General features: G+C 68.7%; 45 protein-coding genes, 1 tRNA gene and 1 pseudogene. 29 read left to right on the plus strand and 18 right to left on the minus strand.

All coding sequences use genetic code 11. The annotated features are described in order from the left end of the window. A pseudogene (locus V7D63_RS08380) lies at positions 1-1022 on the plus strand (reverse transcriptase family protein); the annotation flags it as partial. Positions 1023-1115: 93 nt separating this feature from the next. On the opposite strand, the gene V7D63_RS08385 reads toward V7D63_RS08380, so the two are convergent. The 6 genes from V7D63_RS08385 to sdhC all read right to left on the minus strand — a co-directional run bounded on the left by V7D63_RS08385 (position 1116) and on the right by sdhC (position 5703). Further along, complete coding sequence (locus V7D63_RS08385; protein WP_333591816.1) at positions 1116-1697, minus strand: DUF4168 domain-containing protein; 582 nt, start codon at positions 1695-1697, stop codon at positions 1116-1118. 162 nt (positions 1698-1859) lie between these two features. Then, positions 1860-2180, minus strand: coding sequence for a 2Fe-2S iron-sulfur cluster-binding protein (locus tag V7D63_RS08390; RefSeq protein WP_333591817.1), 321 nt, complete (start codon positions 2178-2180; stop codon positions 1860-1862). Positions 2181-2218: 38 nt separating this feature from the next. Continuing rightward, positions 2219-3022 (minus strand): succinate dehydrogenase iron-sulfur subunit, encoded by an 804-nt coding sequence (locus V7D63_RS08395; RefSeq protein WP_333591818.1) that lies wholly within the window; start codon positions 3020-3022, stop codon positions 2219-2221. A gap of 7 nt (positions 3023-3029) precedes the next feature. Next, entirely contained in the window at positions 3030-4817 is a 1788-nt protein-coding gene (gene sdhA, locus V7D63_RS08400; protein ID WP_333591819.1) for a succinate dehydrogenase flavoprotein subunit, read from the minus strand. A gap of 5 nt (positions 4818-4822) precedes the next feature. Beyond that, entirely contained in the window at positions 4823-5230 is a 408-nt protein-coding gene (sdhD, locus tag V7D63_RS08405; RefSeq protein ID WP_333591820.1) for a succinate dehydrogenase, hydrophobic membrane anchor protein, read from the minus strand. Next, positions 5227-5703, minus strand: coding sequence for a succinate dehydrogenase, cytochrome b556 subunit (gene sdhC / locus V7D63_RS08410; RefSeq protein ID WP_333591821.1), 477 nt, complete (start codon positions 5701-5703; stop codon positions 5227-5229). Before sdhC ends, sdhD begins: the two co-directional genes overlap by 4 nt. 134 nt (positions 5704-5837) lie before the next feature. Here sdhC and V7D63_RS08415 point away from each other — a divergent pair, with 134 nt between their 5' ends. The 4 genes from V7D63_RS08415 to V7D63_RS08430 all read left to right on the plus strand — a co-directional run bounded on the left by V7D63_RS08415 (position 5838) and on the right by V7D63_RS08430 (position 8759). Continuing rightward, on the plus strand, positions 5838-6380 hold the full coding sequence (locus tag V7D63_RS08415) for a hypothetical protein (RefSeq protein ID WP_333591822.1): 543 nt from the start codon (positions 5838-5840) through the stop codon (positions 6378-6380). A gap of 55 nt (positions 6381-6435) precedes the next feature. Then, complete coding sequence (gene ftsY, locus V7D63_RS08420; RefSeq protein WP_333591823.1) at positions 6436-7374, plus strand: signal recognition particle-docking protein FtsY; 939 nt, start codon at positions 6436-6438, stop codon at positions 7372-7374. Between the two features lie 3 nt (positions 7375-7377). Further along, positions 7378-8043 carry an inner membrane-spanning protein YciB gene (locus V7D63_RS08425; protein ID WP_333591824.1) on the plus strand — a complete coding sequence of 222 codons (666 nt, stop codon included), beginning with the start codon at positions 7378-7380 and terminating at the stop codon, positions 8041-8043. Between the two features lie 122 nt (positions 8044-8165). Then, a complete protein-coding gene (locus V7D63_RS08430) occupies positions 8166-8759 on the plus strand; it encodes a MarR family winged helix-turn-helix transcriptional regulator (protein ID WP_333591825.1) in 594 nt (197 codons plus the stop codon). Between the two features lie 34 nt (positions 8760-8793). On the opposite strand, the gene grpE is transcribed toward V7D63_RS08430, so the two are convergent. Then, a complete protein-coding gene (grpE, locus tag V7D63_RS08435) occupies positions 8794-9405 on the minus strand; it encodes a nucleotide exchange factor GrpE (RefSeq protein WP_333591826.1) in 612 nt (203 codons plus the stop codon). Further along, positions 9402-10496 (minus strand): heat-inducible transcriptional repressor HrcA, encoded by a 1095-nt coding sequence (hrcA, locus tag V7D63_RS08440; RefSeq protein WP_333591860.1) that lies wholly within the window; start codon positions 10494-10496, stop codon positions 9402-9404. The genes grpE and hrcA overlap by 4 nt, the downstream gene beginning before the upstream one ends. A 118-nt stretch (positions 10497-10614) precedes the next feature. Between hrcA and rph the strand changes: the two genes are divergently transcribed. Continuing rightward, positions 10615-11343, plus strand: a complete 729-nt coding sequence (gene rph, locus V7D63_RS08445) for a ribonuclease PH (RefSeq protein ID WP_333591827.1) — start codon at positions 10615-10617, stop codon at positions 11341-11343. Here the strand turns inward: rph and V7D63_RS08450 are convergent. Both V7D63_RS08450 and V7D63_RS08455 read right to left on the minus strand, forming a co-directional pair. Next, positions 11340-13052 (minus strand): hypothetical protein, encoded by a 1713-nt coding sequence (locus V7D63_RS08450; protein ID WP_333591828.1) that lies wholly within the window; start codon positions 13050-13052, stop codon positions 11340-11342. The genes rph and V7D63_RS08450 overlap by 4 nt on opposite strands. A gap of 84 nt (positions 13053-13136) precedes the next feature. Beyond that, positions 13137-13928, minus strand: coding sequence for a hypothetical protein (locus V7D63_RS08455; protein ID WP_333591829.1), 792 nt, complete (start codon positions 13926-13928; stop codon positions 13137-13139). Between the two features lie 248 nt (positions 13929-14176). Here V7D63_RS08455 and V7D63_RS08460 point away from each other — a divergent pair, with 248 nt between their 5' ends. The 5 genes from V7D63_RS08460 (at position 14177) to V7D63_RS08480 (ending at position 17691) form a co-directional block, all read left to right on the plus strand. Then, positions 14177-14881, plus strand: coding sequence for a response regulator transcription factor (locus V7D63_RS08460; protein WP_333591830.1), 705 nt, complete (start codon positions 14177-14179; stop codon positions 14879-14881). After that, positions 14850-16499: an ATP-binding protein gene (locus V7D63_RS08465; RefSeq protein ID WP_333591831.1), complete on the plus strand. Its 1650-nt coding sequence runs from the start codon at positions 14850-14852 to the stop codon at positions 16497-16499. Before V7D63_RS08460 ends, V7D63_RS08465 begins: the two co-directional genes overlap by 32 nt. Continuing rightward, a complete protein-coding gene (locus V7D63_RS08470) occupies positions 16496-16942 on the plus strand; it encodes an HPr kinase/phosphorylase (RefSeq protein ID WP_333591832.1) in 447 nt (148 codons plus the stop codon). The genes V7D63_RS08465 and V7D63_RS08470 overlap by 4 nt, the downstream gene beginning before the upstream one ends. Before the next feature lie 66 nt (positions 16943-17008). Next, positions 17009-17413: a PTS sugar transporter subunit IIA gene (locus V7D63_RS08475; RefSeq protein ID WP_333591833.1), complete on the plus strand. Its 405-nt coding sequence runs from the start codon at positions 17009-17011 to the stop codon at positions 17411-17413. After that, complete coding sequence (locus V7D63_RS08480; RefSeq protein ID WP_333591834.1) at positions 17410-17691, plus strand: HPr family phosphocarrier protein; 282 nt, start codon at positions 17410-17412, stop codon at positions 17689-17691. The genes V7D63_RS08475 and V7D63_RS08480 overlap by 4 nt, the downstream gene beginning before the upstream one ends. 41 nt (positions 17692-17732) lie before the next feature. On the opposite strand, the gene V7D63_RS08485 is transcribed toward V7D63_RS08480, so the two are convergent. Next, positions 17733-17808: transfer RNA gene (locus V7D63_RS08485), tRNA-Ala, on the minus strand. Positions 17809-17956: 148 nt separating this feature from the next. Between V7D63_RS08485 and V7D63_RS08490 the strand changes: the two genes are divergently transcribed. The 6 genes from V7D63_RS08490 (at position 17957) to hisS (ending at position 22747) form a co-directional block, all read left to right on the plus strand. Then, entirely contained in the window at positions 17957-18283 is a 327-nt protein-coding gene (locus V7D63_RS08490; protein WP_333591835.1) for a YggT family protein, read from the plus strand. 127 nt (positions 18284-18410) lie between these two features. Then, complete coding sequence (locus V7D63_RS08495) at positions 18411-19289, plus strand: 3-hydroxybutyryl-CoA dehydrogenase (protein ID WP_333591836.1); 879 nt, start codon at positions 18411-18413, stop codon at positions 19287-19289. A 9-nt stretch (positions 19290-19298) separates the two neighbouring features. After that, positions 19299-19907: a phthalate transporter gene (locus V7D63_RS08500; RefSeq protein ID WP_333591837.1), complete on the plus strand. Its 609-nt coding sequence runs from the start codon at positions 19299-19301 to the stop codon at positions 19905-19907. Between the two features lie 61 nt (positions 19908-19968). After that, entirely contained in the window at positions 19969-20928 is a 960-nt protein-coding gene (locus V7D63_RS08505; RefSeq protein WP_333591838.1) for a DUF418 domain-containing protein, read from the plus strand. A gap of 8 nt (positions 20929-20936) precedes the next feature. Then, positions 20937-21200, plus strand: coding sequence for a DUF418 domain-containing protein (locus tag V7D63_RS08510; protein WP_333591839.1), 264 nt, complete (start codon positions 20937-20939; stop codon positions 21198-21200). A 59-nt stretch (positions 21201-21259) separates the two neighbouring features. Next, entirely contained in the window at positions 21260-22747 is a 1488-nt protein-coding gene (hisS, locus tag V7D63_RS08515) for a histidine--tRNA ligase (RefSeq protein ID WP_333591840.1), read from the plus strand. A gap of 304 nt (positions 22748-23051) precedes the next feature. On the opposite strand, the gene rpsP is transcribed toward hisS, so the two are convergent. The 4 genes from rpsP to V7D63_RS08535 all read right to left on the minus strand — a co-directional run bounded on the left by rpsP (position 23052) and on the right by V7D63_RS08535 (position 26620). After that, entirely contained in the window at positions 23052-23630 is a 579-nt protein-coding gene (gene rpsP / locus V7D63_RS08520) for a 30S ribosomal protein S16 (protein ID WP_333591841.1), read from the minus strand. Positions 23631-23655: 25 nt separating this feature from the next. Continuing rightward, positions 23656-25176, minus strand: coding sequence for a signal recognition particle protein (ffh, locus tag V7D63_RS08525; RefSeq protein ID WP_333591842.1), 1521 nt, complete (start codon positions 25174-25176; stop codon positions 23656-23658). A 257-nt stretch (positions 25177-25433) separates the two neighbouring features. Next, complete coding sequence (locus V7D63_RS08530; protein WP_333591843.1) at positions 25434-26168, minus strand: HesA/MoeB/ThiF family protein; 735 nt, start codon at positions 26166-26168, stop codon at positions 25434-25436. A 38-nt stretch (positions 26169-26206) separates the two neighbouring features. Beyond that, the gene (locus tag V7D63_RS08535) at positions 26207-26620 is read right to left on the minus strand and encodes a BLUF domain-containing protein (protein WP_333591844.1); all 414 of its coding nucleotides are present in this window, start codon (positions 26618-26620) and stop codon (positions 26207-26209) included. A 218-nt stretch (positions 26621-26838) separates the two neighbouring features. On the opposite strand from V7D63_RS08535, the gene V7D63_RS08540 reads away from it, so the two are divergent. The 4 genes from V7D63_RS08540 (at position 26839) to V7D63_RS08555 (ending at position 30372) form a co-directional block, all read left to right on the plus strand. After that, positions 26839-27753, plus strand: a complete 915-nt coding sequence (locus tag V7D63_RS08540; protein ID WP_333591845.1) for a DUF4440 domain-containing protein — start codon at positions 26839-26841, stop codon at positions 27751-27753. 70 nt (positions 27754-27823) lie between these two features. After that, positions 27824-28996, plus strand: coding sequence for a 23S rRNA (adenine(2503)-C(2))-methyltransferase RlmN (gene rlmN, locus V7D63_RS08545; RefSeq protein WP_333591846.1), 1173 nt, complete (start codon positions 27824-27826; stop codon positions 28994-28996). 94 nt (positions 28997-29090) lie between these two features. Further along, the gene (locus V7D63_RS08550) at positions 29091-29534 is read left to right on the plus strand and encodes a DUF350 domain-containing protein (protein ID WP_333591847.1); all 444 of its coding nucleotides are present in this window, start codon (positions 29091-29093) and stop codon (positions 29532-29534) included. A 4-nt stretch (positions 29535-29538) separates the two neighbouring features. Continuing rightward, positions 29539-30372, plus strand: coding sequence for a S1 family peptidase (locus V7D63_RS08555; RefSeq protein WP_333591848.1), 834 nt, complete (start codon positions 29539-29541; stop codon positions 30370-30372). An 88-nt stretch (positions 30373-30460) separates the two neighbouring features. On the opposite strand, the gene V7D63_RS08560 is transcribed toward V7D63_RS08555, so the two are convergent. Then, positions 30461-33307: a M16 family metallopeptidase gene (locus V7D63_RS08560; protein ID WP_333591849.1), complete on the minus strand. Its 2847-nt coding sequence runs from the start codon at positions 33305-33307 to the stop codon at positions 30461-30463. 213 nt (positions 33308-33520) lie between these two features. Between V7D63_RS08560 and V7D63_RS08565 the strand changes: the two genes are divergently transcribed. Together V7D63_RS08565 and rimM are read left to right on the plus strand one after the other, a co-directional pair. Next, positions 33521-35665 carry a M13 family metallopeptidase gene (locus V7D63_RS08565; protein ID WP_333591850.1) on the plus strand — a complete coding sequence of 715 codons (2145 nt, stop codon included), beginning with the start codon at positions 33521-33523 and terminating at the stop codon, positions 35663-35665. Positions 35666-35755: 90 nt separating this feature from the next. After that, positions 35756-36277: a ribosome maturation factor RimM gene (gene rimM / locus V7D63_RS08570; protein WP_333591851.1), complete on the plus strand. Its 522-nt coding sequence runs from the start codon at positions 35756-35758 to the stop codon at positions 36275-36277. A 6-nt stretch (positions 36278-36283) separates the two neighbouring features. Here the strand turns inward: rimM and V7D63_RS08575 are convergent, their stop codons facing one another. Then, positions 36284-36460, minus strand: coding sequence for a YegP family protein (locus V7D63_RS08575; protein ID WP_333591852.1), 177 nt, complete (start codon positions 36458-36460; stop codon positions 36284-36286). Between the two features lie 136 nt (positions 36461-36596). After that, on the minus strand, positions 36597-37328 hold the full coding sequence (locus tag V7D63_RS08580) for a TetR/AcrR family transcriptional regulator (protein ID WP_333591853.1): 732 nt from the start codon (positions 37326-37328) through the stop codon (positions 36597-36599). Positions 37329-37506: 178 nt separating this feature from the next. Here V7D63_RS08580 and V7D63_RS08585 point away from each other — a divergent pair, with 178 nt between their 5' ends. From V7D63_RS08585 to V7D63_RS08610, 6 genes are all read left to right on the plus strand, one after another. Beyond that, complete coding sequence (locus V7D63_RS08585) at positions 37507-39762, plus strand: TonB-dependent receptor (RefSeq protein WP_333591854.1); 2256 nt, start codon at positions 37507-37509, stop codon at positions 39760-39762. A gap of 140 nt (positions 39763-39902) precedes the next feature. After that, positions 39903-41402 (plus strand): spinster family MFS transporter, encoded by a 1500-nt coding sequence (locus tag V7D63_RS08590; protein WP_333591855.1) that lies wholly within the window; start codon positions 39903-39905, stop codon positions 41400-41402. Positions 41403-41480: 78 nt separating this feature from the next. Beyond that, a complete protein-coding gene (gene sucC, locus V7D63_RS08595) occupies positions 41481-42671 on the plus strand; it encodes an ADP-forming succinate--CoA ligase subunit beta (protein WP_333591856.1) in 1191 nt (396 codons plus the stop codon). Between the two features lie 43 nt (positions 42672-42714). Beyond that, a complete protein-coding gene (gene sucD / locus V7D63_RS08600) occupies positions 42715-43617 on the plus strand; it encodes a succinate--CoA ligase subunit alpha (protein ID WP_333591857.1) in 903 nt (300 codons plus the stop codon). 116 nt (positions 43618-43733) lie between these two features. Then, a complete protein-coding gene (locus V7D63_RS08605) occupies positions 43734-44420 on the plus strand; it encodes an alpha/beta hydrolase (protein WP_333591858.1) in 687 nt (228 codons plus the stop codon). A gap of 254 nt (positions 44421-44674) precedes the next feature. Then, the coding region (locus tag V7D63_RS08610) for a thiamine pyrophosphate-dependent enzyme (protein ID WP_333591859.1) at positions 44675-46109 on the plus strand (1435 nt) is incomplete at its 3' end.

Here is a 46109-nt window from a genome sequence, read left to right on the forward strand (position 1 = left end):
AGATCGGCCAGGCGCATTTCGTGACCGGTCTGAGCATCAGCGATCCGGTTCGTCCGCATGTCCCGCGCCGGACCAAGCGACAGATGCGCCAGACCCTCTACTATGCGAAGAAATTCGGCCTGGACGACCATCTGGGTCATCGCGGCTACGCCGATTGGCGAACCATGCAGACCGAGATCAACCGTCTCGACGGCCTGGTGAAATTCATCAGCCACCACGAACCCGACTTGGCGTCGCCGTTGAAACAGGCCTGGAGGGAGGTGCTGCTGGACAGCGGCAATCAAGCCAGTTTTGAACCCCGCAACCAGCACCGTGAACCGTTCACGATCTTCGTCGATGAGGCCGAGTTTGAAAGAGACGGCCGCCCCGTTCTCGCCCTCGCCATGGCGGCGACTCAGCATCCTCGCCACATTTGGAACGACAGTGAACGGGTGCTTCAGACCTATCTCTCGGACCTCTATGCGGACGGTCGGCCCGATGTCATCGAAAAGAAGGGCCTGCATTTCGTCGACGCCACCGAAGACCTGCGCCATGCGTATGTGGAAGCCATGTGCGCCATGCCGTTCGAGGGATATGTCGCCTTCATCGAGTACGATGGGGCCGCCGGCTACGAGGCCGCCTATCTGCGGCTTCTCGAGATCATGACGCCGCGTCGCCTGATGGCGGCGGAAAGCCAGAAGGCCGTTTTCATTTTCGAGGAGAACGACAAGGTTTCACGGGCCGCCATCGAGGCCCGCGTCATGGCCGCGCACGCCGATCTGGCGAAGCGATGGGACCGCCATCCCAAGAGCATTGGAATCGACTACGCCTCCAAGCCGCACTCGGGCATCGCCCTGTCCGATTTCCTGCTCGGCGTGCTGGGGCGCTATCTGCGTTCCAAACCGCCCGCGCCGAACGCGACTTCGCGGGACCGTCTCAGGTTCGAGAAACTCAGGGACAAATACCGGGTGATCCTCGATGTCGCCAATGGCGAGGAATACTCACGACGGCGGCCCATCGCGCCATGGACCGAGCCGTCCTAAAGTCTCGCCGATAGGCGGCGGTCGAGACGAGGGCGAACAAAAAGGGCGGGACCGCATGGTCCCGCCCTTCGTCGTTTCAGCCTGTCGGTGCGATCAGGCGGCGGCCTTCAACTGGGCCAGGGCCACGCGGGCGCGCAGGCGGCTGTCCGAAGAGGTGGCCGCCGAGATGGCGTTGAAGCGTTCGATGGTCAGGCCCTCGGCCGACAGGGCGGCGGTCATGGCGGCCTGTTGCTCGGCCGGGGTTCCGCCGCCTTGCGTCGCGGCGCGGGCGGCCGTGGCGGCGCGGGCGTAGCGGGCGGCCTCGGCGTCATCGACCGAGGCGCCGACCGAACCTTCCGGCGAGACGGGGGTCGAGGCCAGGTTGATGCGGGCGCGGACCACGGGGTCGCCCGAGATCTGGGCGATGGCGTTGAAGCGGGCGATCTCCAGGCCCGAGGACTGGACGGCCTCGGCCATCTGGGCCTGCTGTTCGGCGGTGGGCGTGCCCGTACCGACGGCGGCGGCGACCTGGCGCATCTTGGTCATGGCGCCGGTGAATTGCAGCAGTTCCTCGTCGGTGACGGTGTCGGGGGTGGCGACGGCCGAGGCGGCGTCGGTCGCCTCTTGGGCCGCGACGGCCGCGGGGGCGGCGGCCAGGGTCAACAGGGAGGCGGCGGCGAGGGCGGCGATACGCATGAACTGTCCTTGGTCTTCAGATCTATGGGAAGGGAAGGGGGACGCCGGAGGCCGCGAGGACCTGTCCGGGGCGGGGCAAACTAGCCGACCGACATGTCGCCATGCAAATGCGGCGCGGTCATGCGGGCATGGGGGCGACGCCGTGGCGCGGCCGACCGGCGCTCAGTGCTGGCTTTCGGGCAGGCGCACCACCAGGCCGTCCAGGTCGTCGGAGACGCGGATCTGGCACGACAGGCGGCTGTTGGGCTGGACCCCTTCGGCGAAGTCCAGCATCGATTCCTCCATGGCCGAGGCGCGGCCGGTCACGTCCTGGAACGCCTCATCGACATAGACGTGGCAGGTGGCGCAGGCGCAGGCGCCGCCGCAGTCGGCGTCGATGCCGGGGACGTTGTTGCGGATGGCGCCTTCCATCACGGAAAGACCGTTCCTGACCTCGACCGAGTGCTCGGTCCCGTCGTTCTCGATATAGGTGATCTTGGCCATGCGCCCTCAACTAGCGAAAGCGACGCGGGGATCAAGCCTTACGCGGGGGTCCCGGTCTTCTTGCGCGACGGCGACACCATCAGCAGCTTGGTCTCGGCGATGGCCTTGGCCGGGTTCAGACCCTTGGGACACACCTGGGCGCAGTTCATGATGGTGTGGCAGCGATAGAGTTTGAACGGGTCTTCCAGATCGTCCAGGCGCTTTTGGGTCGCGTCGTCGCGGCTGTCGGAGATCCAGCGATAGGATTGCAACAGGGCGGCCGGGCCGAGGTATTCGGTCTGGTTCCACCAATAGCTGGGGCAAGACGTCGAGCAGCAGGCGCACAGGATGCACTCGTACAGACCGTCCAGTTTGGCGCGATCCTCGGGCGATTGCAGGCGCTCCTTCTGCGGGTCCGGGGTGTCGGACTGCAGCCAGGGCTGGATGGAATCGTACTGGGCGTAGAACAGGCTGAGGTCCGTCACCAGATCCTTGACCACCGGCTGGTGCGGCAGGGGGGCGATGGCGATGGTCGAGGACTGGCATTCGTCCCAGCCCTTGGTGCAGGCCAGGGTGTTGCGCCCGTCGATGTTCATCGAACACGAACCGCAGATGCCCTCGCGGCACGAACGGCGGAAGGTCAGGGTCGGGTCGATCTCGTTCTTGATGTGGATCAGGGCGTCCAGCAGCATCGGCCCGTGGTCGTCGGCCGAGACCTCATAGACGTCCCAGCGCGGGTCGGCGTCGACCTCGGGATCGTAGCGATAGACCTTGTAGGTCTTGACGTTCTGGGCGCCGGCCGGGGCCTTGTACACCTTGCCGGTCGTGGGCTTCGAGCCTTTGGGGAGGGTGAGCTGAACCATCGGGGCCTCAGTACTTCCGCTCTTTGGGCGGGATGTAGTCCACGTCCTTGGTCATGGTGTAGCTGTGGACCGGACGGTAATCGATCGTCGAGCGGCCCTTGGCCTCGTCCAGCCAGGACAGGGTGTGCTTCATCCAGTTCTGGTCGTCGCGGGTCGGATAGTCCTCACGCGCGTGGGCGCCGCGGCTCTCGGTGCGGTTCAAGGCGCCCTCGATGGTGACGACGGCCTGGCCGATCAGATTGTCGTATTCCAGGGTCTCGATCAGGTCGGTGTTCCAGATCAGGCCGCGGTCGGTGGTCTTGATGTCGTCCGAGGCCTTGAACACCTCGCGCACGCGCTGGACGCCCTTTTCCAGGGTCTCGCCGGTGCGGAAGACGGCGGCGTCTTCCTGCATGGCGCGCTGCATGGCCAGGCGCAGATGGGCGGTCGGGGTCGAGCCGTTCGCATTGCGGAAACGATCCAGCCGCGTCAGGTGGGCGTCGGTGGCCGCGGCCGGGGCGTCGGGCACGGCCGCGTTCCGGTCGACGATCTCGCCGGCGCGCAGACCGGCGGCGCGGCCGAACACCACCAGGTCGATCAGCGAATTGGACCCCAGCCGGTTGGCGCCGTGCACCGAGACGCAGGCCGCCTCGCCCACCGCCATCAGGCCGGGCACCACGGCGTCGGCGTCGTCGCCGCGCTTGGTCAGGACCTCGCCGTGATAGTTCGTGGGGATGCCGCCCATGTTGTAGTGGACGGTCGGCAGGACGGGGATCGGCTCCTTGGTCACGTCGACGCCGGCGAAGATGCGGGCGCTTTCCGAAATGCCCGGCAGGCGCTGGTGGATGATCTCCGGGTCCAGGTGATCCAGGTGCAGGAAGATGTGATCCTTGTTCGGGCCGACGCCGCGGCCTTCGCGGATCTCGATGGTCATGGAGCGGCTGACCATGTCGCGCGGGGCCAGGTCCTTCACGGTCGGCGCATAGCGCTCCATGAACCGCTCGCCCTCGGAATTGGTCAGGTATCCGCCCTCGCCGCGCACACCTTCGGTGATCAGGCAGCCGGCGCCGTAGATGCCGGTGGGGTGGAACTGGACGAACTCCATGTCCTGCAGCGGCAGGCCCGCGCGCAGCACCATGGCGTTGCCGTCGCCGGTGCAGGTGTGGGCGCTGGTGGCGCTGAAATAGGCGCGGCCATAGCCGCCGGTGGCCAGGATGACGGTCTTGGCGCGGAAGCGGTGCAGGGTGCCGTCGTCCAGCTTCAGCGCCGTGACGCCGGTGCAGGCGCCGTCCTGCATGATCAGGTCGAGGGCGAAATACTCGATGAAGAACTCGACCTCGCGGCGCACCGACTGGCCGTACAGGGTGTGCAGGATGGCGTGGCCGGTGCGGTCGGCGGCGGCGCAGGTGCGCTGGACCGGGCCTTCGCCGTAGTTGCGGGTCATGCCGCCGAAGGCGCGCTGATAGATGGTGCCCTCGTCGGTGCGCGAGAAGGGCACGCCCCAGTGCTCCAGCTCGTACACGGCCTGGGGGGCGTTCCTGCACATGTATTCGATGGCGTCCTGGTCGCCCAGCCAGTCGGACCCCTTGACGGTGTCGAACATGTGCCAGCGCCAGTCGTCCTGGCCCATGTTGCCCAGCGCCGCCGAGATGCCGCCCTGGGCCGCCACGGTGTGCGATCGGGTCGGGAAGACCTTGGTGACGCAGGCAACCTTCAGCCCGGACTGGGCCGCGCCCAGGGCCGCGCGCAGGCCCGAACCGCCCGCGCCGACAACCACCACGTCATAGGCGTGATCGACGAATTCGTAAGCGGCCATCAGGCTCAGGCTCCCAGACCGGCGGGCAGCGGCGCCGAACCCAGCGCCAGCCGCCCGATGAAGAAGACGCTCAAGCCCGCCACGGCGAGGCAGAGCAGGGCGATGAAGGCCAGCAGGGCCGTGCGCGACGACGGCTTGTGGACATAGTCGTCGACGATGACCTTCAGCCCCATGTTGGTGTGCCACAGGGCGATCAGCAGGGTGACCGCCAGGAGCGCGGCGTTGACCGGCTGGGCCAGCCAGGCGCGGGCGCCGTCATAGCCCGATCCGGCGATGGTCCAGGCGCCCCACAGGCCCCACAGGCTGAGCGGGACCAGGATCAGGGACGACAGACGCTCGGCCCGCCATTCGCCGGCGCCGTGGCCTTCGGACACCTTCACGCCCTTGCGGTAGGTTTTCTCGTTCCGGCTCACAGCACGACCTTTCCGCTGGCGAACAAGGCGACCCAGATGCCGATGCCGACGGCGGCGCCGGCGATGATGCTGACGGCGGTCATCCAGGTGGCGGTCTTGGGGTCCAGGCCGTCGCCGGCGTCCCAGATCAGGTGCCGGATCCCGGCGGTCAGGTGATAGGCGATGGCCAGGGTCAGGCCGAACCAGACCAACAGGCCCAGGGGCGAACCCATCCAGGCGGTGAAGCCGGCGTAGGTCTCGGGACCCGAGGCCAAGGCCCACAGCCAGGCGGCCACGAACAGGGCGCCGAACGACAGGGCGCCCGCCGCGACCCGGTTCAAGATCGAACCCGTCATGGTCAGGTGGAAGCGCCAGACCTGAAGATGCGGCGACAGGGGGCGGACGCGGCCGTTCGGCTGGCGGACGAAGCGGCCGGTGTGATCGGGATCGGTCTCGTTCGTCGGGCCGCCGACGCCGGGAGCGGGCTGGGACATGCGAATCGTTCTCAAAACCGCGCGAATTCAACGCGCCTAGGTCGACGCACAGGCTTTAGTGACCGTCGCCACGGGGTGTCAACGCACGCTCCCGCACTTGCTCGTCGCGGCGCGCGGAGGCAGGGTCTGCGTCGATGCAGACCCTGATGCTGATCCTGTGGCTGACGATGCAGACTCCCTATGCCGCGGCGGGGAGTTCGGACGTCTATGCGCCGCCGCCGGTGCGGCCGTTCGAGCCGACCGAGGGCTTCGCCCTGACTGCGCCCGCGGGATCGACCGAGCGCGCCCAGCCCCTGACCCAGCCGGAGACCTTGGACGCGTTCCGGCGCGGCTATCAGGCCGGGCCGGAGCCGCTGGACGCCGCCTATGAACAGGGAGTGGCGGTCGCCGAGGCCCAGGCCGACGCCCTGTCCGGGCCGTTGGACGGCGGCTGGCTGGTGATGGACGGCGACCGGGCGCGCGGCCGGATGGTGCTGGCCGACGCCAAGGGCGGCGTCATCGAGGGCGCCTTCAGTCCGGTGGAGGGCGCCGGCGCGGCCACGCCCCTGACCGGCCGCCGCGAGGGAGATCGGGCCGAGCTGTCGCTGGAGGGCCGTTCGGTGCGCCTGCGCCGGACGGACGAGGGCTGGAGCGGGACCTGGGGCGAGGCGCGGGTGACGTTGCGACGGGGTCTGTAGGGCGTCTTGGGTCTATGTCCGTGACGAAGACGGAAACGCCCGCTAAAGCCATCTGATGACCGATACGCCCAAGAAGGGCTGGTTCTCGCGCCTCAGCGAGGGCCTGTCCCGCTCCTCCAAACAGATGACCGAGCAGGTGGTGGCGACCTTCGTCAAGGAGCCGCTGTCCGAGGCCGCGCTGGAGGGGTTGGAGGAGCATCTGCTGGAGAGCGACCTCGGCCCGGCCGCCGCCGACCGCATCGTCGCCCGCTTCCGCGACCTGCGCTTCGGCAAGAGCACCGACGAGCGCGAGGTGAAGATCGCTCTGGCCGAGGCCGTGGCCGCCGAACTGCGACCCAACCAGGCGACGTTCGATCCGCTGGGCCAGGGGATCAAGCCGTTCGTCGTGCTGTTCGTCGGGGTCAACGGTTCGGGCAAGACCACCACCCTGGGCAAGATCGCCGCCGATCTGACGGGCAAGGGCGCCAAGGTGATGATCGTCGCCTGCGACACCTTCCGCGCCGCCGCCCGCGAGCAGTTGAAGGTCTGGGCCGAGCGCGCCGGGGCCGATTTCGAGAGCCGCCGCGACGGGGCCGATCCGGCGGGCCTGGCCTTCGACGCCTACACCAAGGCGCGGGCCGAAGGGTACGACGTGGTGCTGATCGACACCGCCGGGCGGTTGCAGAACAAACAGGCCCTGATGGACGAACTGTTGAAGATCGTCCGCGTGTTGAAGAAGATCGATCCTGAGGCCCCGCACGAGACCCTGTTGGTGCTGGACGCCACGGTGGGCCGCAACGCCCTGGCCCAGGAACAGATCTTCGGCCGCGCCGCCTATGTCTCGGGCGTGGTCATGACCAAGCTGGACGGCACGGCGCGCGGCGGGGTGCTGGTGCCCGTGGCCAACGCCTCGGACGCCCCCATCAAATTGATCGGCGTGGGCGAGGGGATCGAGGATCTCCAGCCCTTCGACGCCGACGCCTTCGCCCGCTCCCTGGTCGGACTTGAGGACTGAGCCATGACCGAAGCCGCCTCGACCAACCGTCAGTGGATCAGGAGCGCCGTCGACTTCGGCGCCCTGGCCGCCTTCGCCCTGGCCTTCGTCATCCTGCGCGCGCGCGGCGTGGACTCGTCCGAGGCCCTGGTCCAGGCGACCTGGGCCTTGGTGGGCGGCTCGGCCGTGGCCCTGGCCGTCGGCTTCTTCGTCGAACGGCGGCTGGCCCTGTTGCCGCTGTTGACCGGCGGCTTCGCCCTGGTGTTCGGGGTGCTGACCCTGTTCTTCGACGACGCCCTGTTCGTGAAGCTGAAGGTGACGGTGCTGAACCTGTTCCTGGCGGCCCTGCTGCTGGGCGGGACGCTGATGGGGAAATACCCGCTGAAGGCCCTGTTGGGCGACGCCATCAAGGTCAATGACGCGGCCTGGCGCACCCTGACGCTGCGCTACGGCGTCTATTTCCTGGCCGTGGCGCTGGTGAACGAAGTGGTGCGCAGCCCCGCCGCCGTGACCGCCATCTGGTCCTGGATGGGGCGTGGGACGCCCGACGCCGAGGCCGTCTGGGTCGGCTTCCGCGGCGTGCTGTGGATCGCCGCCTCGATCTTCGGCGTCTCGCAACTGCCGCTGATCATGAAGAACCTGACCAAGGACGAACCGCCCGGCCCGACCTCGCCCGACACCGGTCTCTAGCCCTCAAGCCGCCAGGCTCCGCGTCGCGAGCGTTAGGGCGGCTAAAGAGCAACTTTCGCAGGCCCGTCGCGAAACCGTAAACCGGGGCTGCTAGGGCGGACGTCAGCCTTGGGGATAGGGTCATGGTCAAGTCCGGCAAGTCATCGAAGAAGAACGCGGGTCCGCTGGCGGCGTCGCCCAGCCATCTGATGCATCGCGCCCTGCAACTGGCGCTGGACGTCTATGCCGAGGAGACGGGTCCCGACGGCCTGACCCAACGTCAATTCGCCGTGCTGGAGGCCGTGTCGGCCAAGGCCGGCCTGACCCAGACCGATCTGGTCCGGGCCACCGGCATCGACCGTTCGACCCTGGCCGATCTGGTCGCGCGGATGGAGAGCAAGGGGCTGGTGGAGCGTCGGCGCTCGACCCTGGACGCCCGCGCCATGGCCGTGCGTCTGACCGAGGCGGGATCAGCGGCGCTGGAGGCGATGCGGCCGCGCGTGCAATCGGCCGACAAACGCATCCTGGCCCTGTTGCCCAAGGGACGGCGCGACGCCTTCCTGACGGTTCTGGCCGAACTGGCCGCCGCGGCCGACGCCGCCCCCGACCTGGCCAAGGCCGAGGTCCGCGCCGCCAAGAAGGCGGCCAAGGAAGCCAAGAAGGCCGAAAAGGCGGCCAAGAAGGCGGCGGAGAAGCCCGCCAAGATCAAGAAGCCCAAGGCGCCCAAGACCGCCTAGTCCCTTCTCTCCGCTGGGGGAGAAGGAGAATAAGTCAGGCCTTGGCGTCGAAATTGCCGCCGGACGCCTCGGCGGACGCCGCATAGCCGCCCGCCGTCCCGCCGCCGGAACCCTTGGCGGCCACCACCACCATGGCCGGACGCACGGTGCGGCCGAACAGTTCAAATCCGGCCTGAAGCGTCTGGATCACCGATCCGCCGGGGACGTCGGCGGACGGCTGTTCCATCATCGCCTGGTGGAAATGCGGATCGAAGGCCTCGCCCGACTGGGGCGCGACGCGCTTCAGCCCGTTGCTCTCGAAGGCCGACAGCAGCGACTTCTGGGTCATCTCCAGCCCGGTCACCAGACCCCCGGCCGCGCCCTCGGCGTCCTTGGGCGCCGCCTGCAAGGCCCGCTCCAAATTGTCGGCCACGCCCAACAGGTCGCGCGCGAAACGCTGGATGGCGTAGGCGCGGGCGTCGTTCATCTGGCCCTCGGTGCGGCGTTTGACGTTCTCGGCCTCGGCGGCGGCGCGCAGGGCGCGGTCGCGCCACTGGTCGCGCTCGGCGATGACGGCGTCCAGCGGGGCCAGGTCGTCGGCTTCCGTCGCGGCGATCTCGGCGTCCAGCTCGGTCTCGATCGGATCGTTGTCGGGCGTGTCGTTCACGTGTCTTGTCCGTCCAGCATTCGGCCCAGCACCCGGGCGGTGTAGTCCACCAACGGGATGACGCGGGCATAGTTCAACCGTGCGGGTCCGATGACGCCGATGGCGCCCAGAACCCGCTGTCGCCCCGTCATATAGGGCGCCGCGATCACGGCGGAACCCGAAAGCGAGAAAAGCCGCGTCTCGGCGCCGATGAAGATGCGCACGCCCTGGCCGCCCTCGACCCCGTCCAGCAGGCCGATGAGCTGTTCCTTCTGCTCCAGGTCCTCGAACAGAGAGCGGACCCGCTCCAGATCCTCGGCCGCCCCGGCGTCGGCCAACAGATTGGCCCGGCCGCGCACGATCAGCGACCGTTCGCGCTCGGCCCCGCCCGACCAGGCGGCCACGCCGTCCTCGACCAGGCGGGCGGCGGCGGCGTCCAGCTCGCGCCGGGCGGTCTCCAGCTCGGCCCGCATCTCGACCCGCGCCTCGGCCAGGGGGCGGCCCTTCAGGCGCGCGTTCAGGAAGTTGGAGGCCTCGGCCAGGGCCGAGGGGGTGACCCCCGCCGCCAGCGGCATCAGCCGATTCTCGACCGTGCCGTCGTCGGCCACCAGCACCGCCAGCGCCTGATCGTGGCCCAGGGCCACGAACTCCACATGCTTGACCCCGGCCTCGCGCACCGGGCTGACGACCACGCCCGCCCCGCCCGCCAGGCCCGACAGCAGGGCCGAGGCGGCGTCCAGCGCCTCGTCGAAATGCCGCCCGCGTCCAGCCAGGCGGGCGTCGATCTCGCGCCGCTCCTCGGCGCCGACGTCGCCGATCTCCAACAGGCCGTCGACGAACAGCCGCAGGCCCGCATGGGTCGGTATCCGCCCCGCCGACGTGTGCGGCGAATGCAGCAGGCCGGCCAGGGCCAGGTCCTGCATGGTGTTGCGGATCGAGGCCGGCGACAGGCTGACGCCCGACAGCGACAGGGTGCGCGATCCCACCGGTTCGCCGGTCGCCAGATAGGTCTCGACGATGCGCCGGAAGATGTCGCGCGCGCGCTGGTCCAGCCCCGTCAGGCCGAAGCCCGCCGGTTCGATGGCCGTCGATCCGAACAGCGGCGTCTTCATGCCCGCGCCTCGCGGCCGACATTCGGCGTCGCGCATCGCGCGATCAGGGGGTGGGAAGAGGGGGACAGGCTCACGCTTTCAGGATAAGCACCCCCGCACCGCCTTCCAAGGAGTTCTCATGACCGCCGCCCGTCCTTCCGGCCGCACCCCCGACCAGCTTCGCGCCGTGACCCTGGAGACCGGCGTCAACCGCTATGCCGAGGGGTCGTGCCTGGTGTCGTTCGGCCACACCAAGGTGCTGGTCACCGCCACGGTCGAGGAGAACGTCCCCGGCTGGATGCGCGGCAAGGGTCAGGGTTGGGTGACGGCCGAATACGGCATGCTGCCCCGCGCCACCCACACGCGCGGCCGACGCGAGGCCGCGGCGGGCAAACAGACCGGACGCACCCAGGAGATCCAGCGCCTGATCGGCCGTTCGATGCGCGCCGTCGTTGATCTGAAGGCCCTGGGCGAGCGCCAGGTGGTGCTGGACTGCGACGTGATCCAGGCCGACGGCGGCACCCGCACGGCGGCCATCACCGGCGCCTGGGTGGCCATGGCGCGGGCCTTCAAATATCTGCGCGAGGAGGGCGTGATGAGCGCCGATCCGATCCTGGACCAGGTCGCGGCCGTCTCGTGCGGGGTCTGCGCCGACCAGCCGGTGCTGGACCTGGACTATGAGGAGGATTCCTCGGCCGAGGCGGATTCCAACTTTGTCCTGACCGGCGCGGGCCAGATCGTCGAGATCCAGGCCACCGGCGAGAAGCGCGGCTTCTCCCGCGCCGAGTTCGACCGCCTGTTCGCCCTGGCTGAGGGCGGCTGCGCCGAGCTGTTCGTCCTGCAACGCGCGGCGCTGGACGCGAACTAGGCCGCCAGGCCCGCCGCCTTCATCAGGGGACGCAGCGGGACCAGAGCCTGGGGATCGGCGGCCAGGGCCGAGCGGGCCTCGGGCGCGCGCAGCAGTTTGAGGGCCTGGGCCTTGGCCCGGTCGGCGGCGGGACCCAGGGGCGCGGTCTCGCCGGCGGCGAGGCGCAGCAGGACGTGCAGCTTCTGGGCCGGGGGCGCGGGCGCGCGGGCCAGTTGCGCCGTCAGTTTCGCATCGCCCTCGACGGTTCCGCCCAGGGTCCCGACGGCGGCGCAGATGACCGCTTCGTCATGCTCCGACAGATTGGCGGCGCGAACGGATTTCTGGAGCGCGGCCAGAACGCCCAGCTTCTGGGCCGCGGTGCCGCCCGCCAGGCGCATCTCGGTTTCAAACCGCAGCGAGCCGACGCAGGCCGACAGCCAGCGCGCCGCCGAGCGTTTGTTGGCGGTCCCGGTGACGTTCTCGCACAGCCGGGTCAGCATCTCGGCCTCGCACAGCACCGTGCCGCAGACCTTGACGTAGGCGGCGACGAAATCGGCGGTGACCAGGGTTTTGGAGCGTTCGACGAAGGCGTTCTGAACCTCGTCCAGCGTCAGCAGGCGGCCGGCGGCGGCGGTCAGGGCCGTGGCCAGCGCCCGCAGGATGTCGATCTCGCCCGGCGCGTCCGACGGGCGCAGGCGGCGCGGACTCATCAGCTCGCGCAGCACCATCCGCGCCAGGGCGGCGGCCAGCAGGGGGAATTCTCCGGCGGCCAGCCGCGCGCCCAGCCGGGCCGCCGGGCCGTCGACGGGCGGGATCAGCAGGTCCAGCTTGGGATCGAAACGGATCAGGGCCTCGACCTCGCGCGGGGCGGCCATGCGGACCACGGCGGCCAGGCTGGCCCCCTGATCCAGGGCCGGTCCCAGGATTTCGGCCAGCACGGTGCGCTGGGCCAGCATTTCGCACAGCAACTGCTCGACCGGCACCATGACCAGGGCGTGCGGCGGACCCTGCATCGGGGCGCCGTCGACCAGATCCATCAACCGGTCCAGACGGGGCCGGGCGCCGCGCACCTCGGCCAGGGCGCCGCAGATCGCCCCGCCCATGGCGAAGGCGCGATCCGGCTGGCCCGCCAGCCTGTGCGCCACATCGGCGACCGAACGCTGCGACAGGTCGGCGAACAGCCCCTTGCGGCCGGCCTGGATCACCCGCTCGATCGTCTGGTCGGCCAGCCGCTGATAGTGGCGCATCAGGTCGTGGACCGCCTGGCCGGTCGACTGGCTCTCGGGCACGGCGGTCTTCTGGATGGCGTGTTGCAGCTCGACGCCCGAAGCTTCCAGCTTCTCGGCCAGGTCGGGGCGGTGCAGCAGTTCAAAGGCGGTGACGCCGTTGCGGCTGAGCCAGTCCTCCATCACCCGGCCCAGCAGTTCGCGGGCGTGGGGGGCGTAGAGGTCCTGGGGGCTGGCGCAGGCCGGGCCGGTTTCGGCGTCGTCGACCAGCCGCTTGCGCCGCACCTCGGGCGCGCCCCGGGTCAGGACGGTCAGGCTGGAGAAGGCCATGGTGTCGGGGTCCAGCGTCTCCTTGGTCACCCGCACGGCGGCGGCGCGGTCGTCCTTGAGCAGGTCTTCGGCCGTCTCGACGGCGATCTTGCGATCCTCGGTCGCCATCAGCAGCGACCACGGAGCCGGGGCCGTCTTGCGGATATAGACTTCGTAATGGACGGGACCGGGCATGGGACGCTTTTCGGACACTGGAGCCGACAGCGTGACACGCGAGGGTTTAAGGGCGGGTTTCGGTGGGAGGCTTAGCGCATTCGCCTATGGCAAATCCGGGATAACGTTGAGGTTCTGAAATGCAGCCCGATCTATTTCGTCAGCTTCCGGGATCAGGTCAGCTTTTGCTAAGCGAGCGAAATCGACCTTCTCAGCGGGCGGGAAGTCTTTGTGATTATGTGCCAAGCCCTCAGCATGCTTGGCCAACTCGGTCGCAAGCACGCATCCATAAAGAATAATGCAATCGACATTATGGACTAGCGATTCGAGGCTGTTCGGGAAGCTCAGGTCTGTGCTGCCGTGCTCCGTGACTAGACCGAAGTAAATCTCGGCAAGATCGTTCGCCTGCACGGGCATCCGGGCCTTAAGTGCCGCCGCTATGGCATTTCGGTCTTGGATAGCATCATCTACGCCACCAACCGACTGAACCACGATTGAAAGCAGGCCGAGCACACCCCGACCGGGACTTATGCGCTCATACAACAGCTTCTCAAGTAGTGGGGCGGCAGTGCGGAAGGGAGGCAGTGTCTCTAAATCGGCCGGGAAGTGAAACACGCCACCGGCCTGCTGTGCAGCGTCTCTTTCAACGCAGAGCTTATCATAGGCCTGCTTCATCGGGCGCACGTGCTGCTGCTTCAGAGCAGCGGCTGTCGCCACGACGGCGCTGGCTGCACTCACTGCCGTGTTAGTGGCCCGCAATTCGTCGAGCTGTCGTTGTGTACCGGCGTTGCGCTTCGCGATTCCTTGAGCGGTCATTGCGCCAGCGAATGCCCCTGCCAAGGGGCCGATAAACACCTTCAGGACGTCGAGCGCCCATGGCGCAATTTCATAGCCCACGCCCCACACCTCACCCAACAAAGGAGTCTCGGAGGTTTGCGCGGTGAAGGTTGACTAAGCAAGGCTGCCATTGAGGTAAGCACCGCGTTGCCCGGCATCGCAAAGAGGCCTCGAATTTGCACTCTCTTCGCCCCGCCCCCATTTCCGACTGCCCAAATCTAACCGTGATCCGGTAGAACGGTTACGCTTGCGGCGCGTTCAGCGTGAGTCGGACCTCGCGTTGCGGGCCGCGATCAGAGGAGACACCCTTGGCCAACATCACCCTGGTCGATGACGACGAGAACATCGTGGCGTCGGTTTCGCTGGCGCTGGAAAGCCATGGCCACAAGGTCACCGCCTATCATGACGGCGCGACCGGGCTGGAGGCGCTGGAGGCGTCGCCGCCCGATCTGGTCGTGCTGGACGTCAAGATGCCCCGCATGGACGGCATGGAGGTGCTGCGCCGCCTGCGCCAGACCAGCCAGATCCCGGTCATCATGCTGACGTCCAAGGACGAGGAGATCGACGAGATCCTGGGCTTCAACCTGGGGGCCGACGACTATATCCACAAACCGTTCAGCCAGCGGCTGCTGATCGAGCGGGTCAAGGCCCTGCTGCGCCGCTCGGGCGCCGACGGCGGCGAGCCGGAGCCTTCGGCCGAGACCTCGGGCAAGGCCATCAAGCGCGGCAAACTGACCATGGACCCGGCGCGCCACGAATGCACCTGGGAGGGCCGGGCGGTGAAGCTGACGGTCACCGAATTCCTGCTGCTCCAGGCCCTGGCCCAGCGGCCGGGCTTCGTGAAGAGCCGCGACAATCTGATGGACGCCGCCTATGACGATCAGGTCTATGTCGACGATCGCACCATCGACAGCCACGTGAAGCGGATGCGCAAGAAATTCCGCGTCGTCGATCCCGAATTCGACGCCATCGAGACCCTGTATGGCGTCGGATACCGATACCGCGAGAGCTGATCCCGCACCCTTTCGGGGTGATGGGGCGGGCCTGGGCGAGCGCATCCGGCGGCGGGTGAACCGCCTGGGCGGTTCGCGGCTGGGCGGCTTCATCCTGGCGCTGAACCTGTTGAGCCTGCTGATCCTGTTCGGCGGCGCCCTGGCCCTGAACGAATGGAGCAAGGGGCTGGTTCAGGCGCGCCAGGAATCCCTGGCCGTGCAGGCCGAGCTTTTGGCCAATCTGCTGGGCGAGGCGGGGGCCACGCGGGGCGAGCCGACGCCGACCCTGAACCCGACGGACGCGGGCCTGCTGCTGCGCGACAACTTCATTCCGACCGGCCAGAGGGCGCGCCTGTACGATCAGGACGGCCTGCCGATCGCCGACAGTTTTCAAGTGTCGGAGGTGATCCCCGGATCGCCCCTGACGCCCGCCCTGCCGGCCGGGAGGCCCGCGCCGCGACCGAGCGAACGCCAGAAGGCGCGCGACGCCGAGCGCCAGACCCGCGCCGAGGCCGAACTGGCCGCCGAGGTGCAGCGGGCGCTGGACGGAGAACCGCAAGGGGGCCTGCGCCTGTCCGAAGACGGGGACCAGGTGGTGTCGGTCTCCATCCCCGTGCGCCACGTGCAGCAGGTGCTGGGGGTGCTGACGCTGGAGGCGGGCGGCGTCGACGAGATTCTGGACGCCCAGCGGTGGGCGCTGTTCCCCTTCGCTCTGGTGGCCCTGGCGGTGTCGCTGTTGTCGTCGCTGCTGCTGCATCTGTTCGTGGCGCGGCCGGTGATGCGGCTGTCGCGGGCGGCCGACGAGGTGCGGCTGCAGCGGGCGCGGGCCATCTCCCTGCCCGACCTGGAGGACCGCAAGGACGAGATCGGCGACCTGGCCCGCGCGCTGGAGACCATGACCGACACCCTGTCGACGCGGATGGACGCCATCGAAGGCTTCGCCGCCGACGTGTCGCACGAGATCAAGAACCCCCTGACCTCGATCCGTTCGGCGCTGGAGACCCTGGCCCTGGTCAAGACCGACGCCCAGAGGGAGAAGCTGACCGCCCTGCTGCAACAGGACGTGCGGCGGCTGGATCGGCTGATCACCGACATCTCCAATGCGTCGCGGCTGGACGCCGAACTGTCGCGCGAACGGCCGCGTCCGATCGACATGGGCGAACTGTTGACCGAGGTGGCGCACATCTATGAGGCCACGGCCAAGCCGGGCGAGGCCAAGGTGTCGCTGGAGCTGCGGCCGGCGGCCGGCGAGGCCCGGGTGATCGGCCAGGACGGGCCGCTGGGCCAGGTGTTCCGCAACCTGGTCGACAACGCCAAATCCTTCAGCCCGGCGGGCGGAACGGTGCGAGTGACCCTGTCGCGCGACGAGACCGACGCCTGTCCCATCCATGTGCGGGTCGAGGACGACGGGCCGGGCATGCCGCCCGACAATCTGGATACGGTGTTCCAGCGCTTCTACACCTCGCGGCCCAAGGGCACGGCGTTCGGATCGAATTCGGGCCTGGGCCTGTCGATCGTGCGCCAGATCGTCGAGGCCCACGGCGGGCGGGTCTGGGCCGAGAACCGTCTGGGACCGGACGGCGCGGTCCAGGGCGCGCGGTTCACCGTGGCCCTGCCCGTCGCCGGTCGGCGCGGGTGAGCGCGCCGCTGCACGCCACCGTCGTGGCCCGTCCGTATGCGGACGGATGGCGCGGGGTGATGCTGATGGGACCGTCGGGCGCGGGCAAGAGCGACCTGGCGCTGCGGCTGATCCAGGCGGGCTTTCGCCTGGTGGCCGACGACTACGCCCACGTCTGGGCCTCAGGCGGGGGTCTCTACGCCGCCGCGCCCCAGACCATCGCTGGACGAATCGAGGCGCGCGGACTGGGGATATTGCCCGCCCCGGCCCGGATCGTGGCGCGAATCCGCCTGATCGCGCATCTGACGTCGGCGGCGGTCGAACGCCTGCCGGAACCGCGTTTCGAGGCGGTGGACGGGGTGGATGTGGCGGTCATCGACCTGGACCCCAGGCCCGCTTCGGCGGTCGCCGTCGTCGCAGGCGCGCTGGCGGGCTTTGATCGCGGCGCGGTTTGGCCTATCTAGGCCCGCTTGGGCCTGAACCGACGGATGTCGGCGGGCGGCTTGGGGCTTAGTCTTGGCGGTTCCTGAATGATCGGCCTGGTGATCGTCACCCACGGCGGCCTGGCCTCCGAATTCCTCTCGGCGATGGAGCATGTGGTCGGGCCGCAGCGCGGCGTGGCCGCCATCTGCATCGGGCCGGAAGACGACATGGAGCGGCGCCGCCGCGACATCGTCGACGCCGCCGCGGCGGTGGACGACGGCGACGGCGTCATCCTGTTGACCGACATGTTCGGCGGCACGCCGTCCAACCTGGCCATCTCGGTGATGGAGCAGACCCACGCCGAGGTCATCGCCGGGCTGAATCTGCCCATGCTGATCAAACTGGCCAGCGTGCGCGGGCGCGAGACGCTGGAGGCCTGCGTCGCCCACGCCCAGGACGCCGGGCGCAAATACATCTCGGTCGCCAGTTGGGTTCTGACGGGGGAGAAATGAGCGAAGAGGCCGCGAAAGCCGTCGTCGGCATCTGCAACCAGCGCGGCCTGCACGCCCGCGCCTCGGCCAAATTCGTCAAACTGGCCTCGGCCTATGAGGCCGAGGTGCGCGTGACCCGCGACGGAACCACGGTCGACGCCCGCTCGATCATGGGCCTGTTGATGCTGGGCGCCGGCGCCGGCTGCGACGTCACCATCGAGGGCGAGGGTCCCGACGCGGCCGAGGCCGTCGCCGCCCTGGCCGACCTGGTGAACCGCAAATTCGACGAGGATCAGTAGGTCGCCTGTTCATCCTGCGAAGCGCATCGCGCGAAGCAGGATGGTGGAGCCGAGGGGAGTCGAACCCCTGACCTCGTCATTGCGAACGACGCGCTCTACCAACTGAGCTACGGCCCCCCAATCCCGAGAGTGATCGGGTTAGGCGAGGGCGCGACATACGAAGGCGGTTCGTGGGTGTCAACGGGGGACGATCCGTCCCAGCGCGAGGCGGTGTACCTGAATCGTCGTCCGCGCTAGTCAGGGGACGAGAGACCGGGAGACTTGAATGGAATTCGCCGCCGCCGTGATCGGCTTCATATTCTTCGTGGCCAACGCCATCTTAAGCCTGCTGGTGTGGGCCGTGATCATCTCGGCCATACTGAGCTGGCTGTTCGCCTTCGACGTCATCAACCACCGCAACCGGTTCGTGTCGCAACTGGCCTATGCGCTGGATCGGATCACGGGACCGGTGCTGGCGCCGTTGCGCCGGTTCATTCCGCCGCTGGGCGGCATCGACGTGACGCCGATCGTCGCCCTGATCCTGATCCAGGGGATTCAGAACTATCTGCTGCCGGCCGCGCACGCGGCGGCCCTGAGCCTGGTTGCGGGCTGAGCGGCGGCGGGGACACGCCCGGCGGCAATCGCGGGCCAGAACGCGGCCCGCTCTTGCCTCCGCGCCGCAGCTTTCTAAGGTGCGCGTCCCGACTGGCCTCCCCGGCTGCAACAGACCGACCCTCCGCATGAACTCGATCAAGACAGTCGCCGTCGTCGGCGCCGGCCAGATGGGCGTCGGCATCGCCCAGGCGGCGGCCATGGGCGGCTATGCGGTGCGGCTGTACGACGTCTCGGCCGAACGGCTGGCGGGAGCGGCGGCGGTGATCGGCGAATCCCTGGCGCGGCAGGCGTCGCGCGGACTGATCGACGCGACGGCGGCCGAGGCGGCCCTGGGCCGGATCGCAATGGTCCAATCCCTGGCCGAGGTCGGCCAGTCCGACCTGGTGATCGAGGCGGCGGTCGAGGACGAGGCGGTCAAGAAGGCGATTCTGGCCGATCTGGTTCCGCACCTGGCCCCCGACACCCTGCTGGCGTCCAACACCTCGTCGATCTCGATCACGCGCCTGGCCTCGGCCACCGACCGGCCCGAACGGTTCATCGGCCTGCATTTCATGAAGCCGGCCCCGGTGATGAAGCTGGTGGAGATCATCCGCGGCATCGCCACCTCGGCGGCGACCTATGAGACGGCCGTGGCCTTCGCCGAATCCCTGGGCAAGACCACCACCAACGCCGAGGACTTCCCGGCCTTCATCGTCAACCGCATCCTGGTGCCGATGATCAACGAGGCCATCTACACCCTGTACGAGGGGGTGGGGGACGTGGCCTCGATCGACAAGGCGCTGAAACTGGGGGCCAACCATCCGATGGGTCCGCTTGAGCTGGCGGATTTCATGGGTCTGGACGTGGTGCTGGCCATCATGAACGTGCTGCACGAAGGCCTGGCCGACAGCAAATACCGGCCCTGTCCGCTGCTGGTGAAATATGTCGAGGCTGGCTGGCTGGGCCGCAAGAGCGGGCGCGGCTTCTACGACTATTCCGGCGACACGCCGGTTCCGACGCGATAGGCTGACGCCGTGCTCAACCGCCGTTTCGACACGCCCGAGGATCTGCCCGGCCGACGGCCGGTGACCTGGCGTCCGTCGGGCGCGGCGACGCCTCTGGCCGTTCTGGCGGGGGCCGCCTGGCCGCCGCTGTTGACCCTGGTCTTCTGGCCGCCGCGCAACTGGATGCCGGGGCTGGACACCGACTGGCGGCTGGTCATGCTGCTGGTCGGGCTGATCGCGACGCCGATCGGCATCTGGGCCTTGCGCGGCGAGCGCGAGCGCACCGGCCGACCCGACACCCGCATGGGCATCGTCTGGCGTTTCATGCTGTTCGGGGGTCTGTTGGCCGCCGCCTTGCAGACGGCCATGACCCTGATCCTGGTGATTCTGGGCTGGTTCGAGGCCGGGGACGTGGCCCAGGCCGTCGGGGCGACCGAGACCAAGCTGCTGATCTATGGTCTGGGCGGCCTGCCGATCGCGGTCATCCTGGGGGTCAGCTACGCCCTGTGGGCGGGGCTGTGCGTGGCCTTCATCGCCTTCATGCCGCGCCCGCCGACGGTCAAGGACCGGCTGGGGCTGATGGATCGGGACCGCGAACCGGCCGATCCCGCGCCGTCGGGACCGCGCCGCCGGTACTGAACCGCTTGCGTCCGCGCCCGATAACGGTGACGCTGGCGGCTTCGCGACAAGGGGGAATGCGATGACCGACGTCCTGGAGCCTAGACCGCAACCCGTGGCTCCCAAGGATCGGACGCGCAGCCTGGACGCCATGCGCGGCCTGGCCGTGCTGGGCATTCTGGCGGTCAATATCGTCGCCTTCGCCTTTCCGTTCGGCGTCTATATGGACGCGGACCTGGCGCCCAAGGCCCTGGGAACGGCCGGGACCTATTGGTTGTGGGTGTCGGACACCTTCTTCCATTCCAAATTCATCACCCTGTTCACCATGCTGTTCGGGGCCTCGGTCTTCATGGTCGGGGGCGAGCGCAAGGACCCGGTGCGCGGGCCGCTGATCCAGCGGCGCCTGTTGTGGCTGATCGTCATCGCCCTGATCCACGGCCTGCTGATCTGGTGGGGCGACGTGCTGCTGCTGTACGCCGTGACCGGTCTTCTGGCCCTGCTGTGCCGGTCGATGTCGGGACGCAAGCTGATCGGGATCGGCCTGGGCGTGACGATCCTGTTGGCGTTGCTGGGCGCGCTGGGCGCGCTGGCGATGAATTTCGCGCCGCCGGAAATGCAGGCCTCGATGGCGGCGCAGAAGGCGGCCATGGGCGGCACGCCGGAAACCATCGCCGCCTCGATCACGACCTACCGCAGCGGCTGGACCGGCATGCTGCAAGAGAATTTCGCCGCCTGGACGCAGCTACAGGTCGCCAGCCTCTTCTTCATCCCCTCGACCCTGGCCCTGATGCTGCTGGGCATGGGTCTGTTCAAGACGGGCTTCATGGCCGGGCGGGCGCCGACCTGGGTCTATCTGCTGACGGCCGCGCTGGGCGGCGGGGTGCTGGCGGCGACCGGCTGGTACGGCTGGCGAGACGCCTGGGGGACCGAGACCGAAGGCGCGGTGCAAGGCGTGCCCGAAGCCCTGGGCGCCTTCGCCTTCGTCATCACCCTGGCCTATATGAGCGTGATGATCCTTCTGGCCACGCGCGGCCGAAGCTGATCGCGGCGGTGTTCGAGCCGGTCGGCCGCATGGCCTTCACCAACTATCTGAGCCAGTCGATCATCATGACGACGATCTTCACCCAGCCCTGGGGACCCAGGCTGATCGGCCAGCTTGGGTGGGAGACCCTGCCGCTGCTGGTCGCGGGGGTGTGGGCGACGCAACTGATCTGGTCGCCGTTGTGGCTGTCGCTGTTCCGCATGGGACCGCTGGAATGGGTGTGGCGCTGCCTGACATACGGCCGGATCGTGCCCTTGCTGAAGGGACGCTGAGAGCGGCGGCGTGACGGGCTGACGTTGCGATGGGGCGGGCGATGGCCTAATCGCCCGACATGACCGACAGCGCCTCTTCTCCCGCTACATCCTCCAGACCCGAAGCCCGCGGCCCGCGCGGCTTCGCCGACCGTCGCGGCCGCGACGTGGCGGCCGAGCGCCGCATCGTCGAAAAGGTGGCCGCCGTCTATGAGCGGTGGGGCTTCGAGCCGCTGGAGACGCCGGCGTTTGAATACGCCGACGCCCTGGGCAAATTCCTGCCGGACGCCGACCGCCCGAACGAGGGCGTGTTCGCCATGCAGGACGACGACGATCAGTGGATGGCCCTGCGCTACGACCACACCGCGCCCCTGGCCCGGTTCGCGGCCCAGAATTGGGAGACCCTGCCCAAACCCTATCGCCGCTACGCCTATGGTCCGGTGTGGAGGAACGAGAAGCCCGGTCCCGGCCGCTTCCGCGAATTCTGGCAATGCGACGCCGATACGGTGGGTTCCGACCGGCCCGAGGCCGACGCCGAGATCGTGGCCATGGCGGTCGAAGGGTTGGAGGCGGCGGGCCTGCCGGCCGGTTCGGCGGTGGTCAAGATCAACAACCGCAAGCTTCTGGACGGTCTCTTGGCCCAGTCGGGCGTGACCGACGCGGCGCAGAAGCTGGTGGTCATGCGCGCCATCGACAAGCTGGACCGGCTGGGCGACGGCGGGGTGCGCGACTTGCTGGGCAAGGGGCGGCTGGATGAATCCGGCGCCTTCACGCCGGGCGCCGAACTGGCCGGACCCGCCATCGGCGCCATCATGGCCTTTCTGTCGGCGGGCGGCGGGACGCGATCGGAGACCCTGGACCGGCTGTCGGCCGTGGTCGGCGGGTCCGAGGCGGGTGCGGCCGGTCTTGAGGAGCTGGCGCGGATCGACACGGCGCTGAAGGCCCTGGGCGTGCCGCAGGACCAGGCGCGGTTCGATTCGGCGGTGGTGCGCGGTCTCGAATACTACACCGGTCCCGTCTATGAGGCCGAACTCCTGGCGCCGGGTTCGGTCAGCCTGGGTTCGATCGGCGGCGGCGGGCGCTATGACGACCTGATCGCCCGCTTCACCGGCGAGACCGTGCCCGCGACGGGCTTTTCGTTCGGGGTCAGCCGCCTGGCCTACGCCCTGAACGCGGCCAAGATGATCGAGGGCGCCCAGACCGTCGGTCCGCGCGGGCCGGTGGTGGTCATCGCCTTCAGTCCCGACGACATGGCCCACTATCTGGCGGCGGCGGGCGAGCTGCGCCGAGCGGGCATTCCGGCCGAAGTCTATCTGGGCAAGGCGGGCATGAAGGCGCAGATGAAATACGCCGACCGTCGCGCCGCCCCGGCCGCCGTCATCCTGGGCGGCGACGAGATCGCGGCCGGCCAGGTGACGATCAAGGACCTGGACGCCGGGCGCGCCCTGGCCGCCGGGATCGTCGACAACGAGGCCTGGAAGGCCGAACGGCCGGGCCAGGTCATGGTGGCGCGCGACGCCCTGGTCGCCACGGTGCGCGGCATTGTCGAAGCCTCTTCGAGTCTGTAACGCACAAGCGCGTTACTTAACGCCGTTCAGTCGCGCCTGGGGCGGGTTTTCGCCTTCCGTTTGATTGACTTGAGACCCCTCGTCGGGCCATTTGGCCTCACTCGAGGGACGCGGCGCTGACGCGACGCGATTCTCGAAGGCGTTTCGGGGAGGAAACGTCCGCTCCGTCAGAGAGCGAGAAAGCCCGCCGCGATGTATCCCCCGCGGCGGGCTTTTTCGCGCCTGGAGCCTGGCGCGAGGCGCGAAAACAAAGGGCCGGAGCGTCGCCGCCCCGGCCCTTGTCAATTCGGCGAAAAGACGAGGATCAGGCCTCGGTCTTCTCTTCCTCGGCGGCGGCTTCGGCCGGAGCTTCTTCAGCCGGAGCCTCTTCAGCGGCGGCCTCGGCGGCCGGGGCCTCGGCGGCCGGGGCCTCTTCGGCCGGGGCTTCTTCAGCAGCCGGAGCCGGAGCGGCGGCGGCGGCTTCGGCTTCTTCCTTGGCGCGGGCGGCGGCTTCGGCGGCCTCGATCTTGGCGGCGGCTTCGGCCTCGGCGCGGTCGGCTTCGCGCTGGGCGCGCTCGGCGGCGCGTTCCTGGGCCTTCTTGCCCGGCTGGGCCTTGTTCGGGTTGTTGCCCTGGGTCCACTTGACCTTGGCGCCGAGGGTCTCGTCCTGGCTCAGGAAGCGGGCGACGCGATCGGTCGGCTGGGCGCCCTTGCCCAGCCATTCGGCGATGCGCTCGACCTTCAGGGTGACGCGCGGGGTCGGGCCGTCCTTGGGCAGCATCGGGTTGTAGCTGCCGACGCGCTCCAGGAATTTGCCGTCACGCGGCGAGTGCGAGTCGGCGACGACGATATAGTAGTAGGGGCGCTTCTTGGCGCCGCCGCGGGCCAGACGAATCTTCAGCATTTTCAGTCTCTTTCTTTAGTCGAAATCATTTCTTGGGAGGGAAGCCCGGCAGGCCGGGAAGGCCTCCCGGAAGGTGTCCGCCGCCCAGGCCGGCGAGCCGGTCCTGAATGGCTTTCATTTCGTCTTCGGACGGTTCGGGCAGCTTGCCGCCGCCCATGGCCTTCAGCCGCGCCATGTCGGCGCCGCCGGGACCCCCGGCCATGCCGCCGAACATGGCGGCCATCTGCTGCATCTTCTTGGGTCCGCCGCGTGACATCATCTTGACCATGTCGGCCATCTGACGGTGCTGTTTGAGCAGGCGGTTGATGTCCTGAACCTCGACGCCGGCGCCGGCGGCGACGCGCTTCTTGCGGCTGGCGTTCAGCAGGTCGGGCTTCTTGCGCTCGGCCTTGGTCATGGAGCTGATGATGGCTTCCTGGCGGGCGATCATGCGGTCGTCGACGCCGCTGTCGGCCATCTGGGCCTTCATCTTGGCCACGCCGGGCAGCAGGCCCATGATGCCTTGCAGGCCGCCCATCCGCTTCATCTGCTGAAGCTGGGCGGACAGGTCGTTCAGGTCGAACTGGCCCTTGGCCAGCTTGCGGGCCATGGCCTCGGCCTTGGACTGGTCCAGGTCGGCGGCGGCCTTTTCGACCAGGGCCACGATGTCGCCCTGGCCCAGGATGCGGCCGGCCACGCGGCGGGCGTCGAACACGTCCAGCGCGTCGACCTTCTCGCCCGCGCCCAGATATTTGATCGGCAGGCCGGTGACGGCCCGCATCGACAGCATGGCCCCGCCGCGCCCGTCGCCGTCGGCGCGGGTCAGGACCAGGCCGGTCAGGGGCAGACGTTCGTGGAAGGCGGCCGCGGTGCGCACCGCGTCCTGGCCGGTCAGGCTGTCGGCGACCAGCAGGGTCTCGACCGGCTTCGCGATCTCGGCGACCTCGGCCACCTCGTTCATCAGCCCTTCGTCCAGGGTGATGCGGCCGGCGGTGTCCAGGATCAGGACGTCGAAGCCCTGGAGCTTGGCCGACTGCAGGGCGCGCCGGGTGATCTGGACCGCGCTCTCGCCCGCCACGATCGGCAGGGTCGCGACCTCGATCTGCTCGCCCAGTTTGGCGAGCTGCTCCATGGCCGCCGGACGCCGCGTGTCCAGCGAGGCCATCATGACCTTCTTGCGGTCGAACTTCGTGAGCCGCAGCGCCAGCTTGGCCGAGGTGGTGGTCTTGCCTGAGCCTTGCAGGCCAGCCATCAGCACCACGGCAGGCGGCGCGGCGTTGGTGTTGAGGGGAACGGGCTCTTCGCCGCCCAGCATTTCGATCAGGCCGTCATAGACGATCTTGACCACCTGGTCGGCCGGCTTGACCGAACGGATGACCTCTTCGCCCGTGGCGCGCTCGGTGGCGAAGGCGATGAAGTCCTTGACGACCGGCAGGGCGACGTCGGCCTCCAGCAGGGCCACGCGCACCTCGCGCATCGCCTCGGCCACGTCCTTTTCGGACAGGGCGCCGCGACCGGTGATCCGGTCGAAAACCCCTGTCAGCCGCTCGTTCAGAGCCTCGAACATACGCACCTCTTGAGCGCGCAAAACGACCTCAGCCCCAGTGGACGTATGACGTCGACTGGGGTCCTCGCCATCCTCGTCCGCATCCTTGTTGCGCTAACGCTCGGCTCGCGGAGCCTTGCTGCTTGTGCGCCCGGTGAGGGGTCGTGATGGTGGAGGCGCGAGGTTCACTTGCGCCGGAAGCGGCGGCTTATGACGGAAAAGCGCGGCGAAGACAAGGCGGGCGGGCCGGGGTCGAGCCGCGCGCGCGGGGGCGGGCGTCAGCCGCAGACGGGGCAGGCCGGGTCGGCGGCGATCTCGACCGTGCGGCTCCGGCCGGTCAGGCCGTCGTGCAGCGTCAGCCGCCCGATCAGCGGCCGGCCCGCGCCGGTGATCAGCTTGACCGCCTCCAGAGCGCAGGCGGCGCCGACCAGGCCGGCCAGGGCGCCGACGACGCCGACGCGGGCGCAGGTCGCCGCGTCCGGCGGAACGTCCGGGACCAGGCAGCGGTAACAGGGGCGGCCGGTGAAGATCCCGACCTGGCCGTCCCAGCGGCCAAGGGCGCCCGAGACCAGGGGAACGCCCGCCGCCACGCAGGCGGCGTTGACGGCGAAACGGGTTGGGAAGTCGTCCGTGCCGTCGACCACCACGTCCCAGCCGGGGATGCGCCGGGCGGCGTTCTCAGGCGTCAGCCGTTCGGGAAAGGTCTGGACGGCGACGCCGGGGTTCAGGGCGCCCAGGCGTTCGGCCCCGGTCTCGACCTTCAGGCGGCCGATGTCGGACGTGGCGAACAACACTTGACGCTGGAGGTTGGACAGGGCGACCGCGTCGTCGTCGATCAGACCCAGGGTCCCGACCCCGGCGGCGGCCAGATACTGGGCCGCCGGGCCGCCGACGCCGCCCAGGCCGACGATCAGGATGCGAGCGCGGGCCAGCTTCTGTTGACCCGGCCCGCCGATCTCGGCCAGCACCAGATGGCGCGCATAGCGTTCGACGTCGTCATCCGAGAAGGTCACGCGGCCTGATTAGCCCGCCCGCGTGACCGGGTCGAGGTTCAGGCCGCCGCCGCCGGGGCGACGATGCAGCTCGCCAGCATGTTCTCGGCCTCGGGGGCGGAGAGTTCGCACAGGGTGCGGCCGTTCAGGGTGCGCTCGACCGAGGCGGACGACAGGCCGCACATGGCCATCGGCGTCTCGAACCGGCGGGTCTGGATCGGGATGGTGGCCAGGATGCACATCTCGGTGTGGCGGGGGTCGTCGCGCACGCGCGTCAGAAGCCGGTCGAGGTCCGCTCGGCGCCCCTCGACGGCCTGGAGCACGCGGCCGTCGTGGAACAGCATGACGCCGGTGACGTGGTCCCGACGGTTGTTGCGTTCGGCCGCGCCCAGGATCTGGGCGATCGACAGGGTGGTCTGGCCGACGACGCCCACGGTCTTGCTGACAAAGACCGTACGGTAAAGCTCAATCATTCCAAATACTCGGCGATTGTGATTAGGTTGCACCAAATGTAACGGGTTACATGGTCAAAATTTTGCCCAGTGAAGTGTTTGCGCAACAATGAACTAAGCGCCGGGCAGGCGAATTGAGGCGTCCCTGTGTCGCGGCCGCCGCGTCATCCGGCGCCTGCGCGGATTTCAGGCGACATCGTTCGCCAAAGACGCTGGAATGCGGGCGAAGGAGTCGAGCCATGATCCGCCCCCTGATCCGCCGCATGACCCGCGCCGCCTGTCTCGCCGCGACCCTCGCCGCGACCCTCGCTGCGACGCTGGCCGCGCTGCCCGCCCTGGCCCAGGAGGCCGCGCCCGTGGTGGCGGCCGAACGCGCCTTCGCCGCCGACGGCCTGACCCTGGGCGTGGACAAGGCCTTCCACGCCTGGTCGACGCCGGACGCCATATTGATCGCCGGCGGCCAGGTTCTGAACGCGCATGCGGCCTATCCGGGGACGACGGATCTCGACCCGGCGGCGCCGAGCCTGGCGTGGTGGCCGAACTGGGCCGGGATCGCCAAGTCGGGCGACATGGGCTTCACCACCGGCGGCGTCGAGCGCGGGGGCGAGCGGCGCGGCCACTATTTCACGGTCTGGAAACGTCAGGCCGACGGGGCGTGGCGATGGGTCTATGACGGCGGCTCGGGCGCGAATTCCGCCGACGTCCCGCCTGCCGAGGCCGAGCCGGCGATCCTGGCGGCGGCGACGGTCGGTTCCGACAGCCCCGAGGCGGCGATGACCGAGGTGCGGGCCGCCGAGACCGCCCTGGCCGCGGCCGCCGCGGTCGATTCCCGCGCGGCGCATCTGGCGGTTCTGGCCGATGACGGACGGCTGTATGTCGCGCCGCGCCCGCCGGCGATCGGCAAGGCCGCCTATGCGGAGGCGCTGATGGGCTGGCCGTCGGTTTTCACCTTCGGGCCGACGATGGGCGGCGGGGCCTCGGACGCGGGCGACATGGCCTGGACCTGGGGCGAGGCGGCCTGGCGGGGGGCGGGCGACGCGGCGCGCACCGGCCACTATGTGCGGCTGTGGCAGAAGCGGCCCGAGGGCTGGCGGCTGGCCTTCGCCCAGTTGATCGCGGCCCCGCCGCCGCGACCGGCCGCTCCGGCGAACTGACCCCGCCTTAAAACCAGCGTGATCTGTGGTATAAGCCGCGCCTCCCGACCACCGCATACGGATCGCCGCCTTGAGCGTCACGCTCGACCTGTCTCGCGCCCAGCCCGCCGCCAAGGCGCCCGTCAACCTGACCGGTCTGACGCGCGAGGGCCTGCGCCAGGCCCTGGTCGAGGCCGGGATCTGCCCGCCCGAGAAGGCCAAGATGCGGGCGTCGCAGGTGTGGGGCTGGATCCACCATTACGGCGTCACCGACTTCGCGGCGATGAGCAATGTCGCCAAGGACATGCAGGCCAAGCTGGCCGAGCATTTCACCCTGGCCCGCCCCGAGATCGTCGAGCGCCAGGTGTCGAAGGACGGCACGCGCAAATGGCTGATCCGCACCGCGCCGGGCATAGAGATCGAGACCGTTTACATCCCCGATGTCGGCCGGGCCGGCGCCCTGTGCGTCTCGTCCCAGGTCGGCTGCACCCTGAATTGCACCTTCTGCCACACCGGCACTCAGAAGCTGGTGCGCAACCTGACCGCCGCCGAGATCGTGGCCCAGGTCCAGGTGGCGCGCGACGACCTGGGCGAATGGCCGTCGCCCAAGGAAGACCGTCGCCTGTCGAACATCGTCTTCATGGGCATGGGCGAGCCGCTGTACAATCTGGACCACGTCGCCGACGCTATCGACATCATCTCGGACAATGAGGGCATCGCCCTGTCGCGGCGCCGGATCACGGTCTCGACCTCGGGCGTCGTGCCGCAACTGGACGCCCTGGGAACCCGCACGGCGGCCATGCTGGCCATCAGCCTGCACGCCACCAACGACCCCTTGCGCGACGTGCTGGTGCCGCTGAACAAGAAATATCCGCTGGCCCAGTTGATGGATGCGATCCGGGCCTATCCCGGCATCTCCAACGCGCGGCGGGTGACGTTTGAATACGTCATGCTGAAGGGCGTCAACGACAGCCCCGAAGAGGCGCGCGCCCTGCTGAACCTGATCAAGGGCATACCGGCCAAGATCAATCTGATCCCGTTCAACCCCTGGCCGGGCACGGACTATGAATGTTCGGACTGGAAGACGATCGAACGTTTCGCCGCCATCCTGAACAAGGCCGGCTACGCCAGCCCCATCCGCACCCCGCGCGGCCGCGACATCCTGGCCGCCTGCGGCCAGTTGAAGTCCGAGAGCGAAAAGCTGCGCGCCAGCGCCCTGCGCAAGGCCGAACAGGCGGCGGCTGGAACGGACGAAGCGGCCTGAAGCCCCGGGGCCTCGGCGGCCCGCTTACAATCGGTCACACAGTGTGGCCGTCACGCGCTTGCGGATTGGGGCGGGATTCGGGCAAGCGGTTCGCATGGATGCGTCGTCGCTCAATGATCTGCTGAGCAGTCCCGAGGTGCAGGCCTTCGCCAGCGGGTTTCCCGTCATGGTGCTGCATCTGGGGGTGACCCTGGGTCTGTTGATCCTGGGGGCGCTGATCTACGCCCTGCTGACGCCGTGGCGCGAGATCGCCCTGATCCGAGACGGCAATCCGGCCGCGGCCGTGGCCTTCGCCGGGGTGTTGTTGGGCCTGGCGATCCCGCTGGCGGTCAGCCTGTCGGTCTCGACCTCGGTGCGCGACGTGGCCCTGTGGGGCGTGGCGACCCTGGTGCTGCAACTGCTGGCCTTCCGCATCGTCGATCTGATCCTGACCGGCCTGCCCCAGCGCATTCAGGACGGAGAGATCTCGGCGGCCGTGCTGCTGGTGGGGGCCAAGCTGGCGACGGCGCTGATCCTGTCCGCCGCCCTGACGGGCTGAGCCGATGCGCCGGGTCCTGGGCCTGCCGGACTGGGCCGTCTACGCCGTCGTGGTGGGCGGCCTGCTGGTCTTTTCCCTGGTCCGACGCGAGAACGCCGACGCCCCGCCCGCGCCCGCCCCGCCGGACGAGCTGGAGGGCGCCCTTCTGGGTCCGGTGACGCCGTTCGACCCCTCGGTCACCGTCCATGCGCCGGACACGCCGTTCCAGCCCGCCTCGGGCACGGCCTTTTCGATCGCGCGCGACGGACGCTGGGTGACCGCTCGCCATGTGGTCGAGGGATGTCGCCGTCCGGCCCTGGTGGTCGGCGGCGGGCGGGCCGTGGCGGCCGACGTGCGCCTGGCGCCGCGCGCCGATGTGGCGGTTCTGATCACCCAGGGCGGGCCGCCCGCCCTGCCGGTCGAGGCGACGGCGCCGTTGCGGCGCGGACAGCGGGCCTTCCATCCGGGCTTCCCCCAAGGACGGCCGGGCGAGGTGGCCTCGCGCCTGCTGGGCCGCGAGACGCTGAAGGTCACCGGGCGCGGCGCGCGCGACGAGCCGGTGCTGGCCTGGGCCGAGGTGGGCCGCACGGCGGGGCTGAACGGCACGCTGTCGGGTCTGTCGGGGGCGCCGGTGCTGGACCGCCAGGGCCGGGTCGTCGGCGTGACCCTGGCCGAAAGTCCGCGCCGGGGCCGGGTCTACACCACCGCGCCCGACACCTTCGGCCCGGCGATCCGCGGCCAGCAGCAGGCCGACGAGGTCCTGTTGGGCGAACCGATCACGGTCGACAACTACGGCCTGGTCGCCGATTCCATGCGCCGGGACCTGAGGGTCGCCCAGGTGGTCTGCCTGTCGGTTTGAGCGGGATCGCCCAACGGGGCGGCCTGAAACGAAACCGCCCGCCCCGGCGAACCGGAGCAGGCGGCGATCCTTCGAGGCGTCGGCCGGATCAGCGCAGCGTGGCGCTGTCCAGGTTCAGGGCCGACAGGGGCACGACCTCGACGTTCGGATAGGCGGCGCGAAGCTGCTCCAGGAAGACCTGGGCGTCGCCGACGACCACCACGCTGGCGCGGTCGGCCGGGATGTGCTCGCGCACGGCCGCCTGGATGGCCTCGGGCGTCACCGCGTTCACATCGGCGGCGTAGCTGGCCAGGCTGGACAGCGGCAGGTCGTACAGCGCCAGGTTGGCGACCAACGACCCCAGGCCGTCGACCGTCTCCAGCGTGCGGCCGAAGTCGCCGATCAGCGTGGCCTTGCGCGGGGCCATGTCGGCGTCGGTGACCGGCTCGTCCGACAGGCGCCGGACCTGTTGCAGCATCAGGTCGATGACCTGGGGCACGGCGTCGTTGCGGGTCTGGGCCGAGGCGGTCAGCATGCCCTGGTCCTCGCGCGCCGACAGACCGGAATAGGCGCCGTAGCTGAGACCGCGCTTGATGCGGATCTCCTGGCTGAGGCGGGCCGAGAAGCCGCCGCCCAGAACCGCATTGCCGACCGACAGGGGGAAATAGTCCTGGTCCGAGCGGGCGATGCCGCGCAGGGCGGTGATGACGGCGGCCTGGCCGGCGCCCGGCTGGTCGATGACGATGACGCGCGGCGCCAGGGCGGGACCGGCGGCGTCGGCCGAAGCGGCCGGGGCGGCGCCTTCGCCGCGCCAGTCGCCGAAGGCCTGTTGCGCCAGGGCGCGGGCGGCCTGGGGCGTGATGTCGCCGGAGAAGGTCAGGACCGCGTTCTCGGGCCGATAGCGACCGGCATGGAAGGCGGCCAGATCCTCACGCGTCAGGCCGGGGATGCTGGTCGGGGTGCCGTTGGCGGGCCGGCCGTAGGGGGCGTCGCCATAGACGGCGCGGGCGGCGGCCATGCCGGCGACGGGACCGGGCTGGGACAGTTGGACCCGCAGGCCGTTCAACGCCTGCTGCTGCTGACGGGTCAGCTCCTCGGGCGCGAAGGCCGGGTTGCGCACCATGTCGGCCAACAGGGTCAGGGCCTGGGGGAAGACGTTCGACGGAGCGTTCACCTGGACATTGGTGAAGTCGACGCCCGCGCCCGCGCCGAAGTCGGCGCCCAGGCTTTCGCCCTCGCTGGCGATCTGAACGGCCGAGCGGGTCTCGGTGCCCTTGTCCAGCAGGTTGGCGGTGAAGGCGGCGGCGCCGCCCTTGCCCGTCGGATCGTCCGAGGCGCCGGCGCGCAGGCTGAGCCGCGCGGCGACCAGCGGCACGCCCTGGGTCGGGGCGACCAGCACGCGCAGGCCGTTGTCCAGACGCAGCTCGGCCACGGCGGGCGTGGCGACGGCCACGGGCCGGCCGGGCTGGGGCAGGGGAATGCGCTCGCCCTCGGGGGCCAGGGTGACCGGCGCTCCGGCGGGGGCCAGGTCGGCCAGGGTGACGGGGGCGGTGTAGTCGCTGCGCTGCGGCGTCTCGGGGTGTTCGGCGTCGGCCTGGAGATAGCGCATGGTCACGGCGCGATCGTCGCGCAGATACAGGCGCGCCACGCGCTGGACGTCGGCCACGGTCACGGCTTGCAGATTGGCGATGTCGCGGTCCACCGAGGTCGGATCGCCGGTCATGATCAGGCTGTATCCAAACGCGAAGGCGCGCCCGTCGATGGTCTCGCGCGAGCGCAGGGCGTCGGCGATCAGCTCGTTCTTGGCCTCGGCCAGTTCGGCCGGGGTGACGGCCTGGTCGCGGATGCGCGCCACCTCGGCGCGCAGGGCGGCCAGACCCTCGTCCGGGGTCTTGCCGGGGTTCATCACCGCCGTGACCGACAGGTTGCCGACCTGCTGCTGCTGGTAGTTGCTGGAGCCGGCCGAGTTGGCGACCTGCTGGGTGTAGACCAGCGAACGGTACAGGCGCGAGCTGTCGCCGGTCGACAGAATGCCGTCCAGCACGTCCAGCGCCGCCCGGTCGGGATGGGCGTAGGGCGCGGTCGGATAGGAGATCTGCACCATCGGCAGGGGCACGTTCGGGCCGTAGAAGGTCGCCTCGCGCGCCGGGCCGTAGGTCTCTTCGACGTGGTTGATGGGCAGGGGACGGTTCGGCCGCTCGATGGCGCCGAAATACTGGTCGATCCAGGCGTCCAACTGGGCTTGGTCGAAATTGCCCGCCACGATCAGATAGGCGTTGTCGGGCCGGTAGAAGGTCTCGTGGAAGGCTTGAACGTCGCCGATGTTCGCCGCGTTCAGATCTTCGATCGAGCCGATGCCGGGGCGGCGATAGGGGCTGGTCTGGAAGGTGAAGGCCGGGGCGTGGATGCGCTGGAACCGGCCATAGGGCGTCGACAGGACGCGCAGACGGTATTCCTCCTTCACCACGTCGCGCTCGGAGGCCATGACGGCCTCGTTGACGACCAGCGAACCCATGCGGTCGGCCTCGGCGAACAGCATCCGCTCCAGGTGCTCGGCCGGGACGGTCTCGAAATAGTTGGTCAGGTCCAGATAGGTCGAGGCGTTGTTCGAGCCGCCGACATCCTCGGTCAGCCGGTCGAAGGTCTCGGGCGGCAGGTTGCGGGTCGCCTTGAACATCAGGTGTTCAAACAGGTGGGCGAAGCCCGAGCGGCCTTCCGGGTCGTCCTTGGCGCCGACCTTGTACCAGACCTGGACCGTGACGTTGGAGGTGTTGGCGTCGCGCGCCGTATAGACCTTCAGTCCGTTCGGCAGGGTGCGTTCGACAAAGCCCAGCGGCGGCACCTGGACCCCTTGGGTCGAGGCGGCGGGCGCGGCGGTCTGGGCCAGGGCGGGCGCGGCGGCCAGGCCCAGCATCAGGGCCGAGGCGGCGACGGACAGGATCAGGCGGGTCTTCATGATGCGGATGCTCCAGCGCCCGTTCCCCCGGGCGGCGGGACCCTATCAGCGGCGCCGTGCGGAACGCACCTTAACGAGATTTAATAAAACGTGGGCGTGGAACGGATTGCGATTTTTCCAACGTGTAAGCGTGTCGGACACTTTTGGGGTGACGGCGCGAGAACCGGCGGTAATGGTGCCGCCGCCTGCAATCTGTGAACGGACCTGTCCCGCATGAAACGCCTGCTCGTAGCCGGCGCCGCCCTCGGCGCCCTGATGATTCCCGCCGCCGCCTCGGCCCAGGATTCCCATGACCACGCCTGTCTGGATGAGACCTGCTCGGTCGTCAGCCTGGTGAGCGATTTCGCGGGCTTCGCCCAGGACGCCGATCCGGCGACGCCCGGCTGGCAGGGCACGGCGACCCCGTCCTACGGAACCTGGGGCTTCAACCTGGCGGGACGCGACACCTCGGTGAATCCGGGCGACGACTTCTTCCGCTACGCCGGCGGCCTGGCCTTCGACCAGATTCAGATCCCCTCGGATCGCACCAGCTACGGCGCCTTCGCCATGCTGCGCGAACTGTCGGACAACCGCGTCAAGGCCATGGTCGACGAACTGGTCGCCCGCAATGATCTGGCCGCCGGTTCGGACGAGGCCAAGGTGGCCGCCGCCTATCGCAGCTATATGGACCAGGCGCGGATCGAGGCCTTGGACGCCCAGCCGCTGCAACCCTATCTCGCCGCCATCCGCGCCGCCGACACCCACGAGAAGATGGCCGTCTATATGGGGTCGACCCAGGGCCGCGCCGGATCGTCGATCTTCGGCACCGGCATCACGATCGATTCCAAACGGCCCAATGAATACGTCACCTCGATGGGCCAGGGCGGTCTGGGCCTGCCGAACCGCGACTATTATCTGGACGCGCGTTACGCCGACAAGAAAGAGAAATACCAGGCCTATGTCGAGCGCATGCTCAGCATGATCGGCTGGGACGATCCGGCCGGAAACGCGGCGGCCATCATGGCCTTCGAGGAGAAGATCGCCCAGGCCCACTGGACCCCGATCGAGAACCGCGACCGCAACCGGACCTATAATGAAACCACCCCGGTCCGCCTGGCCGAGGCCGCGCCGGGCTTTGATTTCGCCGGTTATCTGAACGCCGCCGGTCTCGGCGCCATCGACCGCCTGATCGTCCGTCAGGACACGGCCATGCCCAAGATCGCCGCCATCTACGCCGAGACGCCGATGTCGGTGATCCAGGCCTGGCAGGCCTTCCACACCGTCGATGACGCCGCCGGAAGCCTGTCGCGCCGCTTCTCGGACGCCCAGTGGGAGTTCCGCAGCCGCGACCTGTCGGGCCAGCCCGAGCAGCGCAGCCGCGAAAAGCGCGCCGTCAGCTTCGCCGAGGGCGCCCTGAGCGACGCCACGGGCCGCATGTACGCCGAGCGTTACTTCCCGGCCGAGTCCAAGGCCAAGATGGAGGAGCTGGTCGCCAACCTGCGCCGGGCGCTGGCGCACCGCATCGACAACCTGACCTGGATGGGCGACCAGACCCAGGCCGCCGCCCAGGAGAAGCTGGCGAAATTCACCGTCAAGATCGGCTATCCGAACAAATGGCGCGACTATTCGGGTCTGGATATCCGGGCCGACGACCTGTTCGGCAATGTCGAGCGCATCGGCCGCTTCGGCTGGCAGTACCAACTGAACCGCATGAACGGGCCGGTCGATAAGGACGAGTGGGGCATGACGCCTCAGACGGTGAACGCCTATTACAACTCGGCCAATAACGAGATCGTCTTCCCGGCCGCCATCCTGCAACCGCCCTTCTTCGACCCGAACGCCGATCCGGCCGTGAATTACGGCGGCATCGGCGGGGTGATCGGCCATGAGATCGGCCACGGCTTCGACGACCAGGGATCCAAGTCCGACGGCGACGGCGTGCTGCGCGACTGGTGGACGCCGGAAGACCGCGCCAATTTCGTGGCTCTGACCACCCGTCTCGGCGCCCAGTACGACCAGTTCGAGACCCTGCCGGGCTATCACGTCCAGGGCGGTCTCACGATGGGCGAGAACATCGGCGACGCCGGCGGCGTGGCGGTGGGCCTGGACGCCTATCACCTGTCGCTGAACGGCCAGGCCGCGCCGGTGATCGACGGCACGACCGGCGACCAGCGCTTCTTCTACGGCTGGGCGCAGGTGTGGAACTCCAAATACCGCGACGAGGCCCTGAAGCAGCAGGTGGCCACCGACACGCACAGCCCGGCGCGCTTCCGCGTCATCGGCCCGCTGCGCAACGTCGACGCCTGGTACGACGCCTTCGGCGTCCAGCCGGGCACGGCCTATTATCTGCCGCCGGAGCAGCGCGTGCGCATCTGGTGACGGTCGGCTGATCGTCGGACGATCGGAGAGCGGCTCCCTCAGGGGGCCGCTCTTCTGCTATGGGGCGCGAGCGGACGCGCGGAGGATGCGGTGACGGACAGGTTGATCCTGGTGGGCCAGGTGGCGGGCGGCTTCGGCGTGAAGGGCGAGGTGCGGGTGACGGCCTATACCGCCGACCCCCTGGCCCTGACGGCCTATGGTCCCCTGTTGCGCGCCGACGGCTCGGTCGGCCTGACCCTGACGGCGGCGCGGCCCGACAAGAACGGCGTGGTCGGCCGGGCCAAGGAGATCACGGCCAAGGAACAGGCCGACGCGATGCGGGGGCTGAAGCTCTATGTCCCGCGCGACCGCTTCCCCCAGCCGGAAGAAGACGAATTCTACCTGGCTGACCTGATCGGGCTGGAGGCGCGCGACGGCGCCGACGCCGTGATCGGCCGCGTGAAGTCGGTGCAGAATTTCGGGGCGTCCGACATGCTGGAGATCGCCCCCGCGTCGGGCGGCCAGACCTGGTACCTGCCGTTCACGCGCGAGGCGGCGCCGGAGGTGCGGACGGCCGAGGGCTGGATCCGGGTGATCCGGCCCGCCGAGATCGGCGAGCCGGAGCCGGGCTGAACGGCGTCAGCTATTGTCTTCGGTCGGCGCGCCGGGACCGTTCTTCTTGATCGAGTCGATGGCGTTCTGAGCCGAGGCTTTCGAGGAATAGCCCTCGGTCGCGAAGATGGTCTCGCTGTTGTATTTGAAGCGGACGCGGAACTCGCCCGCCTTGTCCTTGTAGATTTCGAACTTGTGCGCCACCGGCGCCTCCTTGGGTGGATTGGGGGACCCGCAGGCTCGACAGGGCGAGGCGCGCCGTCAACCGTGGAAATGCCGGTTCCGGGACACAGGCGCGTGAAGGCCCTGGCGTGAGGGCGTGGCGCGCGGAACGTCGATGTCAGTCCGCCTTGGGCGCCTCGCCGCAGACGGCGCGAAAACCGGCGGCCGCGAACCGGACCATATAGTCGCCCGCCGTCTCCAGATCGCCCGACCGGCACAGGCCGTTCGACAGCCGGTCCAGACGGCCGGTCTCGCCCAGGGTCAGGGTCAGGGCGCCCGACAGATTGTGATAGGCCCAGTACAGATCGACGTCGCGCGCATGCGGCAGGACCTGTTTGATCAGTTCGATCAGCCGCCGGATTGCCGGGTCGAAATACCGCGCCATGGTCTCGCCGCCGAAGGTGGGGTTGGCGTTGGTCTGGGCCACCAGGGCGGAATAGTGTTTCCAGCCCGGCCCGCCCTTCAGCGACCATTGGAACGGGGGTCTCAGGAAGGCCTCGAACAGCCCTTCCAGCGTCATCTGGTCTCCGGCGGCCTTGGCGTAGCGGTTGACGGCCTCGACCCGCTCATTGTTCCACACCGCCGCGCGGCGCAGGAAGACGGCGTCGAACAGGCCGCGCTTGGCCCCGAAATAATAGTGGACCAGGGCCGTATCCACGCCCGCCTCGCGCGCCACCTCGCGGATGGTGACGCCGTAGAAGCCGTGTTTGGAGAACAGGTCCTCGGCCGCGTCCAGGATGGATTCGCGCGTGTCGCCGGTTCCACCGTCCTTGGCCTTGGGCGGGCGGCCGCGCTTGGCCGGACCAGGGCCTGGACTTGCGGCGGTCTTGGGCGCGTCGGTCTCGCTCATGGATCAAGGCATAGGCCCGGCGAGCCTTGCTGTGCAACGGCGCCACAGCGTGGCCGTAACCGGTTTCGGCCTTGGCGACGCCATTTGACAGGATCGTGAAAGGCGATCACCTTCGCCGAAAATCATTGAACGCTGAATAAAAGCGTCACGGGCTGGAAACATCATAATGAGGATCCCGATGAACCGACTGGTCAAGACCGCCTTGCTGGCGGGCGCCGCCTGGAGCGCGCTTTCCACCGTAGCCATGGCCCAGGAGGCCGCTTCCCAAGGGCCTGTGAACGCGGTCGAGGACATCGTCGTCACCGCCCGCCGCACCGAGGAATCGGCCCAGACCACGCCGCTGGCCGTGACCGCCTTCAACGCCGAGACCCTGCAACGTCAGGGCGCGCTTCAGGTCACCGACCTGCAAGGCGCGGTGCCGAACCTGAACATCGCCCAGGGCCGCGCCTCGTCGAACGCGACCAACATCTACATCCGCGGCGTGGGCCAGCCCGACGCCTTGCAGACCTTCGACCCGGCCGTCGGCGTCTATGTCGACGACGTCTATTACAGCCGCGTGCGCGGCACCCAGTTCGACCTGCTGGACCTGGAGCGCATCGAGGTTCTGCGCGGGCCGCAGGGCACGCTGTACGGCAAGAACACCATCGGCGGCGCCCTGAAGCTGGTGTCGCGTCGTCCGGGCCAAGAGTTCCGCGCGCGCGGCTCGGCGGCCTATGGTTCGTACAATCTGATCGACGTCCAGGGTTCGGTCTCCGGCCCGGTGACCGAAAACCTGGCCTTCGGCCTGGCGGCCCTGAGTTCGACCCGCGACGGCTATGTCACCGATCCGGTGAGCGGCGCCGAATACAACGACAAGAACACCCAGGCCGTGCGCGGCTCGCTGGCGTGGGATCCGGCCTCGAACGTCCGGGTCGACTTCGCCGCCGACTGGTCGCGTGACGACGCGGCCCTGACGGTCGGTCAGGCCACCAGCCCCTTGACCACGGTTCTGGGCGTGCCGCTGTACACCCCGCCGAACCCGCTGCCGCACTATAATTTTGAAACCTCGGTCACGCCCGGCCTGCCCAATTCGACCAAGCTGGACCACTGGGGCGGTTCGCTGCGGATCGCGTGGGACCTGTCCGAGAGCCTGACGCTGAAGTCGATCACCGGCTATCGCGACCTGTCGACGACCGACTACATCGACTTCGACGCCACGCGCCTGTCGATCACCGAGGCCCTGGTCGACGTCGATCAGAACCAGACCAGCCAGGAGTTCCAGTTGAACTGGAACAGCGGCCCGATCAACGCCGTGGCGGGCCTGTACTATCTGCGTGAAGAGGTGGAGTCGCACCAAGAGGCCTATGCCAACGACTTCCTGGGCGCGGCCTTCTCGAACTCGCGCTTCACCCGCACCATCGACGACACGCTGGAGACCACCTCTAAGGCGGCCTACGCCAACGTCAGCCTGGCGGTCTCGGACCAGATCCGCGTCTCGGGCGGCATCCGCCGCACCGAGGAGGAGAAGGACTACTGGCGCACGACCTCGACCTTCTACGCGGCCCTGCCGGCCTTCAACGCCACCTATGGCTTCGCCCCGCCGGTCGGCCAATACGACAACACCTCGGTGTCGGCCTCGATCGACTACCGGCCCGACGCCGACACCCTGTGGTATCTGCGCTATTCGGAAGGCTTCAAGTCGGGCGGCTTCAACGGCCGCGCCAATTCGGTGGCCGAATCCAGCGAGTACGACCCCGAAACCGCCGAAAGCTGGGAAGCCGGCTTCAAGGCCACGCGCTGGGATAACCGCCTGCGTTTCAACGCGGCCTATTTCATCACCGACTACAACAACTTCCAGGCCCGCATCTCGGGCACGGACATCGATCCGATCACGCGCGTGCCGACGGCCAAACTGTCGGTGCTGAACGCCGGCGGTCTGTTGCTGTCGGGCTTCGAGGTCGAGACCGTGCTGGTGCCGCTGCCGGGTCTGCAACTGGACGCCCAGATCGGTTACCTGGACGCCGACTACACCGACTTCGCCGACGCCCGCTTCACCAGCTTCGCCGGCAGCCGCGAGTTCCAGACCCCGGCCTTCTCGCCCAAATGGACCGCCCGCTACGGCGTTCAGTATGAGGCGGAGTTGGGCGACGGTTCGTCGATCACGGTCGGCGGCGCGGCCAAATACCGCTCGCGCATGGCCCTGGCGGTGGACAACACCCCGGTCAATTCGAATGTCCAACTGCCGGGCATGTTCCAGGAAGACTACTGGCTGTTCGACGCCCGCGTGGTGTGGAACGACCCGACCGACCGCTATTCGGTCGGCCTGTACGGCCAGAACCTGTCGGACGAAGTCTATAAGACCGACGCCCAGGAATTCTCGTCGGTGGGCGGCATCCGCACGGCCTATTACGGCGCCCCGCGCACCTGGATGATCAAGGTCTCGGCCCGCTACTGATCGGGCCTGTGAACGCCTGAACCCCTTCTCCTGGGGGTCTGGGGCGGCGGTTCGATGAGCCGCCGCCCTTTTTCTTTGTCGCCCGCCCGAGGCGCGGTTACCGTCGCCGCCAAGAACAAGATCAAGTCGAGGAAAACGCCATGACCGACACGGCCGCGCGCGCCGAGCGTCCGGGCTACCGCTTCTACGTCCTGGCGGTGCTGATCCTGGTCTATATGCTGAACTTCCTGGATCGGCAGATCATCGGCATCCTGGCCGCGCCGCTGAAGGAGGAATTCGGCCTGTCCGATAGCCAGTTCGGCCTGTTGGGCGGCATCGCCTTCGCCTCGGTCTATTCGACCCTGGCCATTCCCCTGGCCTGGCTGGCCGACCGGTTCAGCCGGGTGTGGATCATGACCGGCGCCCTGGCCGTCTGGTCGGGTTTCACCGCCTTGTGCGGCATGGCCGGGTCGTTCGGCCAACTGTTCCTGTTCCGCATGGGCGTCGGCGTGGGCGAGGCGGGCGGCGTGGCCCCGGCCTATTCCCTGATCGCCGACTATTTCCCGCCGAACCAACGGGCGCGCGCCCTGGCCGGTTTCGCCTTCGGCATTCCGCTGGGCACGGCGGCGGGCACGCTGGTTGGCGGCCTGTTGGCGGCGGAGTACGGTTGGCGCACCGCCTTCATCGCCGTGGGCCTGATCGGTCTGTTGGTCGCGCCCCTGCTGCGTCTGACGGTGCGCGACCCGCAGCGCGGCGGGCAGGACCGCGCCGCCGTCTCGGCCGCCGCGGCCGCGCCTGCGGCGTCGCCGACGGGTTCGACCCTGGGGCGCAAGGTCGGCCTGGGCCTGTTGGGCGTCGGCGCGGGCCTGGTCGCTCTGGCCGCGGCGATCCATTTCGGCGGCCTGACCCTGGCCGATCCGCTGGTGATCGGCTTCGCGGGCCTGTTGGGGACGGTGATCGGGATCTCGGTGCTGATCGCCCAGGCGACGGCCTCGGTGGTCATGGCCAAGAAGAGCTTCTGGCTGCTGGCCCTGGGCGCGGCCTCGTCCTCGGTCTGCGGCTACGGCGTGGCGGGGTGGCTGCCGCTGTTCTTCATGCGCAGCTTCGATCTGAGCCTGAAACAGGTCAGTTGGTATTACGCCGGCATCGCCCTGATCGGCGGCCTTTTGGGCATCTGGCTGGGCGGGATGATCGCCGACAAGCTGTCGCGGCGCGGCAAGGGCGCCTATCCTCTGACCCCGGCCATCGCCTTCCTGATTTCGGCGCCGCTGTTCATCGCGGCGATGAATTCGCCCTGGCTCATCGGCCTGGTCCTGCCGGGCGGCGGGACGCAGTTCCAGCAACTGGCCCTGGCCTTCCTGATCTTCCTGTTGCCGACGGGTCTGAACCTGGCCTGGCTGGGACCGATCACGGCGGCGGTGCAGCACCTGGTTCCGGCGCCGATGCGTTCGACCGCCTCGGCCCTGTTCCTGCTGTTCAACAACCTGCTCGGCATCGCCGTGGGCTTCTACTATTTCGGCTGGATGAGCGACCTTCTGGCTCCGCGCTTCGGCGACGAGAGCCTGCGCTGGGCCATCTACACCGGCATGGGTTTCTACCTGCTGGCCTCGGCCTTGCTGATCGGGGCCTCGCGGACCTTGAAACGCGACTGGGTGGATTGAGGGCCAGGCTGCCGGTTGCACCTGCGAAGGGCGCGCGCCTATAAGCGCCGCAACTCTTCCCCCAACCGGCGGCTTCCCATGAACATCCACGAGTACCAGGCCAAGCAGCTTCTGAAGGGCTACGGCGCCCCGGTCGCCGAGGGCGTGGCCATCACCTCGGCCGATGAGGCGGAAGGCGCGGCCAAGCGCCTGCCCGGGCCGCTGTATGTGGTGAAGTCCCAGATCCACGCCGGCGGGCGCGGCAAGGGCAAGTTCAAGGAGCTGGGCGCCGAGGCCAAAGGCGGCGTGCGCTTGGCCAAGTCCATCGAGGACGTGGTCGCCAACGCCCGCGAGATGCTGGGAAACACCCTGGTCACGGCCCAGACCGGCCCGGCCGGCAAACAGGTCAACCGCCTGTACATCGAAGACGGCGCCGACATCGACCGCGAACTGTACTGCTCGCTGCTGGTTGATCGCGGCACGGGCCGGGTGTCCTTCGTCGTCTCGACCGAGGGCGGCATGGACATCGAAGCCGTGGCCCACGACACGCCCGAGAAGATCGCCACCATCGACATCGACCCGGAAGCCGGCGTCACCCCCGCCAATGTGGTCGAGATCAACACCGCCCTGAACCTGACCGGCCCGGCGGCCCAGGACGGCGAGACCCTGTTCCCGACGCTGTATCGGGCCTTCATCGACAAGGACATGTCGATGCTGGAGATCAACCCGCTGATCGTCATGCAGAACGGCCGCCTGCGCGTGCTGGACGCCAAGGTCAGCTTCGACGGCAACGCCCTGTTCCGCCACCCCGACGTCAAGGACCTGCGCGACGAGACGGAGGAGGACCCGAAAGAGATCGAGGCCTCGGAATGGGACCTGGCCTATGTCGCCCTGGACGGCAACATCGGCTGCATGGTCAACGGCGCCGGCCTGGCCATGGCGACGATGGACATCATCAAACTGTACGGCAAGGAACCGGCCAACTTCTGCGACGTCGGCGGCGGCGCCAGCAAGGAGAAGGTCGCGGCGGCCTTCAAGATCATCACCGCCGACCCGGCCGTCCAGGGCATTCTGGTCAACATCTTCGGCGGCATCATGCGCTGCGACATCATCGCCGAGGGCGTGGTCGCGGCGGTCAAGGAGGTCGGTCTGGAAGTGCCGCTGGTCGTGCGGCTGGAAGGCACCAACGCCGAGCTGGGCAAGAAGATCTTGAACGAATCGGGCCTGAACATCACGGCCGCCGACGACCTGGACGACGCGGCCCAGAAGATCGTCAAGGCGGTCGGCTGACCGACGCCGACGCCCGCCCAGACACAGAATTCAGAGCACAGACATGTCCATCCTCGTCGACAAGAACACCCGCGTCATCGTCCAGGGCCTGACCGGCAAGACCGGCACCTTCCACACGGAACAGGCGCTGCGCTACTACGGCACCCAGATGGTCGGGGGCGTGCACCCGGCCAAGGGCGGCGAGCTGTGGCACGGGTCCGAGGGCGAGACCCTGCCGATCTTCGCCTCGGTGGCCGAAGCGAAAGAGGCGACGCGCGCCGACGCCTCGGTGATCTATGTGCCGCCCGCGGGCGCCGCCGACGCCATCATCGAGGCCATCGACGCCGAAGTGCCTTTCATCACCTGCATCACCGAGGGCATTCCGGTCCTGGACATGGTGCGGGTCAAGGCGCGGCTGGACCGCTCGAACTCGCGCCTGTTGGGTCCCAACTGCCCCGGCGTCCTGACCCCCGAAGAGTGCAAGATCGGCATCATGCCCGGCAGCATCTTCAAGAAGGGCAACGTCGGCATCGTCTCGCGTTCGGGCACCCTGACCTATGAGGCGGTGTTTCAGACCTCGAACGAGGGCCTGGGCCAGACCACGGCCGTCGGCATCGGCGGCGACCCGGTCAAGGGCACCGAATTCATCGACGTGCTGGAACTGTTCCTGGCCGATCCGGCGACCGAATCGATCATCATGATCGGCGAGATCGGCGGCGGCGCCGAGGAAGACGCGGCCCAGTTCCTGATCGACGAGGCCAAGAAGGGCAGGAAGAAGCCGATGGCCGGCTTCATCGCCGGACGCACCGCCCCCAAGGGCCGCACCATGGGCCACGCCGGCGCCGTGGTCTCGGGCGGCAAGGGCGACGCGGAATCCAAGATCGCGGCCATGGAGGCGGCGGGCATCCGCGTGTCGCCGTCGCCCGCGCGTCTGGGAACCACCCTGGTGGAAGTGCTGAAGGGCTGAGGATCGCGACGGGTGACTTAAGGTCAACCTTTGAAAAACCGCACTTTTTGCGATTTTCGCCGCACGAAAGAGCGCCTATGGGCCGGATATCGATACCCGGCTCATAGGAGATCGCCATGTCCGACAAACCCGCCATCGTTCTGGTTCACGGTTTCTGGGGCGGCGCCGCCCATTGGGCCAAGGTCATCCTGGAGCTGAACAAGCGCGGCTACGACAAGGTGTTCGCCGTCGAGAACCCGCTGACCTCCCTGGCCGACGACGCCGAGCGCACGCGCAAGATGGTGGCCCAGATCGACGGGCCGGTGGTGCTGGTCGGCCATTCCTACGGCGGCAAGGTCATCACCCAGATGGGCGACATGCCCAATGTGAAGTCGCTGGTCTATATCGCCGCCTTCGCCCCCGACGCCGGTGAGAGCGCGGGCGCCATCAGCCAGGCCAATCCGCCCGCCGCCTTCGGCAATATCGCGCCCGACAGCGACGGCTTCCTGTGGATCGCCCAGGACAAGTTCGGCGAAAGCTTCGCCCAGGACCTGCCCCAGGACGAAACCCTGGTCATGGCCGTGACCCAGAAGGCGCCGATCGGCGGCACGTTCGGCGACAACGTCACCGCCCCGGCCTGGAAGGCCAAGCCGAGCTGGTACCAGATCTCGTCCAACGACCGGATGATCAACCCGGAGAACCAGCGCATGATGTCCGGGCGCATGAACGCCAAGAAGGTCATCACCCTGGACGCCAGCCACGCCTCCCTGGCCTCGCGTCCGGTCGAGGTGACGGACTTGATCGTGGAAGCCGCCGAGGCCTGACCTCCGCGCCGACAATGATCGACGCGGGCGACGTCGTCCGCGTCGATCGCGCCGTCTCGACGCCTCGGGTCGGAGCCGGATCGAGGCGCCGTGACGGCGAAAATCGCCCCTGATCGGCCGGAATGACGCCCTCGCCGGTCAAAAACTTCGTCTTTCGCCCCCATTCGGTCATGACCCATGAGGAAACACGGCCTATATGAGCGGCGTCGCCGGGGCGCAGACGTGCGCGCGGGGCATGGGACTGACGGAACACGATGGCTGACGACGCCGGGCGCCTGAATCAGGTCTTCGCCGAGACCTCCTTCCTCTACGGCTCGAACGCCGCCTTCATCGAGGATCTGCACGGCCGCTGGGCCGCCGATCCGGCCTCGGTGTCGCCCGAGTGGCGCGCCTTCTTCGACCAGCTTCGCGACAACGCCGAGAGCGTGAAGGCCGCCGCCGCCGCGGGCGCCTGGGGCCGCTCGCCCGTGACCGAACCGACCGAGGAGACCGGCGCCTTCGACGGCCGGTGGCCCGCCCCGAAACCTGATCCCAAGGCCAAGGCCGCCGCGCCCGCCGCCGCGCCCGCCCCGGCCGCCGCCGTGTCGGCCGACGAGATCCGCGCCGCCGCCCACGATTCCATCCGCGCCCTGATGCTGATCCGCAGCTATCGCGTGCGCGGCCATTTGCAGGCGACGCTGGACCCGCTGGGCATCGAGCTGCCGGCGAACAATCCCGAGCTGACGCCCGAATTCCACGGCTTCACCGCCGCCGACATGGATCGCCCCATCTATCTGGACGGGGTGATGGGCATGCAGACCGGCACCATCCGCGAGGTGATGGCGGTCCTGAAGGCCACCTATTGCGGCAATATCGGCGTGCAGTTCATGCACATCGCCGAGCCGGAGGAGAAGTCCTGGCTGCAACAGCGGTTCGAGGGCGCCGACCGGTTCGACCGCGACAGCTTCACCAAGGAAGGCAAGCTGGCCATCCTGAACAAGCTGATCGAGGCCGAGGGCTTCGAGCGCTTCCTGCACAAGCGCTTCCCCGGCACCAAGCGGTTCGGCCTGGACGGCGGCGAGGCCATGGTCCCGGCGCTGGAGCAGGTGATCAAGCGCGGCGGCAATCTGGGCATGGACGAGATCGTGTTCGGCATGGCCCACCGGGGCCGCCTGAACGTGCTCGCCGCCGTGATGGGCAAGCCCTACAAGGCCATCTTCCACGAGTTCCAGGGCGGCTCGTCCGTGCCCAGCGACATCGAGGGTTCGGGCGACGTCAAATACCACATGGGCGCCAGTTCGGATCGCGAGTTCGACGGCAACAAGGTCCACCTGTCGCTGACCGCCAATCCGTCGCACCTGGAGATCGTCAATCCGGTCGTTCTGGGCAAGGCGCGGGCGAAACAGGCGTTCGACATCCGCGAGGCCAACATCGGCCAGCCGGAAGAGCAATGGGCGCTGGACCGCACCAAGGTCGCGCCGCTGCTGATCCACGGCGACGCCGCCTTCGCGGGCCAGGGCGTGGTGGCCGAATGTTTCGCCCTGATGGGGCTGAAGGGTTATCGCACCGGCGGCACCCTGCATTTCATCATCAACAACCAGATCGGCTTCACCACCTCGCCGCGCAACAGCCGTTCGTCGCCCTATCCGTCGGACGTGGCCCTGATGGTCCAGGCGCCGATCTTCCACGTGAACGGCGACGACCCGGAAG

Source organism: Brevundimonas sp., assembly GCF_036732845.1.
Lineage (GTDB): Bacteria > Pseudomonadota > Alphaproteobacteria > Caulobacterales > Caulobacteraceae > Brevundimonas.

Coding starts and splice junctions, on each gene's coding strand:
- V7D63_RS08385 (WP_333591816.1), bottom strand. CDS start 1,697: ATGCGTATCGCCGCCCTCGCCGCCGCCTCCCTGTTGACCCTGGCCGCC.
- V7D63_RS08390 (WP_333591817.1), bottom strand. CDS start 2,180: ATGGCCAAGATCACCTATATCGAGAACGACGGGACCGAGCACTCGGTC.
- V7D63_RS08395 (WP_333591818.1), bottom strand. CDS start 3,022: ATGGTTCAGCTCACCCTCCCCAAAGGCTCGAAGCCCACGACCGGCAAG.
- sdhA (WP_333591819.1), bottom strand. CDS start 4,817: ATGGCCGCTTACGAATTCGTCGATCACGCCTATGACGTGGTGGTTGTC.
- sdhC (WP_333591821.1), bottom strand. CDS start 5,703: ATGTCCCAGCCCGCTCCCGGCGTCGGCGGCCCGACGAACGAGACCGAT.
- V7D63_RS08415 (WP_333591822.1), top strand. CDS start 5,838: ATGCAGACCCTGATGCTGATCCTGTGGCTGACGATGCAGACTCCCTAT.
- ftsY (WP_333591823.1), top strand. CDS start 6,436: ATGACCGATACGCCCAAGAAGGGCTGGTTCTCGCGCCTCAGCGAGGGC.
- V7D63_RS08425 (WP_333591824.1), top strand. CDS start 7,378: ATGACCGAAGCCGCCTCGACCAACCGTCAGTGGATCAGGAGCGCCGTC.
- V7D63_RS08430 (WP_333591825.1), top strand. CDS start 8,166: ATGGTCAAGTCCGGCAAGTCATCGAAGAAGAACGCGGGTCCGCTGGCG.
- hrcA (WP_333591860.1), bottom strand. CDS start 10,496: ATGAAGACGCCGCTGTTCGGATCGACGGCCATCGAACCGGCGGGCTTC.
- rph (WP_333591827.1), top strand. CDS start 10,615: ATGACCGCCGCCCGTCCTTCCGGCCGCACCCCCGACCAGCTTCGCGCC.
- V7D63_RS08450 (WP_333591828.1), bottom strand. CDS start 13,052: ATGCCCGGTCCCGTCCATTACGAAGTCTATATCCGCAAGACGGCCCCG.
- V7D63_RS08465 (WP_333591831.1), top strand. CDS start 14,850: ATGGCGTCGGATACCGATACCGCGAGAGCTGATCCCGCACCCTTTCGG.
- V7D63_RS08475 (WP_333591833.1), top strand. CDS start 17,009: ATGATCGGCCTGGTGATCGTCACCCACGGCGGCCTGGCCTCCGAATTC.
- V7D63_RS08480 (WP_333591834.1), top strand. CDS start 17,410: ATGAGCGAAGAGGCCGCGAAAGCCGTCGTCGGCATCTGCAACCAGCGC.
- V7D63_RS08490 (WP_333591835.1), top strand. CDS start 17,957: ATGGAATTCGCCGCCGCCGTGATCGGCTTCATATTCTTCGTGGCCAAC.
- V7D63_RS08495 (WP_333591836.1), top strand. CDS start 18,411: ATGAACTCGATCAAGACAGTCGCCGTCGTCGGCGCCGGCCAGATGGGC.
- V7D63_RS08505 (WP_333591838.1), top strand. CDS start 19,969: ATGACCGACGTCCTGGAGCCTAGACCGCAACCCGTGGCTCCCAAGGAT.
- hisS (WP_333591840.1), top strand. CDS start 21,260: ATGACCGACAGCGCCTCTTCTCCCGCTACATCCTCCAGACCCGAAGCC.
- rpsP (WP_333591841.1), bottom strand. CDS start 23,630: ATGCTGAAGATTCGTCTGGCCCGCGGCGGCGCCAAGAAGCGCCCCTAC.
- ffh (WP_333591842.1), bottom strand. CDS start 25,176: ATGTTCGAGGCTCTGAACGAGCGGCTGACAGGGGTTTTCGACCGGATC.
- V7D63_RS08535 (WP_333591844.1), bottom strand. CDS start 26,620: ATGATTGAGCTTTACCGTACGGTCTTTGTCAGCAAGACCGTGGGCGTC.
- V7D63_RS08540 (WP_333591845.1), top strand. CDS start 26,839: ATGATCCGCCCCCTGATCCGCCGCATGACCCGCGCCGCCTGTCTCGCC.
- V7D63_RS08550 (WP_333591847.1), top strand. CDS start 29,091: ATGGATGCGTCGTCGCTCAATGATCTGCTGAGCAGTCCCGAGGTGCAG.
- V7D63_RS08555 (WP_333591848.1), top strand. CDS start 29,539: ATGCGCCGGGTCCTGGGCCTGCCGGACTGGGCCGTCTACGCCGTCGTG.
- V7D63_RS08560 (WP_333591849.1), bottom strand. CDS start 33,307: ATGAAGACCCGCCTGATCCTGTCCGTCGCCGCCTCGGCCCTGATGCTG.
- V7D63_RS08565 (WP_333591850.1), top strand. CDS start 33,521: ATGAAACGCCTGCTCGTAGCCGGCGCCGCCCTCGGCGCCCTGATGATT.
- V7D63_RS08580 (WP_333591853.1), bottom strand. CDS start 37,328: ATGAGCGAGACCGACGCGCCCAAGACCGCCGCAAGTCCAGGCCCTGGT.
- V7D63_RS08585 (WP_333591854.1), top strand. CDS start 37,507: ATGAACCGACTGGTCAAGACCGCCTTGCTGGCGGGCGCCGCCTGGAGC.
- V7D63_RS08590 (WP_333591855.1), top strand. CDS start 39,903: ATGACCGACACGGCCGCGCGCGCCGAGCGTCCGGGCTACCGCTTCTAC.
- sucC (WP_333591856.1), top strand. CDS start 41,481: ATGAACATCCACGAGTACCAGGCCAAGCAGCTTCTGAAGGGCTACGGC.
- sucD (WP_333591857.1), top strand. CDS start 42,715: ATGTCCATCCTCGTCGACAAGAACACCCGCGTCATCGTCCAGGGCCTG.
- V7D63_RS08605 (WP_333591858.1), top strand. CDS start 43,734: ATGTCCGACAAACCCGCCATCGTTCTGGTTCACGGTTTCTGGGGCGGC.